The organism is Streptomyces sp. NPDC127068, from assembly GCF_042724695.1.
Lineage (GTDB): Bacteria > Actinomycetota > Actinomycetes > Streptomycetales > Streptomycetaceae > Streptomyces.
In genome coordinates, this window is the sequence record NZ_JBHXEN010000054.1 from 1 (window position 1) to 57,662 (window position 57,662).

At 72.5% G+C, this 57,662-nt stretch carries 45 protein-coding genes, 1 tRNA gene and 1 pseudogene; 37 read left to right on the top strand and 10 right to left on the bottom strand.

The features are described from left to right. The 6 genes from ACFWIA_RS28065 to ACFWIA_RS28090 form a co-directional block, all read left to right on the top strand. Window positions 1–1,106 (top strand): FecCD family ABC transporter permease (locus tag ACFWIA_RS28065; RefSeq protein ID WP_387009809.1); only part of this gene is annotated, 1,106 nt, incomplete at its 5' end. Between the two features lie 50 nt (window positions 1,107–1,156). Then, window positions 1,157–2,227, top strand: a complete 1,071-nt coding sequence (locus ACFWIA_RS28070) for a FecCD family ABC transporter permease (protein WP_387009883.1) — start codon at window positions 1,157–1,159, stop codon at window positions 2,225–2,227. Between the two features lie 45 nt (window positions 2,228–2,272). Further along, window positions 2,273–3,127: an ABC transporter ATP-binding protein gene (locus ACFWIA_RS28075; protein WP_387009811.1), complete on the top strand. Its 855-nt coding sequence runs from the start codon at window positions 2,273–2,275 to the stop codon at window positions 3,125–3,127. Further along, a complete protein-coding gene (locus ACFWIA_RS28080; protein WP_387009813.1) occupies window positions 3,124–4,788 on the top strand; it encodes an ABC transporter transmembrane domain-containing protein in 1,665 nt (554 codons plus the stop codon). Before ACFWIA_RS28075 ends, ACFWIA_RS28080 begins: the two co-directional genes overlap by 4 nt. Further along, on the top strand, window positions 4,785–6,611 hold the full coding sequence (locus ACFWIA_RS28085) for an ABC transporter ATP-binding protein (RefSeq protein ID WP_387009815.1): 1,827 nt from the start codon (window positions 4,785–4,787) through the stop codon (window positions 6,609–6,611). The genes ACFWIA_RS28080 and ACFWIA_RS28085 overlap by 4 nt, the downstream gene beginning before the upstream one ends. Before the next feature lie 3 nt (window positions 6,612–6,614). Beyond that, window positions 6,615–7,505 carry a siderophore-interacting protein gene (locus tag ACFWIA_RS28090; RefSeq protein WP_387009817.1) on the top strand — a complete coding sequence of 297 codons (891 nt, stop codon included), beginning with the start codon at window positions 6,615–6,617 and terminating at the stop codon, window positions 7,503–7,505. Between the two features lie 111 nt (window positions 7,506–7,616). On the opposite strand, the gene ACFWIA_RS28095 is transcribed toward ACFWIA_RS28090, so the two are convergent. After that, on the bottom strand, window positions 7,617–8,099 hold the full coding sequence (locus ACFWIA_RS28095) for a hypothetical protein (protein WP_387009819.1): 483 nt from the start codon (window positions 8,097–8,099) through the stop codon (window positions 7,617–7,619). 94 nt (window positions 8,100–8,193) lie between these two features. Then, window positions 8,194–8,811 carry a GNAT family N-acetyltransferase gene (locus ACFWIA_RS28100; RefSeq protein ID WP_387009821.1) on the bottom strand — a complete coding sequence of 206 codons (618 nt, stop codon included), beginning with the start codon at window positions 8,809–8,811 and terminating at the stop codon, window positions 8,194–8,196. Window positions 8,812–8,932: 121 nt separating this feature from the next. Here ACFWIA_RS28100 and ACFWIA_RS28105 point away from each other — a divergent pair, with 121 nt between their 5' ends. Then, on the top strand, window positions 8,933–10,399 hold the full coding sequence (locus ACFWIA_RS28105; RefSeq protein ID WP_387009823.1) for an HNH endonuclease: 1,467 nt from the start codon (window positions 8,933–8,935) through the stop codon (window positions 10,397–10,399). Between the two features lie 185 nt (window positions 10,400–10,584). Then, a complete protein-coding gene (locus ACFWIA_RS28110; protein ID WP_387009825.1) occupies window positions 10,585–12,450 on the top strand; it encodes a DNA/RNA helicase domain-containing protein in 1,866 nt (621 codons plus the stop codon). Between the two features lie 354 nt (window positions 12,451–12,804). Here the strand turns inward: ACFWIA_RS28110 and ACFWIA_RS28115 are convergent, their stop codons facing one another. Then, complete coding sequence (locus ACFWIA_RS28115; protein ID WP_387009827.1) at window positions 12,805–13,125, bottom strand: hypothetical protein; 321 nt, start codon at window positions 13,123–13,125, stop codon at window positions 12,805–12,807. Between the two features lie 45 nt (window positions 13,126–13,170). Here ACFWIA_RS28115 and ACFWIA_RS28120 point away from each other — a divergent pair, with 45 nt between their 5' ends. The 4 genes from ACFWIA_RS28120 to ACFWIA_RS28135 all read left to right on the top strand — a co-directional run bounded on the left by ACFWIA_RS28120 (window position 13,171) and on the right by ACFWIA_RS28135 (window position 16,846). Continuing rightward, entirely contained in the window at window positions 13,171–13,563 is a 393-nt protein-coding gene (locus tag ACFWIA_RS28120) for a siderophore-interacting protein (RefSeq protein ID WP_387009829.1), read from the top strand. Then, complete coding sequence (locus tag ACFWIA_RS28125) at window positions 13,564–14,106, top strand: SIP domain-containing protein (RefSeq protein WP_387009831.1); 543 nt, start codon at window positions 13,564–13,566, stop codon at window positions 14,104–14,106. It abuts the gene before it with no gap. Between the two features lie 504 nt (window positions 14,107–14,610). After that, window positions 14,611–16,191: a DUF6406 domain-containing protein gene (locus ACFWIA_RS28130; protein ID WP_387009833.1), complete on the top strand. Its 1,581-nt coding sequence runs from the start codon at window positions 14,611–14,613 to the stop codon at window positions 16,189–16,191. A gap of 70 nt (window positions 16,192–16,261) precedes the next feature. Then, window positions 16,262–16,846, top strand: coding sequence for an exonuclease (locus ACFWIA_RS28135; protein WP_387009835.1), 585 nt, complete (start codon window positions 16,262–16,264; stop codon window positions 16,844–16,846). 63 nt (window positions 16,847–16,909) lie between these two features. Here the strand turns inward: ACFWIA_RS28135 and ACFWIA_RS28140 are convergent, their stop codons facing one another. From ACFWIA_RS28140 to ACFWIA_RS28170, 7 genes and pseudogenes are all read right to left on the bottom strand, one after another. Then, complete coding sequence (locus ACFWIA_RS28140) at window positions 16,910–18,880, bottom strand: hypothetical protein (protein ID WP_387009837.1); 1,971 nt, start codon at window positions 18,878–18,880, stop codon at window positions 16,910–16,912. Further along, complete coding sequence (locus tag ACFWIA_RS28145) at window positions 18,877–22,569, bottom strand: DUF5682 family protein (protein WP_387009839.1); 3,693 nt, start codon at window positions 22,567–22,569, stop codon at window positions 18,877–18,879. The genes ACFWIA_RS28140 and ACFWIA_RS28145 overlap by 4 nt, the downstream gene beginning before the upstream one ends. 68 nt (window positions 22,570–22,637) lie before the next feature. Continuing rightward, window positions 22,638–23,798, bottom strand: a complete 1,161-nt coding sequence (locus ACFWIA_RS28150) for an AAA family ATPase (protein ID WP_387009841.1) — start codon at window positions 23,796–23,798, stop codon at window positions 22,638–22,640. A 141-nt stretch (window positions 23,799–23,939) separates the two neighbouring features. Then, window positions 23,940–28,835: a DNA-binding protein gene (locus ACFWIA_RS28155; protein WP_387009843.1), complete on the bottom strand. Its 4,896-nt coding sequence runs from the start codon at window positions 28,833–28,835 to the stop codon at window positions 23,940–23,942. Continuing rightward, window positions 28,832–29,698 (bottom strand): DUF4132 domain-containing protein, encoded by an 867-nt coding sequence (locus ACFWIA_RS28160; protein WP_387009885.1) that lies wholly within the window; start codon window positions 29,696–29,698, stop codon window positions 28,832–28,834. The genes ACFWIA_RS28155 and ACFWIA_RS28160 overlap by 4 nt, the downstream gene beginning before the upstream one ends. A gap of 279 nt (window positions 29,699–29,977) precedes the next feature. Further along, window positions 29,978–30,156, bottom strand: a pseudogene (locus ACFWIA_RS28165) (DNA-binding protein); the annotation flags it as partial. 144 nt (window positions 30,157–30,300) lie between these two features. Beyond that, a tRNA-Arg gene (locus tag ACFWIA_RS28170) sits at window positions 30,301–30,372 on the bottom strand. A 183-nt stretch (window positions 30,373–30,555) separates the two neighbouring features. On the opposite strand from ACFWIA_RS28170, the gene ACFWIA_RS28175 reads away from it, so the two are divergent. The 25 genes from ACFWIA_RS28175 (at window position 30,556) to ACFWIA_RS28295 (ending at window position 57,605) form a co-directional block, all read left to right on the top strand. Continuing rightward, entirely contained in the window at window positions 30,556–31,005 is a 450-nt protein-coding gene (locus tag ACFWIA_RS28175; RefSeq protein WP_387009845.1) for a response regulator, read from the top strand. Window positions 31,006–31,160: 155 nt separating this feature from the next. Continuing rightward, the gene (gene nrtL / locus ACFWIA_RS28180; protein ID WP_387009847.1) at window positions 31,161–32,216 is read left to right on the top strand and encodes an ArgS-related anticodon-binding protein NrtL; all 1,056 of its coding nucleotides are present in this window, start codon (window positions 31,161–31,163) and stop codon (window positions 32,214–32,216) included. Window positions 32,217–32,239: 23 nt separating this feature from the next. Beyond that, entirely contained in the window at window positions 32,240–33,631 is a 1,392-nt protein-coding gene (lysA, locus tag ACFWIA_RS28185; RefSeq protein ID WP_387009849.1) for a diaminopimelate decarboxylase, read from the top strand. A gap of 195 nt (window positions 33,632–33,826) precedes the next feature. Further along, window positions 33,827–35,128, top strand: coding sequence for a homoserine dehydrogenase (locus ACFWIA_RS28190; protein ID WP_387009887.1), 1,302 nt, complete (start codon window positions 33,827–33,829; stop codon window positions 35,126–35,128). 6 nt (window positions 35,129–35,134) lie between these two features. Then, window positions 35,135–36,193, top strand: a complete 1,059-nt coding sequence (gene thrC / locus ACFWIA_RS28195) for a threonine synthase (protein WP_387009851.1) — start codon at window positions 35,135–35,137, stop codon at window positions 36,191–36,193. A gap of 444 nt (window positions 36,194–36,637) precedes the next feature. Then, window positions 36,638–37,555, top strand: coding sequence for a homoserine kinase (thrB, locus tag ACFWIA_RS28200; protein ID WP_387009853.1), 918 nt, complete (start codon window positions 36,638–36,640; stop codon window positions 37,553–37,555). Window positions 37,556–37,932: 377 nt separating this feature from the next. Further along, on the top strand, window positions 37,933–39,993 hold the full coding sequence (gene rho / locus ACFWIA_RS28205) for a transcription termination factor Rho (RefSeq protein WP_387009855.1): 2,061 nt from the start codon (window positions 37,933–37,935) through the stop codon (window positions 39,991–39,993). Window positions 39,994–40,353: 360 nt separating this feature from the next. Then, complete coding sequence (locus ACFWIA_RS28210; protein WP_387009857.1) at window positions 40,354–42,045, top strand: trypsin-like serine protease; 1,692 nt, start codon at window positions 40,354–40,356, stop codon at window positions 42,043–42,045. Window positions 42,046–42,174: 129 nt separating this feature from the next. After that, window positions 42,175–43,281, top strand: a complete 1,107-nt coding sequence (locus tag ACFWIA_RS28215; RefSeq protein WP_387009859.1) for an LCP family protein — start codon at window positions 42,175–42,177, stop codon at window positions 43,279–43,281. A gap of 247 nt (window positions 43,282–43,528) precedes the next feature. Then, window positions 43,529–43,747 (top strand): 50S ribosomal protein L31, encoded by a 219-nt coding sequence (gene rpmE, locus ACFWIA_RS28220; protein WP_385492129.1) that lies wholly within the window; start codon window positions 43,529–43,531, stop codon window positions 43,745–43,747. A gap of 207 nt (window positions 43,748–43,954) precedes the next feature. Next, window positions 43,955–45,031 (top strand): peptide chain release factor 1, encoded by a 1,077-nt coding sequence (gene prfA / locus ACFWIA_RS28225; protein WP_387009861.1) that lies wholly within the window; start codon window positions 43,955–43,957, stop codon window positions 45,029–45,031. Between the two features lie 59 nt (window positions 45,032–45,090). After that, window positions 45,091–45,972: a peptide chain release factor N(5)-glutamine methyltransferase gene (gene prmC / locus ACFWIA_RS28230; RefSeq protein ID WP_385492133.1), complete on the top strand. Its 882-nt coding sequence runs from the start codon at window positions 45,091–45,093 to the stop codon at window positions 45,970–45,972. Between the two features lie 50 nt (window positions 45,973–46,022). Then, a complete protein-coding gene (locus ACFWIA_RS28235) occupies window positions 46,023–46,670 on the top strand; it encodes an L-threonylcarbamoyladenylate synthase (RefSeq protein WP_385492136.1) in 648 nt (215 codons plus the stop codon). Continuing rightward, on the top strand, window positions 46,667–47,320 hold the full coding sequence (locus ACFWIA_RS28240; protein ID WP_387009864.1) for a protein-tyrosine-phosphatase: 654 nt from the start codon (window positions 46,667–46,669) through the stop codon (window positions 47,318–47,320). The genes ACFWIA_RS28235 and ACFWIA_RS28240 overlap by 4 nt, the downstream gene beginning before the upstream one ends. 105 nt (window positions 47,321–47,425) lie before the next feature. After that, window positions 47,426–47,725, top strand: a complete 300-nt coding sequence (locus ACFWIA_RS28245) for a hypothetical protein (RefSeq protein WP_387009865.1) — start codon at window positions 47,426–47,428, stop codon at window positions 47,723–47,725. A 167-nt stretch (window positions 47,726–47,892) separates the two neighbouring features. Beyond that, a complete protein-coding gene (locus ACFWIA_RS28250) occupies window positions 47,893–49,446 on the top strand; it encodes an MraY family glycosyltransferase (protein ID WP_387009867.1) in 1,554 nt (517 codons plus the stop codon). 394 nt (window positions 49,447–49,840) lie between these two features. Further along, window positions 49,841–50,278 (top strand): hypothetical protein, encoded by a 438-nt coding sequence (locus ACFWIA_RS28255; RefSeq protein WP_387009869.1) that lies wholly within the window; start codon window positions 49,841–49,843, stop codon window positions 50,276–50,278. Between the two features lie 222 nt (window positions 50,279–50,500). Then, a complete protein-coding gene (gene atpB / locus ACFWIA_RS28260; RefSeq protein ID WP_387009871.1) occupies window positions 50,501–51,322 on the top strand; it encodes a F0F1 ATP synthase subunit A in 822 nt (273 codons plus the stop codon). A gap of 71 nt (window positions 51,323–51,393) precedes the next feature. Beyond that, a complete protein-coding gene (atpE, locus tag ACFWIA_RS28265; RefSeq protein WP_205069235.1) occupies window positions 51,394–51,624 on the top strand; it encodes an ATP synthase F0 subunit C in 231 nt (76 codons plus the stop codon). 40 nt (window positions 51,625–51,664) lie between these two features. Further along, a complete protein-coding gene (locus tag ACFWIA_RS28270; protein ID WP_387009873.1) occupies window positions 51,665–52,210 on the top strand; it encodes a F0F1 ATP synthase subunit B in 546 nt (181 codons plus the stop codon). Between the two features lie 5 nt (window positions 52,211–52,215). Further along, complete coding sequence (locus tag ACFWIA_RS28275; RefSeq protein WP_387009889.1) at window positions 52,216–53,031, top strand: F0F1 ATP synthase subunit delta; 816 nt, start codon at window positions 52,216–52,218, stop codon at window positions 53,029–53,031. Between the two features lie 115 nt (window positions 53,032–53,146). Beyond that, a complete protein-coding gene (gene atpA, locus ACFWIA_RS28280; protein WP_387009875.1) occupies window positions 53,147–54,742 on the top strand; it encodes a F0F1 ATP synthase subunit alpha in 1,596 nt (531 codons plus the stop codon). 20 nt (window positions 54,743–54,762) lie between these two features. Further along, window positions 54,763–55,680, top strand: coding sequence for a F0F1 ATP synthase subunit gamma (locus ACFWIA_RS28285; RefSeq protein ID WP_387009877.1), 918 nt, complete (start codon window positions 54,763–54,765; stop codon window positions 55,678–55,680). Beyond that, complete coding sequence (gene atpD / locus ACFWIA_RS28290) at window positions 55,680–57,122, top strand: F0F1 ATP synthase subunit beta (protein WP_387009879.1); 1,443 nt, start codon at window positions 55,680–55,682, stop codon at window positions 57,120–57,122. The genes ACFWIA_RS28285 and atpD overlap by 1 nt, the downstream gene beginning before the upstream one ends. 108 nt (window positions 57,123–57,230) lie before the next feature. Further along, window positions 57,231–57,605: a F0F1 ATP synthase subunit epsilon gene (locus ACFWIA_RS28295; protein WP_387009881.1), complete on the top strand. Its 375-nt coding sequence runs from the start codon at window positions 57,231–57,233 to the stop codon at window positions 57,603–57,605. Window positions 57,606–57,662 lie beyond the last annotated feature (57 nt).

Consider the following 57,662-nt stretch of genomic DNA (forward strand, 5'->3'; position numbering starts at 1 on the left):
CCTCCCCCACCCCCCCCCCCCCGGGGCCCCCCCCCCCCCCCGGGGGGGGGGGGGCGGGGCCCCCCCCCGCGGGGGCGCCCCCGACGGCACGCCACCGCCGTCGTCTGCCGGTCCTGCTGGCCGTCGTCGTCCTGCTGCTCGCGACGACCCTGCTCAGCCTCATGGTCGGCGCCCGCGCGATCGACCCCGCGACCGTCTGGGACGCCCTGCTCGGCGTGGCCCGGGGCGTCGACCCGGCGACGCTGTCCGACGAACACGTCATGGTCCGCGAGGGGCGGCTGCCCCGCACGGTGATCGGACTGGTCGTCGGCGCCGCCCTCGGACTGTGCGGTGCGCTCATCCAGGCGTTCACCCGCAACCCGCTGGCCGACCCCGGCATCCTCGGCGTCAACGCGGGTGCCGGCTTCGCCGTGACCTTCGCCGTCGGCGTGCTCGGCTTCACCGACCCCGCCGTCTTCGTGTGGTTCGCGCTCGCCGGGGCGTTCGCCCTCACCGTGCTCGTCTACGTCCTCGGCTCGCTCGGCCTGCACGGGGCCACCCCCGTCAAGCTCACCCTCGCCGGAGTCGCCCTCACCGCGGTCTTCGGCGGATTCACCTCCGCGCTGACCCTCAAGGACACCACCACCTTCGACGCCGTGCGCTTCTGGGACGTCGGCGCCCTCGGCGGACGGTCCCTCGACATCTTCTCCGTCGCCGGACCCCTGCTGGCGGCCGGCGCGGTCCTCGGACTGATGTGCGCCCGGCCGCTCAACGCCCTCGCCCTCGGCGACGACGCCGCCAAGTCCCTGGGCGCCCGGATCGGTCTGACCCGGGTGGGCGTCGTCCTCGCGGTGACCCTGCTCGCCGGGACCGCCGTCGCCGTCGCCGGACCCATCTCGTTCGTCGGACTGATGGTGCCGCACGTCGTGCGCTGGGTCACCGGCCCCGACCAGCGTTGGATCCTGCCGCTCACCGTGCTCGTCGCACCCTCCTTCCTGCTCGCCGCGGACGTCGTGGCGCGGGTGGTGCTGCCGTCCGGGGAACTGCGGGTCGGCCTCGTCACCGCCCTGGTCGGCGCGCCCGTCCTCGTCGTCCTCGTCCGGCGCCGGAGGGCGAGCGGCCTGTGACCACCGAACCCGTCCGGCCGCCCGCCGCCGCCCAGGAACCCGAACCCGCCATGACCCGCACCCGCACCGCGCCCCCCACCACCGTGGACCTCGGCCGCGCCAGTTGGACCTGGCGCCGGCTGGGCCTCGCGTACCTCATCGACCGGCGCACCGTGCTGGTCTGCTGCGCGCTGCTCGCCGCCGTGCTCGCCCTCGGCGTCCTGACCCTGGGCACCGGCTCCCGCTCGCTGACCGCGGGGCAGGTGCTGACCGCGCTGTTCGACCCGGACTCCGACCCCCGCAACCGACTCGTCGTCGTCACCTGGCGACTGCCCCGACTGCTGCTCGCCCTGCTGTGCGGGGCCGCCCTCGCGATCAGCGGCGCGATCTTCCAGTCCCTCACCAAGAACCCGCTCGGCTCCCCGGACGTGATCGGCTTCTCCGCCGGCTCCTACGCGGGCGCCACGGTCGTCCTGGTGCTGATCGGCGCCACCGACTACCTGACCGTGGCGGCCGGTTCGCTGATCGGCGGAGCGCTCACCGCGTTCGTCGTGTACGTGCTCGCCTACCGCGACGGGCTGCAACCGTTCCGGCTCATCATCGTCGGCATCGCCGTGGGCGCCGGGCTCGGCTCCCTCACCTCCATGCTGCTGCTGTCCGTCAACGCCAAGCAGGCCATGCTCGCCGCGAGTTGGGCCGCCGGCTCGCTCAGCGGACTGGGCTTCGAACAGTTCCAGCCGGCCGCCGTGGTGTTCGCCCTGCTGCTGGTGTGCGCCGTCTTCGTGGTGCGGCCCCTGACCCATCTGGAGATGGGCGACGACACCGCCCTCGCCCTCGGCGTACGGGGCGGACGCACCCGGCTCGCCGCGACCGTCGTCGGCGTCGCGCTCACCGCCCTGGTGACCGCCGCCGTCGGCCCCATCGCCTTCGTCGCCCTCGCCGCCCCGCAGATCGCCCAGCGACTGACCCGCAGCGCCACCACGCTGCGCCTCGCGCCGGTCGCGCTCACCGGGGCGCTGGTGCTGGTCGCCGCCGACTACGTGGCCCAACGCATCGACCTGCCCGTCGGCGTGGTCACCGTCTCCGTCGGCGGGCTCTACCTCGCCTGGCTCCTCGCCGGCCAGTACGCCCGCCGCCGCTGACCGCACCCCGACGCCCCCGTCCCGCCCCCGCTCCGAGGAAGCCGCATGCCCCCGACGACCGACCGCACACCCACCGCCGAGCCGGCGGCCCCCGCCCCCGAGGCACCCGCGGCCCGCCTGGAAGTACGGGACGTGACCCTCGGCTACGCCCGCCACCCGGTCGCCGAACACCTCGACCTGACCATCCCGGACGGCTCCTTCACCGTCATCATCGGCCCCAACGCCTGCGGCAAGTCCACCCTGCTGCGAGCGCTGTCCCGACTCCTCGCCCCCGCAGCCGGGCAGGTCGTCCTCGACGGCCGCCCGATCGCCGCCTACCGGGCCAAGGAGGTCGCCCGCCGCCTCGGACTGCTCCCGCAGACCTCCCTCGCCCCGGACGGCATCACCGTCGCCGAACTCGTCGCCCGCGGGCGCTACCCGCACCAGAAGCTGACCCGCCAGTGGACCGCCGACGACGAGCGGGCCGTCGCCGAGGCGATGGACGCCACCGCCGTCACCGACCTGTCCGGCCGGCTCGTCGACGAACTCTCCGGCGGCCAGCGCCAGCGCGTGTGGGTGGCCATGGTGCTCGCCCAACAGACCCCGATCCTGCTGCTCGACGAACCGACGACGTTCCTCGACATCGCCCACCAGATCGACCTGCTGGAACTCTTCACCGACCTGCACCGCGCCGGCCGGACCCTCGTCGCGGTCCTCCACGACCTCAACCACGCCGCCCGCTACGCCACCCACCTGATCGCCCTGCGCGACGGCCGGGTGGTCGCCGAAGGGCCGCCCGCGGACGTGATGACCGCGGAACTGGTGCGGGAGGTGTTCGACCTGCCGTGCCGGGTGGTGCCCGACCCGGAGACCGGCACCCCGCTGGTCGTGCCGCTGGCCCGCCGCCGGGACCCCGCGTGAACCACCCGCCCCACGACGCCCCGGCCCCGGACACCGCAGCCGCCACCCCCGGCGGGCTCTTCCGGCTCGTCCTGCTGCACGGCGGGCGCGGCGTCCGGCTCGCCCTCACCACCCTCGGCTTCATGGCGCACCAACTGTGCGAGGCGCTCGTCCCCATCGTCGTCGGCCTGGTCATCGACCGGGCGATCGCCCCCGGCGACCCGTCCGCACTGCTGCGCTGGTTGACCGTGCTCGCCGGCGTGTTCGTCGTCCTGTCGCTGTCGTACCAGCGTGCCGCGGCCTCCATGGTCACCGTCTACGGGTACGCCGAACACGAACTGCGGCAGGCCACCGTGACCCGGCTCCTCGACCCGCGCGGGCTGCGCCGCCGCCCGGGCCCCGGCGAGGCGCTGGCCCACGTCACCTCCGACACCTACCGGGTCGCCGGCGTGTCCTGGAGCGTCGTCGAACAGGCGGCCACGCTCACCGCGATCCTCACCGCGTCCGTCGCGCTGCTGCTGATCTCCGTGCCGCTGGGCATCGGCGTGATCGTCAGCACCGTCCTCGTCCTCGTCCTGATGCGTCGGCTGTCGATGCCGCTCGAAGCGCGCGGACACGCCGAACAGGGCTCCGCGGCCCGGGCCGGCGAGGTCGCCACCGACATGATCACCGGGCTGCGGGTGCTCGTCGGCATGAACGCCCGCGCCGAGGCCGCCGCCCGCTACCGCACCGCCAGCGACTCCTCACGCCGGGGCGCGGTCGCCGCCGCCCGGGCCGTCCTCGCGTACACCGGGCTGAGCGTGGCGCTGTCCGGGGTGTTCCTCGCCGCGCTGGCCACCGCCGCCGGACTGCTCGCCCTCGACGGACGGTTGACGGTGGGTCAGCTCGTCACCGTGCTCGGGCTCGCCCAGTTCCTCCAGGGCTCCCTGGCCCATGTGGGGACGTTCGCCGCGAACTGGTCCCACAAGCGCGCCTCCGCCCGCCGCCTCGCCGACCTCCTCAACGAACCGCCCGCCGCCCCCGGCCCGGACACCCCCGTCCCCGGCCCGGACGTCACCGCCGACCTGGTCTGGCACCCGCCCGGCCACGGCACCCCGGTGAAGATACCGACGGGCACCCTGGTCGGCGTCGTCCCCCGGCACCCCGCCCACGCCCGCGACCTCAGCGACCGCCTCGGTCACCGCGTGCCACCACCCCGCGGCGAACTCCTCATCGGGGGACGGGACGCCGCCGACCTCGGCCCCGACGGCGTCCGCGCCCACATCACCGCACCCCCGCACCACGGCAGCCTCTTCAGCGGCACCCTGCGCGCCAACCTCACCCCGCCCGGCGGCACCCCCGACCCGGTACTGCTGCGCGCCGCCGCCCTGGACGACGTGCTCGAACACCTCGGCGGACCCGACGCCGAGGTCGGCGAACAGGGCCGGCGCCTCTCCGGCGGACAGCGTCAACGGCTGCTGCTCGCCCGGGCCCTGCACGCCGACACCCCCGTCCGCGTCCTCGACGAACCCGCCACCGCCGTGGATCCGGTGACCGAACGCCGCATCGCCGAAGGACTGCGCGCACTGACCGGCACCACCGTGCTCATCACCACCAGCCGCATCCTGCTCTCCACCTGCGACCAGGTGATCGACCTCAGCGCCACGCCCGGCGACCCCGAGCCGAACGGAACACCCCGGTGACGCCCACCCCCCGCACCCCCGCCGGGCCGCTGCCCACCGCCACCCCGCGCCGGGCCCGCCGCGAGACCGCCCGGCGCCTCGCCCGGCACCGGGGGCGCCTGGCGACCACCGCGCTCGTCCTGCTCGCCGGCACGGCCGTCACCCTCACCGCCCCGCCCCTGCTCGGCCGGCTGGTCGACACGGTCGCCGGAGCGGACGCGGCCGGCACCGACCGCGCCCACGTCCTGACCCTGGGCGCACTGCTGGTCCTGGTCTCCCTGGTGGGCGCCGCCCTCACCTTCCTCGGCGGCCGGATGCTCGTCGGCCTGGTCCAGGACACCCTGGCCGCCCTGCGCGAGGACGTGTTCGAGGCGGCGGTGCACCTGCCCGCCGAAACCCTCGAAGCCACCGGCAGCTCCGACGTGGTCTCCCGGGTCACCGGCGACGTGGAAGCCATCTCCGAAGCCGCCTCCGACGTGCTGCCCACCCTCACCGGCGCGGCCCTCACCATCGGGCTGACCCTCGCCGGGCTGGCCGTCCTCGATCCGCGCCTCGCCCTCGCCGGCCTGGTGTGCGTACCGGTCCAGTGGTACGCGACCCGCCGCTTCCTCGCCCGCTCCCACCTCGTCTACGGGGACGTGCGCCGGCTGGAGGCCGACCGCGGACAGACCGTCATCGAGGCGGTGCGGGGCGCCGAGACGATCCGCGCCTACCGGTCCCAGGAGCACCACCTCACGGAACTCGCGACCCGCAGCACCCGGGCCGTCGTCCGCCAACGGGACGGCGTCGGCCTCGCCAACCGCTTCTACGGCGGCCTGCACGTCGCCGAGTTCCTCGGTCTGTCGACCATCCTGGCCACCGGCTACCTGCTACTCGACGCGGGGGCCGTCACCCTCGGCACCGCCACCGCCGCCGCCCTCTACTTCCACCGGCTGTTCGGCCCGATCGGGTCACTGCTCACCAGCCTCGACGACATCCAACGGGCGACGGTCGGCCTCGCCCGACTGATCGGCGTCACCGACCTCGCCCCCGCGCCCCCGCACCCCGAGCCGACACCCCCCACACCCCCGACGACCGGCGCCGCCCCGCCGCCGGTCTCCGTGTCCGGCGTCTCGTTCACCTACGCGGGCGCGAGCCGCCCGGCCCTGGACGACGTCACCCTGCACGTCCCCGGCGGCGCCACCGTCGCCCTGGTCGGCGCGAGCGGCTCCGGCAAGAGCACCCTGGCCCGGCTGATCGCCGGCACCGGCCGCCCCGACCGGGGACGCGTCACCGTCGGGGCGGACGACGCGCACCGCGCCCGCCGCACCTACCTGGTGACCCAGGAGGTCCACCTCTTCGGCGGCACCCTCGCCGACAACCTCACCCTGGCCGCCCCGACCGCCACCCCCGACGAACTCGCCCGCGCCCTCGCCGAGTCGGGGGCCGCGCGGGCCCTGCCCGAGGGCACCACCCCGGACACCGTCCTCGGCGGCCCGGACGGCACCCCCCTGGACGACGGCACCGTGCAGCACCTCGCCCTGGCCCGGGTGCTGCTCGCCGACCCGCCGCTGGTCGTCCTGGACGAGCCCACCGCCGAGTCGGGCCCCGCCACCCGCGCCCTGCTCACGGACGGACTGCGTCGCGTCACCCGGGGCCGCACCAGCGTGATCGTCGCCCACCGCCTCGAACAGGCCCGGGACGCCGACCACATCGTCCTCCTCAACTCCGGACGGGTCGCCGAGGAGGGCACCCACGCGCACCTGTTGTCCCTGGCGGGGGAGTACGCGGCCCTGTGGCAGGCGTACACGCAGGGCCAGCCCACCGCCGACACCCCGTCCCCCGAACCCTCCAAGGAGCACTGAACCATGACGATCCACCGCGCCACCGTGTCCCGCGTCCAGCGCCTCTCCGACAGCATGGTCCGCATCACGCTGACCGGCGGGGACGTGCCGGACTTCGTCTCGACGGGCGTGGGCGACGAGTACGTGCGCCTGTTCTTCCCGCACGGCCCCGACCGCCAGGACCTCTCCCTGCCCGTCACCACCGACACCGGCTGGGAGACCCCCGAGGGCCGCCCCACCGCCCCCATGCGCACCTACACCATCCGCGCGGTGCGCCCCGAGGACGCCGAGATCGACATCGACTTCGTCATCCACGACCACGGCGTCGCGGCCACCTGGGCGGCGGCGGCCCGGCCCGGCGACCCGCTCGGCCTGAACGCCCCCACCGGCCTCTACGACCCGCCCGCCGACCTCGCCCGCCAGGTGCTCGTCTGCGACCTGACCGGCCTGCCCGCACTGGCCCGCATCCTGGAGGACACCCCGGAGTCGGTCGTCACCCGGGCGGTCGTCGAGATCCCCGACGACGGCGCCCGGCAGCCGCTGCCCGAGCACCCGCGGGCCAAGGTCACCTGGACCCACGGCGGCAACGGCCACGGCCCGAGCCGCCTCGCGGACCTCGTCACCACGGCGCTCCCCGAGCACAGCGACCTCACGGGCACGTACATCTGGGTGGCCGGCGAGACCACCGCCCTGCGCAGCGTCCGCAAACACCTGCGCAAGACCCTGGCCCTGCCCACGGACCGCTTCAAGGTCGTCGGCTACTGGGCCCCGGGCGCCGACAGTTGGACCGAGCGGTACGAGGCCCTGCCCGAGGACGTCAAGGCGGAGCTGACGGCGCTGTGGGACGACCCGAAGGGCGATCTGGAGGACGTGACCATCGCCTACGAGGACCGGCTCACCGGCCTCGGCCTCTGACCGGCCCGGCCCCGCCCGAGGACCGTCCGACCGCCTTCGACGTGCGGTCGGGCGGCGGCCCGGACGGCGGGTCCGCGCGGCGAGCCCGTGCAACGAGCCCGTGCGGCGGGACTAGTTCACCCCTCCGAGCACGGCCCGCCCCGTCGCGCCGGCCGCGGCGAAGAACGGGACGAGGTCGTCGAGATCGCGTTCCTCCCGCCCCTCGTCCCAGTCGGACGCCCGCACGGTACGCGACCACCTCTCGGCCGCCAGGCCCTCCGCGACCTGCCGGACCTCGTCCGGGGGGAGCACGAACGCCGGTCCGTGGCGGAACCCGTACCCCTCGACGACCGCGCACCCCCGTCCGGTGGCCCGCGCCAGCCAGGGGAAGGCGGTCGGCCAGTAGCCCGCCCCGTGTTCGACCCGTGCGCGGTCCTCGGCGAGTTCGCGCAGGGTGCGCTGGTCGTGCCCGAACGAGTCGGCGACCGGCCGGAAACCGGGCAGGGCGTCCCCCTCGAAGAACAGCGCGTCGAGCACCGAGGGGCGGGTCCGCACCTCCTCCAGCAGCGACGGCGGGACCTTCACCAGGTGCAGCCACATCGACACGGGCGTCACGCTCCTCACCGTGGCCGCGGGGCGAGGGGGTTTCCCCGCCCCGCGGTCGTCACCGAAGTGACGGAACGAGAACGTACGGGTCACCGCACGCGCCTCAGGCACCGGCCGCCGGACGGGGCGCGCGCCGCATCGGCCACAGCTTCGGCCCGCCCCCGGGCAGTTCCGCCTCCGCGAGCACGGTGAAGCCGAAGTGCTCGTAGACGGGGATGTTGGACTCCTTGGAGGACTCCAGGTACACGGGCAGGCCCGCCGCATCGGCCCGGGCCAGCCCCGAGCGCAGCAACGCGGACCCGTGCCCCTGCCCCCGGGCGACCGGATCGGCGCCCACCACGGCCAGGTACCAGTGCGGTTCCGTCGGGGCGTGTTCGGCCGCCCCCTGGAGGGCCTCGCGGAACAGCGGCCCCCGCTCGCCGAGGACGTCCACCAGCTCCTGGAGGGTCTCCGCGTCGGGGAGCGCGTTCGCCTGCGCCTCGGGCGCCACCCAGCACGCGGCCGCCGCATCGGTGCGCTCGCACACGCCGTGGCGGGCGTAGTGCCGGGTGAAGATCGTGGTGAAGTAGCGGCCCAACCCGACCTCGCGGGTGGTCTCGTCGGGGAGGAACCAGCGCATCATCGGGTCGTCGGCGAAGGCGCCGGCCAGGGTGCGGCTGACCGTCCGGGCGTCGTCGAGCGTGGCCCTCTTGGGGGTGTTCGATATCGGCATACGGCCCATTCTGCACCTGTGATGATCTTCGTCGGCGGCGGGGCCGGACGCGTGCGCCGGGGCTACGGGGACGACCCTCAACCTAATTGTCAGACGGTATGACTAGTCTGTTCGACGTGGGAGGGGACGCATGACACAGGCGACGAACACCGCCACGCAAGGCGGGGACTCCGGTGGTCAATGGCTGCTTCAGCCAATCGGGGGGCAGGCCCTTCGAGGGCCGGCAAACTACGCCCACTCGGTCGAGGAGGGCATCGACCTCACCGATCCCCAGTACGCCGAGTTGCTGGGAGAGGAGGCGGATGCACTGGGGGAACTGTTCCGTGGGCGCCCGGCCCGGTTCTGGGGGTCGACGCGTGCTGCGTCGGAGGGGCATCCCAAGAACAGGGCGATCGACGGCACTCGACCCGGTGACGAGGTGCTGTTCCTCTCGGAAGGCTCCGCCATCGCCCGGGCCACAGTCGTCCTGAAGTTCCGGAACCGAGCCCTGGCGGAGAAGATCTGGGGGCTGGACGGACAAGGCAGGCCGTGGGAGTACATGGTCGCGGTTGACGACGTCGTGCGGCTCGCCCTTCCGATCCGGAACATCACGGAGGCGCTCGGCTGGCGGAAGACCTACGTCCAGTCCCTCACCCGGCAGGTGGATGACCAAGCGCTGCGCATCCACGAACTCCTTGCTCGACGCACGCCCGTCGTTCCGTCTTCAGGCCGCGGCGCATCCGGTCTCACCCGTGATGACTTGGTCCAGGCCATCAAGGGGCTCAGGGGTAGCACCGGATCGAAGAGCCCTGCACGTCATGAACCGCTTGCCCTGCTCTGGGCTGTCGGGCGACTGGTCGCAGGGCAGGATCGCCTCGCTTCCTGGGCCGAGTTCCAGGAGGGGCTCGGGCCGTTGCTTGAGGAATTCGTCGGCGACGACCTGCGCAGAACGCCCGTGCATCCTTTCTGGCACCTCCGAACCAGTGGGCTGTGGGAAGTGCACGGTGTGTCCGAAGACGGGTTCAGGCCCTCGGGCGAGGCACTGGGCGAAGCTCAGGCGGGCTTCAGCGCGGATGCAGCCAGACTCCTGAAGAAGGCCGGAACCCGTGCCCGGGCGGTCGCTCTTCTGTGCTCCACCTACTTCGATGGCAACGATTTGAACAGGGCCGCGCTGCTGGAGCGGACCGGACTCGGCGGCTACGCCAGTGCCAGTGGTGACGCTCCATCCGGAAGCACCTCCGGCGGCCGTGGTTCCCGCACCGTCTCGAGCCCCGACCGCGACCGGGACAAGGCGGATTTGGTAAAGATCATTTACCAGCACGAGTGCCAGGTGTGCCAGGAGGCGCTGGAAACTCGGGACGGTTCCTACAGCGAGGCCGCTCACATCCAGGGCCTGGGCAGCCCACACTTCGGTGTCGACCGCTTGGAGAACCTGCTCTGCCTCTGCCCCAACCACCACAAGCAGTTCGACAGGTTCGGCATCTACATCGACGAGGACTGGTCGGTACGGATGACGACGACCCGCGAAGCGAAGTGGCAGCTCAGGATCCTTCCCGAGCACCAGATCAACTCGGAGTACGTCGCCTACCACCGAGACCTGTGTCTCGCGAGCTGGTAGACGACTCGCACGTGTGAGTCGCCGGCGGACAGCGAATCAGAACGGAACGGAATCGCAGGTAACCGCCGATGCGTTCGGCCGGCGGGTTTCGTTCGAGCCGGCCTCACACGACCACTCCCTCACGTGGCTTCTACCCGGTGTGCCCTCGTTCTGGCGCGGGCGACAACCGTACATGGAGATCTTCTGTGGCCTTCTTGCGTATGTCCGCCCGCGATCTCAGGATCACTGATCCCGAGTTGCTGGCCGAACGGTTGGCGGAGCGATCCCGTTCCGTGCTCTTCCGTGAACCACCGGGGGGCGAGCGACGAGCATGGCGCAACAGCCTTCCCGTACTTGCGCAAGCGCTGTGCGACGCAGGGCTGCAGGAAGTGGAGGTCCTACTCGAGTACCAGATGCCGTTGAGCAGCCTGCGTGCGGATGCCGTGTTGGCCGGCACGCATCCGGACACGGGTAAACCCTCATACGTGGTAATCGAGCTGAAGCAATGGGAGGAGGCACGGCTGGTACCCGGCACGGAGGACCTCTGCCTGCTTCCCTCGGATCGCCACCAAGCCCGTCTCCACCCGGTCGCACAGGTGCGCCAGTACTGCGACTACCTGCGCGACTTCACTGCCGTGCTGGACGACGCGAACAGTCATGTCACCGGCGTCGCCTACCTCCACAACGCCCAAGACCGGAACGTCATCGAACTGCTGGGAATGGGCGATGAACGAGCGAGCCTCTTCACCGGTAGCTCCCGCGGTGAACTCATTCGGCATCTGCAGAACCAGATCTCTCCGCTCGACGGGGCTCTCGAGGCCGACGCTCTCTTGGACAGCCCCGCCATTCCCGGTCAGCAGCTCATGCGGGTGGCTGCCGGCGAGATCCTCGGCGGCGGCAATTTCCGGCTCATGGACGAGCAGCAGGTCGCGGTTTCCCTGGTGAAGCGCGCCATCGGCATCTCGCGACAGTCGGATCGCAAGGAGGTCATCGTCGTCTCCGGGGGCCCCGGATCGGGAAAGAGCCTGATCGCCCTGCACTTGATGGGGTATCTCGGCAGGAACGGACGCAGCGTCGTCCACGCAACGGGTTCCAAGTCCTTCACCACCACCCTGCGCCACGTCGTCGGGCAGAAGAACAACGGAGTGGCGAAACTCTTCCGCTACTTTCTCGACTTCCGCAGCGCGGAGAAGAACGCGCTCGACGTCATCATCTGTGACGAGGCGCACCGGATCCGTCACCAAGCGGGCAAATCCAACTCCCCCCACGTCCACAGGAACATGCGAAGTCAGGTCGCGGAACTCATCGATGCTGCCATGGTTCCGGTCTTCCTCCTCGATGAGCACCAGGTCGTTCGGCCCGGCGAAATGGGCAGTGTCAGAGAAATCAGTGAGGCTGCCGCGATACGGGGATGCACCGTGCGCCGGGTCAACCTCAACGAGCAGTTCCGCAGTGGCGGCAGCCGTGCCTATGAAGAATGGGTCCTGCGCCTGCTGGGACTGGAACTCGGTGGGCCGGTGTGCTGGAAGCCCGAGCCCAACTTCGAGTTGCTGCTCGCTGACAGCCCCCAGCAGCTGGAGACCCACCTCCGCCGGTGGCAGGACGCGGGATCCACCGCCCGCATGACCGCAGGTTTCTGCTGGCCGTGGAGCGACCCGCTTCGGGACGGCACCCTTGTCGACGACATCGTCATAGGCGACTGGCGTCGGCCGTGGAACGTCAGGGGCGAGCGTGAGGTGTCCGGCGGACCGCCTTCCTCGCTGTGGGCCACGGAGCAGGGCGGTATCGGCCAGGTCGGCTGCATCTACACGGCGCAGGGATTCGAGTACGCCTGGAACGGAACCATCTTCGGGCCCGACCTGGTGTGGCGTGACAACGGATGGCAGGCCGTGAAGGAGAAGTGCGAGGACAGCAGCCTGGAACGAACGACCCCTCAAGAGTTCTCACGCCTCATACGCAACCGGTACAAGGTGCTCTTGACGCGTGGACTGGCCGGAACCGTCCTGTACTCCACCGATCCCGAAACGCAGGCCAAGTTCCGCACGCTCATCCCGGGGGTCATGGCTCCGTAGCAACCCGAGCCGGGCAGGCGGTGTCCACGCTCACCGGCGCGGACGCAACGCACCCCGACAATCGCGGGGATTGTGTAGGTGAGGCCACCTTTGGCACGGGAATGCGCCACAGCCCCTGAGTAGCCCCCCGTGGTCCACCGAGTGGGCGGACCGGACAAGGCGTCCCCTCGACCCGATTCCGGACCGTCACTCCTCACCGCGTACGTCCGCGACCAGCCGACGAGCGCCCGCTGGCTGCCGCACGCCCACGAGGTCACGGGGGCTGATCTGGGTGCTCTCAGCGCGAGGTGCACGACTCGCACGTGATGCGCTCGACCCGGGTCGGGATGACGTACCTGCGGACGGTGTCCCGGCTCATCCGTCCGCCGTGCGGATGAGCCGCGCGCTGATCGAGATGCTGCTCCACCTGAACGACACCCCGATGCGCGAGGAGGAACGGCTGCGCGTCCAGTAGGTGTGCATCGACACGGTGCGCAGCTCGCACCTCCACAACCCCGGGCTGCCGGTGCCCGACGATCCGCGTATCCGGACCGTCACCCGCGCGATCCTCGCCGATCCGGCGGGCGACCGGTCGCTCGGGCAGCGGTCGGTGTGCACGGGGTCGAGCGCGAGCACCATCACGCGCGCCTTCGCCGAGTCGACCGGGATGAGCTTTGGGCCGACCGAAGCGGGCACGGCGACTCGTGGACGACACCGATGCCGTGCTGGAGAAGTGACGACGTGCCCGGCACCCCCGCCCGCATCCACCGGGCGCTGGTCACCCGCGTCGAAGCGCTCGGCCCCGGCCTGATCCGGGTCACGCTCGGCGGCGGCGACCTGACCGACTACCCGACCACGGGTTCCCCCGACGCGTACGTCCGACTGTTCCTCCCGGACGCCCCGGACGGGGAACCGTGGCGGCCCCGGGTCCACGGGCGGGGGCTGGGAGTACGACGACGGCGTCGTACCGTCCCCGACGCGCACCCACGCCATCCGCGCGCACCGGCCGGCGAGGTGGACATCGACTTCGTGCGCCACGACGACGGACTCGCCGCCGAGTGGGCCGGGGCGGTGCTCCCCGGCGGGGCCGTCGGGATCAGCCGCCCCTTCGCCCAGTTCACCGTGGACCCGTAGATGCGCCGCCTCACCCTGGTGGCCGACGCCACCGCACTGCCCGCGGTCCAGCGGATCGCGACCCAGGTGCCGTCCGACGTCGAGGTGCGGCTGTTCTGCGAGGTCGTGCACGAGGACGACGCGCATCTGCCGGACGGCGACCGGGTCCGCGCGGTCTGGCTTCCGCGCAGCGGCAACGGCCTCTTCCCGAGCCGGGTCGCGGAGGCGTGCACCGAGGTCGAGGTCGCCTTGGACGGTTCCGAGACCGTCTGGGTCGCCGGGGAGGCCGCGATGACCCGGGCGGGTCCGCGCACTCCTGCGGCGCACCCGTGGCCTCCCCGCCGCGAACCACCACGTCGTCGGCTACTGGAGCGAAGGCGAACAGGGCCGGCGGGAACAACGGTTCGACGCGCCACCTCGCGTCCGGCGCACCGCGCTGATGGGGCAGGGGCACAGCGATCCCGGGCCGCGCAGACCGCCAGGCCCCGGCCCCACCGGACGTCGACCTCGCTGATGCCGGCCCCCGAAGCAACCGCGGACGGCCACCCCGCCCGCGGACGCTAGGGCCTCGCGACACACGTCGACGCGGCTCGCCCGTCGCTCGCTCTCGTTCGCCAGGCGCGGCGCGCACTCCACGGCGTACCTGTCGTGAGGGCCGTCATCGACGTCGTACGGCAAGAGCAGCAACAGCGCGCCCCACAGCCACAGGAGCCCCGCCACCAGCAGGCAGATTCCCCGCCCCCGCATCCGCTGTGCCTTGGAACGGAAGTCGAAGTCGTACCGCGCCGGCCGCATGACGAAGGAAGCCAGCAGCGGGTGTTCCCGCGTGGCTACTGCCGGATCGCCGCCCGGATGCGCCGAGCCGGACCACCGGGCACGTCCTGCGGGGGCGCCCGATCTCCCGAACCACGCCGGAGTCCGGACACCTGGTGGACGGGTGCACCAGAATCACCGTGGGGCCGATCAACCGGTGGCCGTCAGGGGGAGGGCCGCGACGCGGGCCCGAGTGGGAGGGACCGAGGCTCCGTGGCGCCCCGGTCCCGGCCGCGATCTGAGCGAGGAGTGACCATGGACGACGAGATACAGCTGATCAGCGACGGCGACGGCCTGACGCTCCTCGGGAACGAGGCGACGATCGACCGCTTCCTCATCTCCGAGGGACTGCGACCGCAGGACCTCGGACGACGACGGTTCGGACCCGCCCTCGGCAGCGCGGCCGGCGCCGCGCAGACGGGTTCCGACCTGGCGGCCCACTCGGGCCGCTGGGTGAAGCTGACCAAGGAGTCCGCGCGGCTCGTCGACAAGCACGGGCTGAGGGAGAGCGCCACCACGGGCCTCAAGACAGGTGTGCTGAAGGGCGACAAGGGGCAGATCAAGGGGTTCGTCCAGTTCGCCAGGAGCGGGGGGCCGCTGCGGACCAACCCGGCGGTGCTGGCCAACGCGGCGGCGGTCATGACGCAGCTCGCGATGCAGCAGACGATGGACGAGATCACCGACTACCTCGCCGCGATCGACGAGAAGGTCGACGACCTGCTCCGGGCCCAGAAGGACGCGGAGTTGGCGAAGGTGATCGGGGCGCAGCTCCTCATCGAGGAGGCTCTGACCATCAGGGAACAGGTGGGCCGGGTCTCCGAGGTCACGTGGTCGAAGGTGCAGAGCGCCCCGGAGACGATCGCGGCGGCCCAGGTGTACGCACTGCGTCGACTCGACGCCCTCGCGGAGAAGCTGGAGCGCAAGGCGAAGATCGGTGAGCTTGCGGTGGCGGCCAAGGAGGTCGAGTCCAAGGCCCCGGAGTGGCTCGCCGTGCTGGCCCGTTGTTTCCAACTCCAGGACGCGGTCGCCGTGCTCGAACTCGACCGGGTACGGGACACGGCGCCGGAGGAACTGGACCGGCACCGCCAAGGGGTGCGGATCGCCCGGCGCAACCGGCTGGACCTCATCTCCCGCAGCACCGAACGTCTGGTGGCCCGGATGAACGCGGCTGCCGACGAGGCCAACGCGAAGGTGCTGCTGCACCCGGGCAAGTCGCCGGCCGTGGTCCAGTCGACCCAACAGGTCGTGACCCGGGTCGCCGGCTTCTACGAGCCGCTCGGGATCGAGTCCGGTCGCCCGCCATCGGAGACACGACGGTGGGCGACCGCGGCGGCGGAGGCGCGGGACAAGGCCCTGGAGTCGGGAGCGAAGGGGGTCGGCGCCGCACGGAGCCTCGGCAACGAGACCCTCGACCGCGCCGGTTCGGTGAAGGACAAGCTCTCCAGCTCGCTCGCGGAACGAGCCCGTCGCCGACGCGAGGCGGGGAACGGGCACGAGGAGTCGGGCGCCGCGGACGCTGATCGCGCGCCGCGGCCCGGAAACCCCGCCGACGGCACGTGCGCCGAACCACGACGGGATGAAGGAACGATCGACGAAGTCAGGCTGAGGCCCGGCAGGACCGGAGGGTCTTTGACCGTTCGGTTCGCTGTGATCCACCTCTACGCTCCGCCGGGCCAACCGCTCACCGTCCGACTCGCGGTGAAGGCGGACGGGGAGCAGAAGCACACACTGGCCGTGGGGGACTCCTTCCTCGTGGGTGCGGAGACGTGGAAACTCGACCGGGTGGAGGGTCTGGAGAGCAAGGAATGGGTCGTGATCCTGCGGAAGGTCGGATGAGAGAGCAGGGTTGCCCTCGCCGCGACGGCACGGCGTTTCCTTCAGCACGGTCCCGGAGTGGAGAGAGCCCATGGCGAAGTCCGAGTTCTACGTGTCCGCCGATGTGGAGGCCGACGGCCCGATTCCCGGTCCGTTCTCGATGTCGAGCTTCGGTCTGGCGGTCGCGGGGGTCCACGACGGGGCCGGGTTCCGGGCTCTGGACCCCGCCGAGCGGACCTTCTACGCCGAACTGAAGCCGATCAGCGACGCCTACGACCCGGAAGCCCTGGCGGTCGGCGGGTTGGACCGCGGTCGGCTGACGCGGGAAGGTCAGGACCCCGCCCGGGCCATGAACGCCGCGGCGGCCTGGCTGGCAGCCGCGGCCGACGAGTTGGCCGCGACGCCGGTGTTCGTCGCGTACCCGCTGGGCTACGACTGGATGTGGCTGTACTGGTACTTCATGCGGTTCGCCGACGGCGGTTCGCCGTTCGGGCACTCCCGCTGCCTGGACCTCAAGACGCTGTACGCCGCCAAGGCCGAAGTGGCGATCAGCGGGGCGACGAAGCGGTCGATGCCGAGCCACCTGCTGTCGTCCCGCCCGCACACGCACCACGCCCTCGACGACGCGATCGAGCAGGGCGAACTGTTCCAGAACCTGATGCGCTGGCAGGCGTAACCCCGACCGCCCCCGGGCCGCCCCCTTCAGCTCGCCGCCCCGGGGCCTGGGTCCGTCGGCGCGTCAGCCGCGGTCCGCCGGCTGCCAAGTCGCCCGGACCAGGGCCCGTTCGGTGCCGGCGAGGTAGACGGCCGCGGCGAGCCAGGCGCGGGCGTACGCGTCGGGGTCGGCCTCCTCGGTGCGACCGAAGACGTCACGGCCGCGCCGGTCCGCCTCCGCGGCCAACTCCGTCAACAGGTCGGCTGCCGCGCGGAATCCGACCCGTCGCAGGGCCGCGGCGGCTCCGGCACGGTCGCCGTCGCGCGCGGGTTGGGCGACGGCTCGACGGCCGCCCGACACGGCGACCTCGACCAGCCGCCGCAACCGCCACAACGGTGCCTCCGCCACCGCGTCCGGCGGGACGCCGGGGAGCCCGGCCGTCTCCGGCAGCGCGTCACCGGGCGGCAGATGGGCGCCTTCGAGACGGTCGTAGCCCAGGTCGGCATGGCCCGACCACTCCTCCGGCAGCCGCAGGGTCGTCGGGCCGCCGTCCGGCAGCGGCCCGACGGCCAGGGGTCTGAGCGTGGCGGCGCGGTCGGGGTCCGGACGGCCGACGACGCGCAGCCGCAGCCCGGGACGGGACGCCAGCCGACGCAGGTTCGCGGTGTGCGCCAGCTCGGGATGGCCGTGGGCCGGCAGCAACCGGATCAGCAGGCCGTCCCGGTCCGCCCCGCCGGGCAGCAGCTCCCGTGCGAGGACGTGGTCGTGGGACGCTCCGACGATGACCAGATCGCAGCCGATCAGTTCACCGGCCGGTTGCCGCGCCTGCTCGGGGTCGCTCACCGGTGCGTTCCCGAGCCCGTCGCCCACGGCCTCGGAGAGGGGCCGCGCGAACAGGGCGGCCAAGGGCCCCGAGGTCCAGGACCGGCCCGGGACCGGCGTCGCCCGGACTCCCTTGCCCGCTCCGAGACGGCCGTCCGACGACAGGGTCGCCCCCGAGACCAGCAGCCCACCGCGCGAGAGCCGGGCGTGATCGAGACTGCCCGAGCCCAGTGCGACCGTGGCCGTCGCGGCACCGCGGGCCCGGGCGGAACCACCCGGTTTGACGTCCGCGACGCTGAACCAGCGTCCGTCGTCGGCGATGACGTGCGTGACCACCCCGCCGAACCCGGTGGCCGAGACCACCGGCTCCCGGCACACTCCGTGGACGCGCAGCGCGCCTTCCGGGCGGTAGGCGCGGCGGGCGGACCCGATCCATGCCGGGTCCGGCTCGGGACCGGTCAACAGGGCAGTGGTCAGGAGGAGTTCACGCAGGTTGTCGACCAGGTCGGCCAACCGGTGGCCGTCCTGGCGGGAGCGGACGCCCCGCAGTCCGCGCACCACCCGCAGCGCCGCGCCCTCCGCGCGGTACAGCCCGGCGAGTCGCGCCGAGTGCGAGGCCCGCAGCAACTCCGCCTGCGCGACCGCACCCGCCGCGGGCACCCCGGCTGCCAGCACCGCCACCGCGGCGGCCCACAGGGCGCGGGCGGCGGCCAGTTGCGTGGTCGAGAGGTCCGTCTGCGCGGAGGCCCCCGGGGGCTGCGCGGCTGACGCGGCGCCCGGTTCCGCCCCGGCGCCCCCGCCGGTCGCCGCAACCCCGCCGGTCGCCGCAACCCCGCCGGTCGCCGCAACCCCGCCGGTCGCCGTAGCGGGGTCGGCCGTCGTGCCGGAGCCCGTCGTCGTGCCGGGATCGGCCACCGGGTCGGCGGGGGGCACCTGGTCCGCCTCGGCCACCGGGCAGGCGCTCAGCACGGCGGCACGGTGCAGGCACCTCGGCGCCAGCAGACAACTGCACACCGCCTGCTCGGCTTCGGTGACCGCTCCGGAAGGACCGGGAGTGAGGACGACCTCCGCGTCCGCACCGCACCGCACCCGCCGCTCGGCGCCCGCCACGACGACGGGAACGGCCGCACAGGTCTCCACGGCGGCGTCCAGCTTCTTGCGCAGCCGGGAGGTCAGAGCCGCCACGGCGGCAGCGGTCACCTCGGGTGCGGCCGGGGGAAGTTCGGGGCTCATCGGGACTCTCCGCGGAGGCGATCGCCCACCCAGCGGGCGAGGGCGAGGGGACTGAGGGCGGCAACGGGCATGCCGGCGGCGACCAACTGTTGGGCGATGGGCACGGAGTAGCGCGGGCTGCCGGTGTCGTCCAGCGCGGCGCAGCCCAACAGGTGCACCCCGGAAGCCGCGAGGGCCCGTACCTCGCCGAGCAGCCCGCCGAGCGGGTAGCCCTCCTCGAAGTCGCTCACCACCACCACGAGGGTCCGGCTCGGCACCGTCACCAGGGAGCGGGCGTGGGCCAGGCCGGCCGCGATGTGGGTGCCGCCGCCCACGCGCACCTCCAGCAGCAGGGACAACGGGTCGTCGACCCGGTCCGTCAGATCGATCACGTCCGTCGAGAACGCCAGGAAGTGCGTGCTGAGCGTGGGCACGCCGCCGAGCACGGCCGCGGTCAGCGCCGACCAGATCACGGAAGCCTCCATGGACCCGGACACGTCGACCACCAGGATCAGCCGCCAGTCCGCCTCCGTGCGCGAACGGGTGCTGAACACCGGCCGTTCCGGAACCACCAGGGTGCTGCCGTCGGCTCTCCTACGGGCGTGGACGAGGTTGGCCCGCAGGGTGCGCGGCAGGTCGATCCGGCCTCCCGGACGGCGGGTCGGGCGAGGAGTGGCGAGCCCGGTCAGCGCCGGACGCATCCGGGTGGCCAGCTCCTTGGCGAGTTCGTCGACCAGCCGGCGTACCAGCGGGCGCAGCCGGGCGAGTTGCTGCTCCGGCAGTCCGCCCGCCAGCGACAGCACGGACGTCAGCAGATCGACGGACGGACGCACCGCCCCGGGGTCGAGTTCGGTCAGCACGTCGCTGCGCCCTTGGTCGGCGGCGCGCGCCAGGACCTCCTCGCGCACTTCCGCGCCGAACAGCGCCTGGAGTTCCTCGGCCCACTCGCGCGCGGTAGGGAAGGAGGTGTCCTGTCCGCCGCCGCGACCGCCTTCCCGGCCCAGGTCCGCGGAGCCTTCGCCGCGGCCCGTGCCGTACAGCTCGTCGAGCGCGTGCGCGTATCGACGGGCGTCCGTCGGGAGCCGGTCGTGTTCCCTGCCGAGCAGCAGACGCCACCGGTCCGTCGCCGACAGACGCGGTACGCCGTCGCGCGGCTCGTCCGTGCCGGACCCGCGCGGTATCGCCGCGTGCGTGGCGTCCGCGGCCCCGGCGGCCGGTGCCTCAGCAGCCCGTGCCTCAGTAGCCCGTGCCTCGGTGGCGAGCGCCCCGCTTGCCAGCGCCTCAGCGGCCGGCGTTTCGGCGGGCCGGTGCGGCGGGGGCGTCGGCCGCAGGGAGGCCGCCGCCGAACGGCCGACCTCATCCGCCGCCGTCCACAGGGCCAGGAGCTGCGGGGAGGCGCCCAGCGCGAGGTCGAGACGGTCGCCCAGCCGTTCCGTCACGGTGTGCAGCAGCCGGTCGCGGCCTGCCGGGGTGAGCGTGTCGAAACCACCGCGCAGCGCCGGCAGCCGGTCCAGGAAACCCCGGTCGTCGAGCGAGTCGATCCGGTCGAGCAGCGGGTCGAGGGCGGTCGGCGCCGACTGGAGCAGCGGCGCGGCCCCGGTCAGCAGTCCGACGAGCCGGCGGGCCAGCGCGCGCCGTGCGTCGGGACCGGTGGCCGTGTCGATCCAACCGGCGGCCCGGGCGCCGAGCGTCTCGGCGTCCTCCAGGTCGAACAGGACCCGGCAGGCCAGAGCGGCGCCCTGGACGAGGGGGGAGGCATCGTCCGCGAGGCGGGCCAGGGCCTCGTCCATCCGCAGCCCCAGGCGGAGTTCACCGGCCCGCGCGGCCAGGGCGACCAGCGCGGCGGCCTCCTGCGGGTCGTCGCTGCCCGCCAGCCCCGGCAGGGACCGTACCGCCGACTCCAGGAGGTCGGCGGCGAGCGAACCCGCCGTCCGCCTGCCCGCGGGCGTCGTGCCGGGCAGATGCCCCCGGCGCAGCGCCTCCAACAGGTCCAGTCCGGTGAGGATCTCGGGGATCGTCGCGGACGCGGGCAGCACCTCGGCGGCCTCGGCCAGCCGCTGGGCGACCAGCGCGGGCAGATCGCAGCGCGCGGCGTCCCGAAGCCCCGTCAGGACGAGGGCGCAGGTGGGGCCGCCGTCGGCCGACTCCCTGCGGAAGGTCTCCCGCAGGGTGCCCTCAGCCGCCAGCGCGGCGGTCACGCCGCGCACCCCGGCCAGGTCCAGCCGGACCGGCACGGCGGGGACCCACGACAGCCGCCACCGTGAGGAGAGCGCGGCGGCGTCGCCCGTACCGGCCACCGCCACCGGCTCGCCGTATCCCACCCCGCACACCTCCAACCGGCGCAGGAGGATCTCGCGGCGGTGGTCGAGGGCCGAACGCAGCGGGTCGAGTCGTTGTTCGCGCGGCGCGGGGTCGTCCGGTCCCGGCAGCCGCAGGGCGGCGAGTTCGGCCTCGACGGACGGCCCGAGCCCGGAGCGCGGTGTGCCCGGCGCGACCCGGCCGCGCTCGGTGCCGACCAGGACCACTTCCAGGGCCCGCGCCAGAGCCCGGCCCCGGCCGAGCGGTTCGCCCTGACCCAGGACCACCGTGAGGGCTTCGAGGAGTTCGCTGCGGCCCGGGGCCGGCAGTCCGCGCAGCCGGGCCAGGTCACCGGCCACGCGCAGCGTCTCACGGGCCTCGCCCGTCCCTGCCGTGTGCCCGGCCGCCCGCAGCTCCCGGCACACCCGGGTGATCGCCCCGGCCGCGGCGTCGTGCAGCAGCTCGGGATCGCCCCCGGCGCCGAACACCGCCTGCTGCCACTGCGGATCGCGGATGCCTGCGGGATAGCCGGACCGGGAGTCCAGCAGGTCGAACGCGTACGGCACCAGGGAGGTGACGACGGCGGACGGGTCCCCCGGCCGCACCGTTCCCGGCGCTGCGGCACCGCGCGTCGCCGCCCCCTCCACGGTCGCCGCCCCTTGCGCGGTCGGCGCCCCCGGCACGCTCGTGCCGTCGGCCAGCGCCGGGGCGTGGAAGGTGCCGATCACCGCGGCGACCCGCCGTCCACCCGCCGCCGCGAGGGCGATCGTTTCCCGCATGTGCGCCTCGCGTGCCAGGTCCACGGCGGACACCCCGCCGGACGACGCGGCGTCCTGGCGCAGCGCCCAGCCGACGCCCAGCGCGGCCCGGCGCAGCACCTCGGGAGCACAGCCCGGGGCGCGCACCTCCACGCTGCGGTCCCACAGGTCGTCCCCGGCACGGCCGGTCCCGGCGGCGGTGAGCGCCTGTGCGAAGGACGTGGGCGCGGGCCGGCCGGCGGGTTCGGCGACCGCCTCGCGAGGGTCCCCGCCCGCATCCGGGTCCGCGCCGCCCCAGCGTGCGTCGGCCATCGGTAGATCGCAGCAGACGACCTCCACGCCCCGCTCCCGCGCCCAGCGGACCGCGGCGAGTTCGGGGGAGAAGTCGGCGAACGGGTAGAAGCCGAGCCGCCCGCCCTGCGCGGCGCCCGCGAGCGCGACCGGCGCGACGGTGCCGGGCGCCCCGAGGTGAGCGAGCCACGGCTGGAAGTCGGCCGGCAGTTCCACGCACACCACGTCGGCGCCGGCCGCGTCCAGCAGCGCCGGCACGGCCGCGGCGAGCGCCGGGCTGTGGTGCCGTACGCCCAGCAGGTACGGCACCGCGGAGCCGGCGAGCGCGTCGAGCGCCACCCGCGGATCCGCTACGGGAGCCACCCGCGGATCCGCCACGGGAGTCGCCCGCGAGTCCTGGACGGGTGCGGCCTCCGGTTCCTGAGCGCGTGTCACCGGAGGTTCTCCCGCAGGTCCCACAGGCGGCGCCAGGTCGGCGAACCGTCCTCGGCGCGGCGGCGCACGGGGCCGTCCCAGTACCCCAACAGGCGCGCGTGGTCACCGGGATCGTCCTTGCGGACCACGCCCAGCAGATGACCGGGGACCAGGTCCAGACAGTCCCCGGCGGGCAGATAGGCGGCGGACACCCCGAGGGAGACGGCGACCTGCACCGCCTCCGCGGTGGACATCACCGTGCCGGGCCGCTCCACGTCCCAGCCCTCGGCCGAGCGCCCGGCCCGCAGGTCCCGGAAGACGGTCACCAGGACGTCGAGCACCGCGTCGTCGACGGCGAAGGCCGCGCCCGCCCGTTCGACGGCCGCGACGGCCTGCCGCTTGACGAGCGCGGTCTCGGCCTCGACGTCCGGGATCGGGAGCACCGTCTCGAAGTTGAAGCGGCGCTTGAGCGCGGCGGACATCTCCGACACGCCGCGGTCGCGCAGGTTGGCGGTGGCGATGACGGTGAACCCGGCAGCGGCGGCCACCTGGGCCTCGGCGGTGCCGGACAGCTCGGGCACGCTCATCCTGCGGTCGGAGAGGATCGAGACGAGCGCGTCCTGCACCTCGGGCAGGCAGCGGGTGATCTCCTCGACGCGCGCCACCCGCCCCGAGCGCATCGCGCTGAGGACCGGCGAGTCCACCAGGGCTTGGGCAGTGGGTCCTTGGGCCAGGAGGAGGGCGTAGTTCCAGCCGTAGCGCAGGGCGTCCTCGGTGGTGCCCGCGGTGCCCTGCACGGTCAGTGCGCTGGTGCCGCAGACGGCCGCCGACAGCAGCTCCGAGAGCAGCGACTTGGCCGTGCCCGGCTCGCCCACCAGCAGCAGACCGCGTTCGCCGGCGAGCGTGACCACGCACCGTTCCACCAGGGCGCGTTCGCCGACGAACTTCGGGGCGATGACGAGCTGGCGGGGCAGCGTCCCGTGGGGCTCGGGCAGGCGGAGGGGATCGCCGGCGCTGCCGCAGACGAAGGTGATGACGGAGCGGGGCGTCAGCAGCCAGCCGGGCGGACGCGGGCCTTCGTCATGGGCGGCGAGGAAGGCGAGTTCCGTGGCGTGACGCTCTTCGGCGGGCAGCGTCTGCCGGGGCGGAAGTGCCGTCGCCGTCTGGGTGAGGGGCATGGATGTCCTTGCTGGGTAGGTCGGGTCGGCGTCGAAGATCCGGTGATCGTCGACGGGCGGGGGAGTCGGGCGGGGCCGGGGGCACCGGTGGTGTCCGGTGCCCCCGGCACGACGTCCGCCGATGGCGGCGCCTCGTGTCGGTCAGCGGCGGCGGCCCCGCCGCACCTTCAGCTCCTCGAACCGGGGCGCGTCGCCGTCGAGGACCCGCTGCCAGGCCCTGCGGTACAGGTCGGCGACCGGTTCCGTCGGCACGATCACACCGAACGAGACGTGTTCGCCGTGGACCACGTCGAACAGCGGCAGCTTCCAGCGCTCCAGCGGGACCCGGGGCGCCGGCTGCTCGGCCCAGCCGCCGGGCAGGAAGAGGGAGCGGCCGGCCCTGGTCCGGGTGGCCTGGACCACGAGGTCGGTGGCGGCCAGTTCGGCACGGGCCGCCTTGAGCCGGGCCGGCTTCCAGCCCGTCCACCGGGCGGTGGTCCGGTCGGTCGGGTCGGGCATGGCGAGCAGCATCAGGTACAGCGTGGCCGCGTCCTCGCCGAGCCCGTGCTCCTTGGCTGCCTCGGTGACCAGGTCGGGCACGGAGCGGCCCGGGTCCTGCGGCCACCAGGTGCCGGCCTGGTCGCCCTCGCCCCCGACCGGGTCTCCGGGGTCGGCGAGGAGGGCCGCGAAACGCGGGTCGGACAGCAGCCGCAGGGCGACCTCGGCCGGGTACGGGTGGCCGTCGACGCGCGTGGCGGGCAGATGGGGGTCTTGGCCGGCCTCGTCGAGGAGGTCGACGCGGATGCCCGGGGCGGGCTGGTCGTCGTGGGTGGCGAGGACGACGGCACCGTAGCGCTCGAACCCCGGGCCGGTCTCGGTGGGCGCACCCGCGGCCTTCCGGAACTCGGGGAGGTTGATGTAGCGGCCGAGGTCGAGCAGGAGGCCGGGGGCCGCCAGCCGTGCCCGCACGGCGGTGAACGCGGCCGGCAGCGCGGCGCGGACCGGGTCGCCCGCGGGCAGCCGGTGGGCGAGCCAGGCCGTGAGGGCCACCGTGCTGACCAGGGTCGACACGGTGAACCCGGCTTCGTCGCCGACGGGCCGCACCCGGTCGCCGTTGACCTCCCAGCGCAGATCCCGGGCGAGCTGCGGGGCCGCTGCCGGGTCCAACAGTGCGGGCAGGGCTTCCCGTACGGGCCACACCGAGTGCTTGAGGGCGCGGGAGGCGTCGCCGAGGAGTTCCTCGGGCACGGCGGGACGTCTGCCGATCCGGGCGTTCCAGACGGCGGCACCCGCGGCCACGTCCGGGCCCTCGGTCCACAGCCGGGCCGGGTCGGTGGGCAGCAGCGCCGCCACGACCGCGGCGCGCACGGCGCTGTCGACGGTGCCCAGTTCGTCCTTGGCGACCGCCGCGGGAGCGGCCTTCACCCCGATGGTGTTGCGGGCCTCGGTGGTGAGGAAGGTCCGCGCGTAGGCGTCGACCCGCGGCAGTCCGGCAACGACGAGCCGGGCCATCGTCTCGGTGGTGCCGGTCAGCCGGGCGAACTCCTCGGCAGCCGCGGGGAACCACGGCGCGGGACCGCGCGCGGCGAGCTCGGCCAGGAACTCCCCGAGCCGGACCCGGTGTTCGCCCCGGCCGATCGGATCGCAGGACAGCACCTGGTAGGGCTCCGGCGCGGCGAACCGGCCCGCGGGGTCGTGGAAGAAGCCGGTGAAGTCGCAGCCGTCGTCGCCGAGGGACCCGTGTGCGGTCATCGCGACGAAGGCGCCGTCCGTCAGCGGCAGCAGGCCGTTCCAGGAGCCCTCCCGCCCGCCGCCCGAGGCACTGCGCAGCAGCTGCGCGTCCAGGCGCAGGGTCACCGCCCGCCAGCGGTCGGACTCTTCGGGCCCGCCCATCCCCAAGCGGTCGAACGCGGTGAGGAGGTGCCGCAGCGCCTCGCGGTGCTCGTCGGTGGTGGTGCCGGCGGCGGCCCGGTAGGCGACAGCCGACATCCGGGCGATCAGGGTGGACAACTCCGGCCTGCCGAGGGGCAGTTCCGGTCCGTCGAGATGCAGCCGGCCGTCGGCCCGACCCGGCCCCGTGTCGGTGGCCTCGGCGGCGCGGGTCAGTGTGCGCAGGGTGCGGAAGACGGTGTCGGCCCGCTCGTCGCGGTTCCACCAGTAGCCGCTCGACGCACCGAAACCGCTCGTCGCGTCGCGCAGCAGCAGGTCCGCAGGACCGGCCGGGCCCTCGTCCACCGGGCCGTCCTCCAGGGCCCGGGTCAGCCGGGTGGCCGCCGCGTCCAGGACGTCCTGCTGGGCCGCCGCGTAGCGCACGACCGAGGCGATGCCCTTCAGCAGGGCGGGGTGGGTGATGGACAGCAGGGCGCGGATCGCGCCGGGCAGCGCCTCGGTGTTCTTGTCGGTGGCGGCCGTCAACAGGGCGGCGGCGGTGTCGCGGTCGATGCGCCGCAGCCCCGCCGAGCCTTCCGGGTCGCGTGGGGTCAGGAACTCCCAGTACTGCACCGGCGGCAGGAGGAGGGTGCCCTCGCCGAAGGGGCCCGCCGTGCGGTCGGTCTTCGCCCAGGCGGTGACGACGCCCTCCGCGTCCACGAGGTCGAGCTGCCAACCGTTGCGCACGACCGCGGTGGGCCGCTCGGCGCCGGGGAACAGCACCAGCGTGTGCGGCAGACCGGCCGCGGCCGGGAGCGTGAGGGTGTGCCCGGCGAGGTCCTCGACCCGCGTGGAACCGTCCGGGAGCGTCAGCCTGCGCAGGCCGACGAGTCCGTCCACGGGCGCGCAGGCGGGGCCGGCGCCGGCCGTGGGGGAGGGGCGCAGCCGGCCGCCCGCGAGGCTGCTGCCCTCGGGGGCGTCCCGCAGCGCGTCGGCGAAGAAGGCGGGCCGGCTCATCCGGCCGCGGTCGCCGGTGACCGGGTCGTACTCGTACCAGCCGTGCGCCGCGCGGTCCTCGGCGTCCGCGTGCCACACCCAGTAGGAGGAGCCGTCGAAGAGCAGCGGGCTCTCCTCGGGCACGGTGGTGTCGCCCGCGTGCACGACACCCCGGCCGGTGGTCCGGCCGCCGCCGGGCAGCGGCAGGGTGATCGGGAAGTTGCTCCTGTACCAGTCCATTTCGGTGCCGCGGGTGGAGCGCGGGCCCTCCAGGGCCTCGATACGGTCGGCCCGGCCGTGCCAGTAACCGCGCAGGCCGCTGCTGCTGTTCCAGTAGACGAGGAGTTCGCCGTCGACGTGGTGGAAGCCCGGGTCGCCGTGGCGCCCGCCCGCGGGGATGCGCAGGTCGTGGGCGAGCAGGGTGCCCTCGGCGCCGATCACCCGGGCCTGGGTCGTGCCGGCGACCACGAGGTGGGGCCAGGCGTCGGCCACGATCAGGTCCTCCACCTGGGACTTCGGTACGAGGTCGGCCACCGCCTCCTCCCAGGCGGGCCAGCCGAGTTCGTCGAAGATTCCGGCCCGCAGGGTGCGTATCAGTACGGGGGCGAGATCGGTGGCGACGGCCTCGCGCACCTGGTCCTCGGCGAGCGCCAGCGCCTCGGAGGGCAGCCACTTCAGCCGGTCCAGCGCGCCGGGCAACTGGGGCAGACCGGCCACGGTGAAGCGTTCGACGGCCGCCGCGACCCATCGGGCCAGCAGCGGGCGACCGCCGGGGGACGCGGCCAGCAGCCGGATGGCCCGCAGCGGGCCCTCGTGGTTGCCGAACTGGTCGGCGCCCTTCAGGAAGGCGTCGTGGAACCGGGCGTCGGCGCCCAGGAACAGCAGCTCCCGATGTCCCTCCCCCTGCGCCCAGGGGGTCAGCGGCAGGGCGTCGTTCGGCCCCGGCGCGGCCACCGGCACGTCCAGGGACAGCAGCAGGTCGATCAGGTCGATGTCGTGCGTGACCCGCAACGCGCCGCCGGACGTGCGGAGCTCGGCCCGCAGGCGGTCCACGATCCGCTCCACCAGCCGGTACAGCTCGGGCATCCGGGTCGAGCCACGCCAGGAGCGCGCCCGCTCACGGAAGATCAGGAAACGTCCCAGCCAGCCCGCCGTGCCGTCCTGCGGTCGCTCCTCCTCGGGCAGCGAGGCGTCCCACAGGCCCGCAAGGGCGCCGGAGTCCTCCAGCACCTTGAGCCACAGCGCGGGCAGCTCGTCGTCGTGGCCCGCCGGGACCATGTCCAGCAAGGTGCCGCGTACCCGCCGGTCCCGGGAGGCCAGCGCCACCAGCGCGGTCCGGTGGCCCTTCCACCAGCCGGCCGCGGCCCGCACGGTGGCCGGCAGGTCGAGGAGTTCGGCGAGGTACTCCTGCTCGGCGAGGTCGGCGTCCCGGCCGGCGGCGCGGGCCAGCTTGCGCAGGTCGCCCGCCATTTGCGCGGACGGCGGGAGGCCGCCCGCCGTGCGGCGCAGACACAGCCGGGTGAAGCGCCGCAGCGCCTCCTCGGCCGGCACCCGGGCGGCCAGCTCCCTGCCGTAGGCGGACAGCACCTTCACCGGCAGCGCGCCCGCCAGGGCGAATTCGAGGAACACCGCGTCCAGGCGGTCCTCCTCGATGACCAGCCCGTGCTCCGCCTCGGCCTTGCGGGCCCGGGTGAACAACTGGGCCGCGTAGGTGGTGCTCTCCTCGGCGAGGAAGACCCGGGCCGCCTGCTCGTAGAACGTCGGCAGGAAGTGCGGGACGGAGGCCGCCAGCTGCGCGCCGAGTTCCGCGTAGGCGTCCATGGCGGCCTTGGGCCGGGACTTCGCCTGCCGGGCCGCCCGCTCCAGGTCCGGTACGACGCCGAGCGCGTGGTGCCCGTCCGCGGGGTGGTGCACCAGCACCCACTCCGGGAAGCCCAGCGACTGGCGCAGCCCCAGACCCACGACGGCCGGTTCCCCGTCCTGCTCCAGGCCGAGGAAACCGGCGGCGAGGTCCTCCGCCGCGCCCAGCTCACCGGCCACCAGCCGCACCACCACCCGGTCGTCGAGCCCCGGGTGGCGGTAGCTGCGCGCCGTCAGCGCAACGGCCCGCTCGCCCGCGTCCCGCGTGTCCGGCGGCAGCACCGCGCCCGCCGCGAGCATGTCCTCGTACGACACCTGCGTCCCCCCGCTCATGCGTCCTTGCCCTTCTCGACGTTCCGCCCGGCGTACAGGGCCGCGGCCATCCGCATCCCCTCCGACCAGGCCACCGGGCCCACCTCGTGCAGCGGCACAGCACGGCCGTCCGGGCCGTTCCAGGTGAGGCCACCGGTCTCCACCGAGTCCTCCCAGTACGGCTCCCCGATCCACACGGAGGCCTCGACGGTGCGTCCGCCGTCCCGCACCCGGGCCGTGGCGTAGCCGCCCGAGACGCGGTAGCCCAGGGACGTCGCCCGCGCGGCGAGGGCGAAGCGGGAGCGGAAGGAGCCGCCGGCGAACTCGCGTATCTCCGTGGCCTTGGGGTCGAGGTCGCCGGGCCGCTGCCAGGTCGCCCGGTGGATCTGCTCGACGCGCTGGACGACGCCCAGCTCCGCGGCGAACTCCCGGATGTCGTCGAGGTCGGGCAGCAGGACCGGGTGCGGCAGGGTCACCGTGCGCGGGGAGAGGCGGACGGTCTCGCCGTCGAGGTTCACCAACCGCAGTTCACCGTCCTCGGTGGTGCCCCGCAGGAGGCCGACCTCGTCGGGGTCGTCGCCGACCACGGCCAGGTCGCGCAGGGCCGACTGCCAGGCCTCGTCCGGCCACACCCGGGCCAGCAGGCCGGTGGGCACGGGCAGCGACGACACCATCCAGGAGTCCACCTGCGCGACACATCCCGCAGCATGCCGATCCAGCCACTCCGCGAACCGCCGCAGCCGGTCCACCTCGGGGTGGTCCTTGAGGGCGCGCGGCAGGGACTTCAGCTGCCGTCCCGCCGCCCGACCCGAAGTGGCACGTGCTGCCACTCGTCCTTCCACCAGGGCGACTTCGTACCCGTCACCCGCCGACAGCCAACCCACGATCCCCGCCTCACGCGTCAAGACAGCAAGAAGAATGCACAGTTCAGCCGGGAGTTGCCGGCATCACTGCGACGACAAGCGGAACGTTAGCGGCGATCACTGACAATCGACCCGGGTCGCTGTGGGCGGACTACGGGAAGCGGCTGGCGAGCACGGTGCCGGGAGCACTCCGGCCCGCGCATCACCGCTGGCCGCCGGGGCCGGCGGGCCTTGCACCGGGGTACGGTTCCGGCCACTGGCCCCGTACGCGGTCCCGTGGGCGGAGGGACGGGGCCAGTGGGCGAGGGGCTCGGTGAGCGGTTCGATGACCAGGCGGGCGAGCGTCCACTGGAGAGCCGGGTGATTGATACGGGGACGGACCACTTCGACGAGGGTGGCCCCGGAGGTGATCACGCGCCAGTCGTCTGCGCGGGCCAGGCGAGCCAGCCGGTGACCGTGCGGTCGCGCAGGGACCGGATCTCTCACCGCCCCTACGGCCGCGGGACTCGGCCCCGTCACCCCATGGGCAACACACAGGGGCCGTAGTCCCTTCGGCATGAAACAAGAAAGCCCCCGATGTGCATTTCTGCATATCAGGGGCTTCTTTGGCACTTCTCGCGAAGTGCCCCCGGCAGGATTCGAACCTGCGCACACGGCTCCGGAGGCCGTTGCTCTATCCCCTGAGCTACGGGGGCGGTGTCGCTCGCCGTAGTGGCGGCGACGGGTAGAACCCTACCAGCTCAGGCCGGGTGGTCCTGAACGGGTTTCGGTGCCCCGACGGGGGTCGCGGAGGGCCCGTGGACGGGATCGTGTACCCCGGTGGGGTGGAAGTGGGGAAAAGCCGGACGCGACCGTCGTCGCCGACCTACTCTCGACATGTGCCAGGCGCCTCGGGCCGGGTGCTTGTTGTGGACGACAACAAGGTCATCCGGCAGCTGATCAGGGTCAATCTCGAACTGGAGGGGTTCGAGGTCGTGACCGCGGCTGATGGTGCCGAATGCCTGGACATCGTGCACGAGGTGCGCCCCGACGTGATCACCCTGGACGTGGTGATGCCCCGTCTCGACGGCTTGCGGACCGCGGCCAGGTTGCGGGCGGACCCCCGTACCGCCCAGCTCCCGCTCATGATCGTCAGCGCCTGCACCCCGCACGAGGTGGAGAGCGGCCTCGACGCGGGGGTCGACGCCTTCCTCTCCAAACCGTTCGAGCCCGGCGAACTCGTCGGCATCGTCCGGAGCCTGCTCGGCCGGAACCACGGAACCGGGCCGGAGCGGGACGCCGAACCCGAGGAGCCCGAACCCGCCCCCGTCGGCGGAGAGCACGAGTAACGACCCGGCGCGGGCACGCCACGGCGGGCCACCTGCACCCCACAGCGGGTGACCCGCACCCCACGACCGCCCTGCGCCACGCACCCCACGACCGTGCCGTCCCACACCCCGAAACCCCTGAGCGTGCGTGCGCCCCCCTCCCCTACTCTGGTCGCGTGACCCCCGCCGAGCTGTCCCGAACCGTGCTGCACGCCGTGCGGTGCGCCGTGGACGCCGGGGAACTGACCGTCGACGGGGAGGCACTGCCCGGGCGGGTCGTGGTCGAACCGTCCCGGCCCGGCGGCAGCGGCGACTACGCCACGAACGTCGCCCTCCAACTCGCCCGGCCGGCCGGCCGCCCCGCGCCCCAGGTCGCCGAGGTCATCCGCCGACGCCTGCTGGACGAACAGGGCGTCGCCCGGGTCGAGATCACCGGGCCGGGGTTCCTGAACCTCACCCTCGACCGCACCGCGCACGGCGACCGCGACCTCGTCGCCCGCGTCCTGGCCGAGGGCAAGTGCTACGGACACCTCGGGCCGCGGAGCGCCGCCCCCGCCACACCCCGTACCCCCGCCGGGCCGGCCGTCGCGCTCGCCGTCCCGGACGAGCTCCGGGCCCGCATCGTCGCCGAGACGGTGGAACGGCTCCTCGCCAGCCAAGGCCTCCGAACGGTCCGCGCGACCACGGGTACCGTGCTGCGCCCCGTGCCCGCCCGCGGGGTCCGGGAGCCCGCGGCCGGGGACCTGCCCGCCGTCGCCGCCCTGCGGTGGGCGTTGCTGCACCCCGCCCCGCACGACGCGCCCAAGGACCCCGCCGACCACCTGTCGCGCCGCGAGGGCAACCCGCTGTTCCGGGTCCAGTACGCCCACGCCCGTACGCACGCCCTGCGCCGCAACGCCCGTGACCTGGGGTTCTCCGCGGAACCGGGGGAGTGGACCGGCGCGGGCGGCGTGGATGCCCCTGCCGCGCGGGCGCTGAGCGACGCGCTGGCCGCGTACCCCCGCGTCCTCACCGTCGCCGCCGGACACCGCGCACCCGACCGCCTCGCGCGGTACCTCGTGGACCTCGCCGACGGCTTCCTGCGGTTCCAGGCCGAGTGCCCGGTGCTGCCCGTCGGGGACGAGAAACCCTCGGCCGCCCACCGCGCCCGGCTCGCGCTCGCCGAAGCCGCCGGGACGGTGCTCGCCGGTGGCCTCACCCTGCTCGGCATCGACGCACCCGAACACCTCTGAGATCTGAGAGAAGCCACGCAGACATGAGCCGTTCCGCCCACCCCGCCGGGCCCCGTCACGCCGATGTCCTCCCCGAGGGCCACTACGCCGCCCCGCCCACCGACCTGAACGCCGTCGACGGCAAGGTGTGGGCCCGTACCATCGAGCGGGACGCGGACGGGGTGCTGACCGTCGGCGGGCTCCCGGTCACCCGGCTGGCCGAGGAGTTCGGGACCCCCGCCTACGTGCTGGACGAGAGTGACTTCCGGGCCCGCGCACGGGCCTGGCGGGACGCCTTCGGCACCGACGCCGACGTGTTCTACGCGGGCAAGGCGTTCCTGTCCCGGGCCGTCGTGCGCTGGCTCCACGAGGAGGGCCTGAACCTCGACGTGTGTTCGGGCGGCGAGCTCGCCACCGCCCTGTCCGCGGGGATGCCCGCCGAGCGCATCGCCTTCCACGGCAACAACAAGTCGACCGAGGAGATCGAGCGGGCGATCACCGCCGGGGTGGGCCGGATCGTCCTCGACTCCTTCGCGGAGATCGTGCGGGTCGCGCACGCCGCCGACCGGCTCGGGGTGCGCCAGCGGGTGCAGATCCGCGTCACCGTCGGGGTCGAGGCCCACACCCACGAGTTCATCGCCACCGCCCACGAGGACCAGAAGTTCGGCATCGCGCTGGCCGGCGGCCAGGCCGCCGAGGCCGTGCGGCGGGTGCTGAAGCTCGACGGGCTCGAACTCGTCGGCATCCACTCGCACATCGGATCGCAGATCTTCGACATGGCCGGCTTCGAGGTGGCGGCCCGCCGGGTGGTCCAGCTGCTCGCCGCGGTGCGCGACGAGCACGGCGTCGAACTGCCCGAGATCGACCTCGGCGGCGGGCTCGGCATCGCGTACACCTCCGCCGACGACCCCCGCGAGCCGCACGAGATCGCCGGGGCGCTGCGCGAGATCGTCGGCCGCGAGTGCGAGGCCGCCGCGCTGCGCACGCCCCGGATCTCCGTCGAGCCGGGCCGTGCGATCGCCGGCCCCACGACGTTCACGCTGTACGAGGTCGGCACGGTCAAGCCGCTCGACGGGCTGCGCACCTACGTCTCCGTGGACGGCGGCATGTCGGACAACATCCGCACGGCGCTGTACGACGCCGAGTACAGCGTGTCGCTGGTGTCCCGGACGTCCGACGCCGAACCGATGCTGTCGCGGGTCGTCGGCAAGCATTGCGAGAGCGGCGACATCGTCGTGCGGGACGCGTTCCTGCCCGCCGACCTCGCGCCCGGCGACCTCATCGCCGTGCCGGCCACCGGCGCCTACTGCCGGTCCATGGCCAGCAACTACAACCACGTGCTCCGCCCGCCGGTCGTCGCCGTCGCGGACGGTGCGGCGCGGGTGATCGTCCGCCGGGAGACGGAGGAGGACCTGCTGCGGCTCGACGTCGGCTGACGGGCCGCGCCCGGAGTCCGGTGGTGCGTGACGTCGGTCACCACCGGTGGGGTGCGGCACCCCGGACGCCGAAAGATCTGCGTCCGGGGTGCCGCGTCCCGTGAAATTGATGTCTCATGATGCGGACAACGGGCAGAAACTCCCGTCCGGTGAGTGAGACTGGACCAACCGTAGATGTACGAGAAGCGAGGTCGGATGATGCGTACGCGTCCGCTGAAGGTGGCGCTGCTGGGCTGTGGGGTAGTCGGCTCAGAGGTGGCGCGCATCATGACGACGCACGCCGACGACCTCGCGGCCCGGATCGGCGCTCCCGTGGAGCTCGCCGGGGTCGCCGTCCGTCGGCCCTCCAAGGTCCGTGCCGGGATCGATCCCGCGCTGGTCACCACCGATGCCACCGCTCTCGTCAAACGCGGTGACATCGACGTCGCCATCGAGGTCATCGGCGGCATCGAGCCCGCCCGCGCGCTGATCCTGACCGCCTTCGAGCACGGTGCGTCCGTGGTCTCCGCGAACAAGGCGCTGCTCGCCCAGGACGGCGCCGCCCTGCACGCCGCCGCCGAGCGGCACGGCCGCGACCTCTACTACGAGGCCGCCGTCGCCGGGGCGATCCCGCTGATCCGGCCGCTGCGCGAGTCGCTCGCCGGCGACAAGGTCAACCGGGTGCTCGGCATCGTCAACGGCACCACCAACTTCATCCTCGACAAGATGGACTCCACCGGCGCCGGCTACCAGGAGGCCCTCGACGAGGCCACCGCGCTCGGTTACGCGGAGGCCGACCCGACCGCCGACGTCGAGGGCTTCGACGCCGCCGCCAAGGCCGCCATCCTCGCCGGGATCGCCTTCCACACCCGGGTCCGCCTCGACGACGTGTACCGCGAGGGCATGACCGAGGTGACCGCCGCCGACTTCGCGTCCGCCACCCAGATGGGCTGCACCATCAAGCTGCTCGCCATCTGCGAGCGCGCCGCCGACGGGGGTTCCGTCACCGCACGGGTGCACCCCGCGATGATCCCGCTCAGCCATCCGCTGGCCTCCGTGCGCGGTGCGTACAACGCGGTCTTCGTGGAGTCCGAAGCCGCCGGTCAGCTGATGTTCTACGGCCCCGGTGCGGGCGGCGCGCCCACCGCGTCGGCCGTGCTCGGCGACCTGGTCGCCGTCTGCCGCAACAAGCTCGGCGAGGCCACCGGCCCCGGCGAGTCCTCGTACACGCGCCTTCCCGTCAGCCCGATGGGAGACGTCGTCACGCGGTACCACATCAGCCTCGACGTGGCCGACAAGCCGGGCGTCCTCGCCCAGGTCGCGACGGTCTTCGCCGAGCACGGCGTGTCCATCGACACCGTCCGTCAGCACGGACGGCCGGACGGGGACGGGGACGCCTCCCTCGTCGTCGTCACCCATCGCGCGCCCGACGCCGCCCTCAGCGGCACCGTCGAGGTGCTGCGTCGACTCGACACCGTGCGGGGTGTCGCCAGCATCATGCGGGTTGAAGGAGAGTAAGCAGCAATGACCCACCAGTGGCGCGGAATCATCGAGGAGTACCGGGACCGGCTGCCGGTCACGGAGAGCACGCAGGTGGTGTCGCTCCGCGAGGGCGGCACGCCGCTCGTCCCGGCGCAGCTGCTCTCCGAGCGCACGGGCTGTTCGGTGCACCTCAAGGTCGAGGGCGCCAACCCGACCGGGTCCTTCAAGGACCGCGGCATGACCATGGCGATCACCCGGGCCAAGGAGGAGGGTGCGCAGGCCGTCATCTGCGCCTCCACCGGCAACACCTCCGCCTCCGCGGCGGCCTACGCCGTGCGCGCCGGCATGGTCAGTGCGGTGCTCGTGCCGCGCGGCAAGATCGCCCTCGGCAAGATGGGGCAGGCCCTGGTGCACGGGGCGAAGATCCTCCAGGTCGACGGGAACTTCGACGACTGCCTCGCGCTGGCGCGGGCGCTGTCCGACAACTACCCGGTGGCCCTGGTCAATTCGGTCAACCCGGTACGCATCGAGGGCCAGAAGACCGCGGCCTTCGAGATCGTCGACGCCCTCGGTGACGCCCCCGACATCCATGTGCTGCCGGTCGGCAACGCGGGGAACATCACCGCGTACTGGAAGGGGTACGGGGAGTACGCCGCCGACGGTCCGTCGACCCGGACGCCCCGCATGTGGGGGTTCCAGGCGTCCGGCTCCGCACCCATCGTGCGCGGCGAGATCGTCAAGGACCCCTCGACCATCGCCACCGCCATCCGGATCGGGAACCCGGCCTCCTGGCAGCTCGCGCTCGCCGCGCAGCGGGAGTCCGGCGGGTTCATCGACGAGGTGACGGACCGTGAGATCCTGCGCGCCTACAAGCTGTTGGCCTCGCGCGAGGGCGTGTTCGTGGAGCCCGCCTCCGCCGCTTCGGTCGCCGGTCTGCTGAAGGCCGCCGAGCAGGGCAAGGTCGACCCGGGGCAGACCATCGTCTGCACGGTGACCGGGAACGGCCTCAAGGACCCGGACTGGGCCGTCGCCGGGGCCCCGCAGCCGGTGACCGTTCCCGTCGACGCGGAAATCGCAGCCCAGCGCCTCGGCCTGGTCTGAGCGAGCCCCGACGCCACGGCCGCAGTCCCGCAGCCACGGCTACGGCGGTGGGCGCCCCGACCCGTACAGGGGGGCGCTCGCCGGTGCGGCCGTGGCGGCGGGCCCGTCGAACGGTCGTGACATCGGTCCGGACGGCGGTGCGCGGCGGGTTCCCGCCGGTTTTCGGCGCCCCCGCGGCACCCGGGTGCACCCGCCGCGTCCCCGTGCCCCGGCCGGGGGAGAGCACGAAGTGCACCGACCGTCGGGTTACACCGGTTCGGGGATGCATGGGGGGCTTGCGACACGCATCGTGCGCCTCCCGTGCGCCCTATGTCGCGACGGAACCTTCCTTCGATAGGCTGTACCGAACCCGTCCGCCGCATATGCCGCGGCGCCGCCCCACGCGGCCAGAGGGTGTTCCTGCACGTTGTGAGAATCCAGCAGTTCAAGGAGAGTCGTCGAGCGATGGCCGGTCCCGCCTTCCGCGCCGCCGCCGTCCGGGTGCGCGTCCCCGCCACCAGCGCCAATCTCGGTCCGGGCTTCGACGCCCTGGGCCTCTCGCTGGGGCTCTATGACGACGTCGTCGTCCGGGTGGCCGATTCCGGGCTGCACGTGGACATCGCCGGCGAGGGCGGCGAGACCCTCCCCCGCGACGAGAGCCATCTGCTCGTGCGCGCGATGCGCACCGCGTTCGACCTGCTCGGAGGGCAGCCGCGCGGCCTGGAAGTCGTCTGCGCCAACCGCATTCCGCACGGTCGGGGCCTCGGTTCCTCGTCCGCCGCGATCTGCGCCGGGATCGTCGCCGCCCGGGCCGTGACCATAGGCGGCGACAGCAAGCTCGACGACGACGCCCTACTGGAACTCGCCACCGAGATCGAGGGCCACCCCGACAACGTCGCCGCCTGCCTGCTCGGCGGTTTCACGCTGTCCTGGATGGACGGCGGCGCGGCCCGCGCGATCAGGATGGACGCGGCCGATTCCATCGTTCCGGTGGTTTTCGTCCCCGGGAAGCCCGTCCTCACCGAAACCGCCCGCGGACTGCTGCCGCGCACCGTCCCGCACGTGGACGCCGCCGCCAACGCGGGCCGGGCCGCACTCCTCGTCGAGGCCCTGACCAGGCGCCCCGAGCTGCTGCTGCCCGCCACCGAGGACCGTCTGCACCAGGAGTACCGCGCCCCGGCGATGCCGGAGAGCGCCGCCCTGGTCGAGCGGCTGCGCGCGGACGGCATCCCCGCGGTGATCTCCGGCGCCGGCCCCACGGTCCTGGCGCTGGCCGACGGCGAGGTCGCCGACAAGGTCGCCCGACTGGCCGGCGAGGGGTGGGCCGCGAACCGACTCGCGCTGGACCAAGCGGGAGCGAGCGTGCTGCCGCTTGCGCACTGACACCGGCTTGCCGGATGTGGAGAGGGGGAATGTTTGTTGGGTCCGGTAGTGTTAATCTCAAGTCTGCACCCGACCCCACCATGACGAGGTGCTTCGTGTCCCCGTCCGGGACAACCATTCTTCCGGGAGCCCCCCAAGCCGTTACGTGCACTGCACGCAACGGTCTGCGTTAAACGCTCCGGAACCGGCTCGACCCAGCCGCGCGGCACTGCAACTCCGTGGCACGGCTCAGGGGAGCGCCACTCATCAGCAACCTCCTCCGCCGCTTTGGGCGGACCACCGCCCCGGCGCGGTCCACACCACAAGGACCAACGCCGGACAGCACAACCGGTCGCCGAGCCAGACAGGCCGACGCCCGCTCCAGGGAAGGACCCTTCGTGAGCGACACCACCGATCTGATGGGCGTGAGCGCCGACAGCACGGTCGACACCGCTGCCGCGCCCGCCACGGACGCCTCCGCCGCGTCCGCAACCGGTGCTTCTGCGGGGCGGCGCCGTCGCGGCACCGGCCTTGAGGGCATGGTGCTGGCAGAACTCCAGCAGGTCGCCTCCGGCCTCGGCATCAGGGGCACCGCGCGGATGCGCAAGAGCCAGCTGATCGAGGTCATCAAGGAGGCCCAGGCCGGTGCCGGCGCGCCGGCGAAGGGCGCTGACGCCCCCGCCGAGACCAAGCCGAAGCGCCGCGCCACCTCCAAGGCCCGCACCGGTGAGGACACCGCCGCCGACGCCCGGGCCGACAAGTCCGAGGCGCAGCCCGACCGTACGGCCGCCGAGCCCGCCGCCGCGTCCGCGAAGACCACCGCCGAGGCGCCCGCCCGCAAGGCCGTTGCCCAGCAGCAGATCGAGATCCCCGGTCAGCCCGCCAGCGACGACACCCCCGTCGTCGAGCGCCGCCGGCGCCGCGCCACCGCCGAGGCGCAGAGCCCCGAGACCGTCACCGCCGAGGCTAAGGCCGAGCCGTCCGCCGACAAGGGCGGCGACAGCGGTGCGGACGGGGCCGAGGGCCGCGGGGGCCGCCGGGACCGCCGGGGCCGCGACCGCGACCGCGACCGCCGCGGCAAGGGCGACGACCAGGGCCAGCAGCAGAGCGGCAACCAGCAGCGTCAGCAGCAGGGCGGCCGGCAGGAACGCCAGGACCGGCAGGAGCGCCAGGAGCGTCAGGACCGGGTCAACAGCGGTCCGCAGGACGACTTCGACGACGAGGCCGGTGGCCGCCGCGGCCGTCGGGGCCGCTACCGCGACCGTCGGGGACGTCGGGGCCGTGACGAGATCGGTGGCGTCGAGCCGCAGATCAACGAGGACGACGTCCTGATCCCCGTTGCGGGCATCCTGGACATCCTCGACAACTACGCCTTCATCCGGACCTCCGGGTACCTGCCCGGCCCCAACGACGTGTACGTGTCGCTGGCCCAGGTCCGCAAGAACGGCCTGCGCAAGGGCGACCACATCACCGGTGCGGTCCGTCAGCCGAAGGACGGCGAGCGCCGCGAGAAGTTCAACGCGCTGGTCCGACTGGACTCCGTCAACGGCATGGCGCCCGAACTCGGCCGTGGCCGGCCGGAGTTCAACAAGCTGACGCCGCTCTACCCGCAGGACCGGCTCCGTCTGGAGACCGACCCGGGCGTGCTGACCACGCGGATCATCGACCTCGTGTCGCCGATCGGCAAGGGCCAGCGCGGTCTGATCGTGGCCCCGCCGAAGACCGGCAAGACCATGATCATGCAGGCGGTCGCCAACGCGATCACGCACAACAACCCCGAGTGCCACCTGATGGTCGTCCTCGTCGACGAGCGTCCGGAGGAAGTCACCGACATGCAGCGGTCGGTGAAGGGCGAGGTCATCTCCTCGACCTTCGACCGTCCCGCGGAGGACCACACCACCGTCGCCGAACTCGCCATCGAGCGCGCCAAGCGCCTGGTCGAGCTGGGTCACGACGTGGTCGTGCTGCTCGACTCCATCACCCGCCTGGGCCGCGCCTACAACCTGGCGGCGCCGGCCTCCGGCCGCATCCTGTCCGGTGGTGTCGACTCGACCGCGCTCTACCCGCCGAAGCGGTTCTTCGGTGCGGCGCGCAACATCGAGGACGGCGGCTCGCTGACCATCCTGGCCACCGCGCTGGTCGACACCGGCTCGCGGATGGACGAGGTGATCTTCGAGGAGTTCAAGGGCACCGGCAACATGGAGCTCAAGCTCGACCGGAAGCTCGCCGACAAGCGGATCTTCCCCGCGGTGGACGTGGACGCGTCCGGCACCCGCAAGGAGGAGATCCTGCTCAGCGGTGAGGAGTTGGGGGTCGTCTGGAAGCTGCGGCGGGTGCTGCACGCGCTGGACCAGCAGCAGGCGATCGAGCTGCTCCTGGACAAGATGAAGCAGACGAAGTCCAACGCGGAGTTCCTGCTCCAGATCCAGAAGACCACGCCGTCTTCGGGCAACGACTGACCGTCGTGTGCGAAGGGCCCCGGCACCGCCCCGTGCGGTTCCGGGGCCCTTCGCGTTCCCGCGCGGTGCGCTGCGCTGTGGCGCCCTTCCGGTACGCCCCGGTGGACCTCCGCTGTCCAGCACAGGTGCGCTGCGCTGTTGCGCAGTTCCCCGCGCCCCTAACGGGGCACTCCTCCCCATCCCCGAGACGCGGCGCCCCATAGGGGCGCGGGGGACTGCGCAACACCACAGCGCACCCGCACGGGACAGCGCATAGGATCGGCGGGCTGTTGCTGTAGGGACCGACGAGCGGGAGCCAACGTGGGGACGGGACAGAGCGAGGACCGGCGCCGAAGCCGGGTGGGACGGCTACTACCAGCCGTGGCAACCACGCTCGCACTGCTGGGCTGCGGAGTCTTCGCGGTCACCTCCCACGCGGGCCCGCCCGAACCCCCGGAGTTGACCGGCGAGGTCGTGAAACCGCCGCCCGGCGCGGTCACCGCCACCCCCACACCCACGCCCCCGGCCCCCTCGCCGCAGGCGACCCCCTCACCGCGCGTCATCGGCAGCACCAACAGCACCGCCTCCTGGATGGTGCAACTGGTGTACGCGCCCCCGGGCCAGCGCAGCGCCAAACACTTCGTCTGCGGCGGCACCCTCGTCGCACCGAACAAGGTCCTCACCGCGGCGCACTGCCTGGACGACCCCCGCACCGGCGAACAACGAGACTGGGACCGCTTCGGCGAGGTCGCCGTCGGCACCCACCACAGCGTCACGGTCGCCAACGACGCCCGCCGGGTGGACGTGGTCCGCACCTGGACCCATCCGGAGTACGACCCGCGGGAGTTCGCGCACGACGTGGCGCTGCTGACCCTCGCCCGCCCGGTCGCCCAGACGACGCTGGAGCTGGCCGGACCCGACGACGCGGCCCTGTACGCGCCGGGGCGCAACGCCATCGCCTACGGCTGGGGCCTGACCACCTCGCACGAGGACACGGCCACGATCTCGCCGCTCCTCCAGAAGGTCACCCTGCCGCTCAACGCCGACCCGGTGTGCCGGGTCAACCTCGGCCCGGGGTACCGCACGGACGGCGGCGTACTCTGTGCGGGCCAGCTCGGCACGGGGGACGACGTCACCGGGCGGACCGGCTGCCCCGGCGACTCGGGCGGCCCCCTGGTCACCGGCAACAAGGTCGTCGGGGTGGTGTCCTGGGGCACGAGCCGCGGCAAGCAGGTGTGCAACCTCGCCGGCACCTACGAGGTGTTCAGCAAGGTCTCCGCGTACCAGCCGCTGATCCGGCCCCGCGTCGACGACACCGACCTCGACCGGGACGGGCGCGCCGACGTCTTCGTGCGGACGCGCGCCGGTGGCGCGGCACACGTCCTGCCGTCGAAGGGGCGCGGCTTCGCCGCCCGCACCGACCTGCCGGGGGAGTGGAGCGCGTACGACGTGGCGCTCCAGACGGACCTGAACCGCGACGGCCGGCAGGACTTCGTGCTGCGGCGGGCCGCGGACGGGGCCGTCCACTGGCGGTACCGGACGTCCGCGAACGGGCCCTGGCGGGACACCCCGATCGCCCGCGGCTGGGCGGACCGGAAGTTCCTCGTCGTCCCCGGTGACGTAACCGGCGACCGGCTGCCCGACCTGCTGTCCGTGACCGCGGACGGCACGCTGTACGTGCACCCGGGCAACGGCGACGGTTCGCTGGCGGGCCCGGTGCGCGCGGGCGACGGCTACCGGGGCTACAACTCGCTCCGCGGTCGCGGGGACTTCACCGGGGACGGCCGGACCGATCTGATCGCCCGCACCCGGGACGGCAAGCTGTACCTCCTCGCGGGCACCGGTCGGGTCGCCGAACCGTTCGCGGCGCGACGGCACGTCCGCGACTGGCACGGGTACAACGCCCTGGTGGCCCCCGGGGACGTGACGGGCGACGGCCGGCCGGACTTCCTGGCCCGCTCGCGCGCCGGGAACCTGTTCCTCTACCCGGGCACCGGCAAGACCTCGCGGGGCGTCTTCGCGACCCCGATCCGGATCGGCGGCGGCTTCCAGCGGTACGACCTCCTCAGCTGAGCCGCCGCACGGCACGGTCACCCTCCGTGCCCGGCGCGGCCGGGGCGCGGTGTTCGGCCGACTGGTGGACGCCCGGCGGCGGGCCGACCCTGGAGGTGAGGACCCCAGAGCCCGAGATCCGAGGTGCCGATGCCCCAGGAGCGCACGGACGACCAGGCCCCCGGGCCCGGCGGGAACAGCCCCCGGCGCCGCGGCGGGCGCCACCGTGCGCTGCGCGTCACCGCCTGGACGGCGGCTGGCCTGATCGTCCTCGGCGGCTCCGGCCTCGGATACCTGTACGTCAAGCTCAACGGCAACATCCGGGGCATCGACATCAACGCCGTGCTCGGGACCGACCGCCCCCGCGACCGCGACGACGGCTCCATGGACGTGCTGGTCCTCGGCTCCGACTCGCGCTCCGGCGCCAACGCCGCCTACGGCCGCGAGGACGGGGCCGCCCGCTCGGACACCGCGATGATCGTCCACGTGCACCGGGGGCACCGCTCGGCGAGCGTCGTCTCGATCCCCCGGGACACCCTCGTGGACCGTCCGGCCTGCGCCGACGGCCGGGGCGGCACCGTGCCCGCGGCCCGCTCGCAGATGTTCAACGCGGCCTACGAGGTCGGCGGCCCGTCCTGCACGGTCAAGACCGTCGAGGCGATGTCCGGCATCCGGATGGACCACTACGTGGAGGTGGACTTCACCGGCTTCAAGAAGCTGGTCGACACCCTCGGCGGGGTGCGGATCACCACCACCCGGGCGATAGACGACCCGAAGAGCCGACTGCGCCTGCCGGCCGGCACCCACACCCTCGACGGCGAGCAGGCCCTCGGCCTGGTCCGTACCCGGCACGGCGTGGGCGACGGCAGCGACCTGGGGCGCATCCAGCTCCAGCAGGCGTTCCTGCGGTCCCTGATCGCCCGGATCGACGGGATCGGACTCTTCTCGAACCCGACGAAGCTGTTCGACGTGGCCGACGCCGCCACCAGCGCCCTGACCACCGACTCCGAGCTCGACTCGGTCACCAAGCTCGCCGGGTTCGCGGGCGGACTGAAGGACATCGGCGCCGACGACGTCGACATGATCACCCTGCCGGTCGCCTACGACCCGGCCGACCCCAACCGGGTGCTGCCGCTGGCCCGCCAGGGCGCTCTGCTCTGGTCCGCCCTCAAGGCCGACCGGCCCGTGCCGGCCGCCGCGACGGTCGGTTCGGCCGCCGGACGGGGCGATGCCGGACGGGTGATCACCACCCCGTGAGTGAACGCGTACGGTCCCTCATCCGGTACGAACCGTCACCGGAGCGATCACACCATGACCCGTTCCGATCGCATGCCGTCACGATCGGGGGCCTTCGGAGGCGCGGGCGGTCCCGTCCGGAATATCAGGTCCACCGTCCCGGTTTTGGGGGATGCGGCCAGTGCTGGCAGACTGGTACGTCGGCCCCGGTTCACGCCCGCGCAGCAGGCGCAGGCGACCCGGCGCCCTCCCGATCCTAGGAGACACCGTGAAGCGCGACATCCACCCCGAGTACGTCGAGACGCAGGTCAGCTGCACCTGTGGCGCGTCGTTCACCACCCGCAGCACGATCCAGGCCGGTTCCATCCGCGCCGAGGTCTGCTCCGAGTGCCACCCGTTCTACACGGGCAAGCAGAAGATCCTCGACACCGGTGGCCGCGTGGCCCGCTTCGAGGCCCGCTTCGGCAAGGGCGCTGCCAAGAAGTAGCGAGCCCACTGCGCCGGTTCCCGGCCGCCCACGGGCGGGTCGGGACCGGCGTTTTTTCCTGGCACGGCCCGCCGCCCGGCCCGCCCGCCGCCCGCTCCGCCCCGCATCCGCCGCGGAGCACCCACCGGCCCCGCCGGGAAGCCCGCCCCCCCCGCCCGGCAGCCGACCCCGGCCGCACCCCGCATCACGCAGATCAGGAGCCCGGAGATGTTCGAGGCCGTCGCGGAACTCGTCGACGAGCACACCCACCTGGAGCATCAGCTCGCCGATCCCGGGGTGCACGCCAACCAGGCGAACGCGCGCAAGCTCAACAAGCGCTACGCCGAGCTCACACCGATCGTCACCGCGTACCGGTCCTTCACGCGCGTCGGCGAGGACATCGCCACCGCCCGCGAGCTGGCCGCCGACGACCCCGACTTCCTGGCCGAGGTCAAGGAGCTGGAGCGGGAGCGCGAGGGCCTGACCGAGAAGCTCCGGCTGCTGCTCGTCCCGCGCGACCCCAGCGACGACAAGGACGTCATCCTGGAGATCAAGGCCGGCGCCGGGGGCGACGAGTCGGCCCTGTTCGCCGGGGACCTGTTGCGCATGTACCTGCGCTACGCCGAGCGGGTCGGGTGGAAGACCGAGATCATCGACGCCACCGAGTCCGAACTCGGCGGTTACAAGGACGTCCAGGTCGCCGTCAAGACGAAGGGCGGCCAGGGGGCCACCCAGCCCGGCCAGGGCGTGTGGGCCCGCCTCAAGTACGAGGGCGGTGTGCACCGCGTGCAGCGGGTGCCCGCGACCGAGTCCCAGGGCCGCATCCACACCTCCGCCGCCGGCGTGCTCGTCACCCCGGAGGCCGAGGAGGTCGACGTCGAGATCAACCCCAACGACCTGCGGATCGACGTCTACCGCTCCTCGGGACCCGGCGGCCAGTCCGTCAACACCACCGACTCGGCCGTCCGCATCACCCACCTGCCGACCGGTGTCGTCGCCTCCTGCCAGAACGAGAAGAGCCAGCTCCAGAACAAGGAGCAGGCCCTGCGCATCCTGCGCTCCCGGCTGCTCGCCGCCGCCCAGGAGGAAGCCGAGCGGGAGGCCGCCGACGTCCGCCGCAGCCAGGTGCGCACCGTCGACCGCTCGGAGAAGATCCGCACCTACAACTTCCCCGAGAACCGCATTTCCGACCACCGTGTCGGTTTCAAGGCGTACAACTTGGACCAGGTGCTCGACGGGGAGCTCGACGCGGTCATCCAGGCGTGCGTCGACGCGGACTCCGCGGCCAAGCTCGCCGCCGCCTGACCCCCGGGCGCCGACCGAGCCCCCGGCGCCCACCGACAGCTCAGCTCCGGAGGACTAGCGTGCAGCCACCCATTGGGGGTCGACCCCCAGGCCCCCGCAGTCTGCTGCTCGCTGAAGTGGCCCAGGCCACCCAGCGCCTGGCGGACGCGGGCGTGCCCTCGCCGCGCAACGACGCCGAGGAACTGGCCGCCTTCGTGCACGGCGTCAAGCGGGGCGAGCTGCACACCGTCCCCGACTCCGACGTCGACGCCCGCTACTGGGAGGCCATCAACCGCCGGGTGGCCCGCGAGCCCCTCCAGCACATCACCGGACGCGCCTACTTCCGGTACCTGGAGCTCCAGGTCGGACCCGGGGTGTTCGTGCCCCGGCCGGAGACCGAATCGGTCGTCGGCTGGGCCATAGACGCCGTGCGCGCCATGGACGTCGTCGAACCCCTGATCGTCGACCTGTGCTCCGGCTCCGGGGCCATCGCCCTCGCCATGGCCCAGGAGGTGCCCCGCTCCCGGGTGCACGCCGTCGAGCTCTCCGAGGACGCCCTCGTCTACACCCTCAAGAACACCGAGGGCTCCCGCGTCAGCGTCCACCAGGGCGACGCCCTGGCCGCCCTGCCCGAGCTGAACGGCCAGGTCGACCTCGTCATCTCCAACCCCCCGTACATCCCCCTCACCGAGTGGGAGCACGTGGCGCTGGAGGCCCGCGAGTACGACCCGCAGATGGCGCTGTTCTCCGGCGACGACGGCCTCGACACCATCCGCGGCCTCGAACGCACCGCCCACCGACTGCTGCGCCCCGGAGGCATCGTCGTCGTGGAACACGCCGACACCCAGGGCGGGCAGGTGCCGTGGATCTTCAGCGAGGAAGCCGGCTGGGCCGACGCCGCCGACCACCCCGACCTCAACAACCGGCCCCGATTCGCGACCGCGCGCAAGGCACGCCCGTGACGTCCCGGCCCCCGAACCACACCCAGAACGCGCACGAGGAGGCCCGCTAGATGGCACGGCGATACGACACCAACGACGCGACCGACCGCATCACCGGTCTGCGTGAGGCCGGGTCCGCCGTCCGCCGGGGCGAGCTGGTCGTGCTGCCCACCGACACGGTCTACGGCATCGGCGCCGACGCCTTCAGCTCCGAGGCGGTCGCCGACCTGCTCGACGCCAAGGGCCGCGGGCGCAGCATGCCCACCCCCGTGCTCATCGGTTCCCCGAACACCCTGCACGGGCTCGTCACCAACTTCTCCGAGCTGGCCTGGGAACTCGTGGACGCGTTCTGGCCCGGAGCGCTCACCCTGGTCGCCCGGCACCAGCCGTCGCTCCAGTGGGACCTCGGTGACACCCGGGGCACCGTCGCCGTCCGGATGCCGCTGCACCCGGTCGCCATCGAACTGCTCACCGAGGTCGGCCCGATGGCCGTGTCCTCCGCGAACCTCACCGGGCACCCCGCCCCCGAGAACTGCGACGCCGCCCAGCAGATGCTCGGCGACGCCGTCTCGGTCTACCTCGACGGCGGCCCGACGCCCGGCATCGTGCCCTCGTCCATCGTGGACGTCACCGGCGAGGTGCCCGTCCTGCTCCGCGCCGGCGCCCTCGACGCGGACGAGCTGCGCAAGGTGGTACCCGACCTTGAGGTGGCCAATTGACGGCCCCTGAGGGGCGTGGCATAGGCACGGGGGTCACCGGCACCGGGGACACGTTCCGCATCCTCCACGTCAGCACCGGCAACGTGTGCCGCTCGCCCATCACCGAGCGGCTGACCCGGCACGCCCTGGTGGGGCGGCTCGGCGACCCGCTCGGCGGCGGCGTCGTCGTGGAGAGCGCGGGCACCTGGGGCCACGAGGGCGCGCCCATGGAGACCAACGCCGAGACGGTCCTCGCCGACTTCGGCGCCGACCCCACCGGCTTCACCGGACGCGAACTCCTCGACGACCACGTCATCCGCGCGGACCTGGTGCTGACCGCCACCCGCGACCACCGGGCGCAGGTGATCTCCATGGGCCACTCCGCGGGGCTGCGCACCTTCACCCTGAAGGAGTTCACCCGGCTGGTGCGCGCCATCGACCCGGCGACCCTGCCCGACCCCCGCGACGAGGGGGTCGTCGAACGGGCCCGCGCCCTGGTGCGGGCCGCCGCCGCGCTGCGCGGCTGGCTGCTGGCGCCGTCCGTCGACGCCGACGAGGTGTTCGACCCGTACGGGGCGCCGCTGCCGTTCTTCCGTTCCATCGGCGACGAGATCCACGAGGCGCTGGACCCGGTGGTCACCGCGCTGACGGGCGTCACCGCGGGGCGCTGAACCGGCCGCCACCGGGCCCCGGACCCGGCGGCGGCATGCAGGGGGAGCCGGGCGTGCGGCCCACGCCCCTCCGAAGGCCGCCCCCACGGTCGTACGGGTCCCGCAGTGATCATCCCGGTCCGTCCGCTCGGCCGCGGCCCGAGGGCCGCACAGGGTCTGCTGGCGGCGGCGGGGATCATGGTGGAGGGGGCCCGTGCCCCCATCGGTAGGGAAGGCCGCGCACCGCGGCTGGAAACGGCCGCGACGACCGTCCGGGGGAGGGGCGAGCCGGAAGCGGCGCGGATCGCGGTACTGTTCGCGGCGCCGCTCCGTGGCAAGATCGTCGGAACGTCCGTCCGGGACGAGGTACGAACACTCGTCCGTGCACGGCCGGCCTTCCCGCAGTACCCCGACCAGCGGGGGTGACGCATTTCCGCCGGGGGCACATGCGCGCGGAGCGGTACGGCGGGCGACGATGACGGGGACCATAGGTTCTCCGTGCAACCATGCTCGCTACCCGGAAGTCCCCATACCCATGCACCCGAGGCTAGGCTGTGGGGCTGAGCTGGCCGAAGACACCTGTGGGGAAGCCTGTGCGTGAATACCTGCTGACGCTCTGTGTCACGGCTGCGGTGACCTATCTGCTCACGGGCCCGGTGCGGAAGTTCGCCATCGTGGCCGGGGCGATGCCGGAGATCCGCGCCCGTGACGTGCACCGGGAGCCCACGCCCCGGCTCGGCGGTATCGCGATGTTCTTCGGGCTCTGCGCGGGTCTCCTCGTCGCCAACCACCTCACCAATCTCAGTGAGGTCTTCGACGGCTCCAGCGAACCGCGCGCCCTGCTGTCCGGCGCCGCGCTGATCTGGCTGGTCGGGGTCCTGGACGACAAGTTCGAGCTCGACGCGCTGATCAAGCTGGGCGCCCAGATGATCGCCGCGGGCGTCATGGTCATGCAGGGTCTGGCGATCCTCTGGCTGCCGATCCCCGGTGTCGGCATGGTCGCGCTCACCCAGTGGCAGTCCACGCTGCTCACCGTGGCGCTGGTCGTCATCACGATCAACGCGGTCAACTTCGCCGACGGGCTGGACGGGCTCGCCGCGGGCATGGTGTGCATCGCCACCCTGGCCTTCTTCCTCTACGCGTACCGCCTCTGGTTCGGCTACGGCCTGGAGGCCGCGGCCCCGGCGACCCTGTTCGCGGCGCTGCTGCTCGGGATGTGCCTCGGCTTCCTGCCGCACAACATGCACCCCGCGCGGATCTTCATGGGCGACTCGGGCTCCATGCTGATCGGTCTGGTGCTCGCGGCGGGCGCCATCTCCATCACCGGTCAGGTCGACCCGGACAGCCTGTTCGGCCCCGGGCAGGCCGGCGGCCTGCGGGAGGCGGTGCACGCCACGGTGCCCGTCTACATCCCGCTCATCCTGCCGCTCACCATCATCGCGCTGCCCGCCGCCGACCTCGTCCTGGCGATCGTGCGGCGCACCTGGCGCGGCCAGTCGCCGTTCGCCGCCGACCGCGGACACCTGCACCACCGGCTCCTCGACAGCGGTCACTCGCACAGCCGCTCGGTGCTGATCATGTACTTCTGGGCCGCGCTGATCTCCTTCGGCACGCTGGCCTACTCGGTCAACGCCGCGTCCATGTGGATCGTCCTGGGCGTCGCCGTGCTCAGTGCGGTGGGCCTGGTGCTGCTCCTGCTGCCCCGCTTCACCCCGCGCGCGCCGCGCTGGGCGGAGGCGTTCGTACCGCCCCGCTACCGGCGCCGCAAGCTCCCCCTCGGCGCCGCCGAGCAACTCCCCGGCGCCGAGGGGGAGTCGGAGCCCGCCGCGGCGACGGTCTCCGGATACCCGGGCGCGAGCCGTACCGAAGTCCCCGTCGCGGCCGGTGTGGGTGCTGCCGCCGGGACGTCGCGCGGTGTGCGGGCGGCGGGGGATAACGGTTCCGGCACATTCGCGGGAACGGAGGGTGTCCCGGCGGTGAAGGACGGGGGCGCCGACCGCGCCGCGGGGGACACCGAAGGCGTCAACGGGGCCGCGGCGGCGGGGGGTTCGTCCACGCCCGTCCGGGCCGGGGGCGTCAACGGGGCGACGGCATCCGGCCTCCGGCACCGCTTCCGCGACCGCCGCCGGGCCGACACTTCGCGCTGAAACGGCGCCCGTCGCGGGGCCCACGGGCCGGCGGAGCGGTTCCTCCAGCGGTCACCGCAGTCCTCACCGGACCGCCGCGTGCGCGAAATGTGCTCGCTCGCTGACGCTTTGTGGCCAACTCTCCGTACCGTACCGGCCAGGCAAACACTCTCAATACCAGCCAAAGAGCCTTCTGTCATGCACATATGGGCTGGTTCACTCTCAAGCGTGACTGCTGGCACACTTCACAGGTAAAGACCTCATCAAATAGTTTGTGATACCGTTCACGAGAACCCGGGGTAGCGCCGGAGGACCGTAGTGCGACGGCCTTCTGGACCGACTTTCTGTCTCGATTTCCGGGTTTACGCTCGTCCATGACGACACCTGCCCCCATCCAGTAAGCGGAGTTGCCGCCATGCCGTCCCAAGACGCACGCACCGTCATCCATGCCGTCGTACCCACCGCAGCCGTGGGAGCCGTAGCCGCGGGCATCAGTGCCGCGGTCGCCGGCGGCAAGGGGGCACTCGGAGCGGCTGTGGCGACCGTCGTCGTGATCCTCTTCATGGGAATCGGACTCGTGGTGCTCCTGCGCATCGCGAGGTCGCTCCCGCAGCTGTTCCAGGGCATGGGTCTGATGCTCTACACGACCCAGATCCTGTTGCTCTTCGTCTTCCTTGCCACCTTCAAGGACACCGATCTCTTCCACCCGAAGACGTTCGCGATCACGCTCGTCGTGGCCACGCTCGCTTGGATCGGGGCTCAGGCCCGCGCCCACATGAAGGCCAAGATTCTCTACGTGGAACCCGAGGAATCGAAGGGTGAGAAGCCCGCGAAGACCGGTTCCTCGTCGTGAGGGGTAGGGCCGGTATAAGGGCGGGACGGACTTACTGCTATCGTCCGGTGCCAACTGCGGCATCGCGGGCGCGGGCATCCAAGCTGACGCCTGCTCTAGCGCGAGGCTTGATGCCCGACCGCCGCCCCCACACCCGTAACACCAGTCCAGTGCCGTATTGCGGCTGCGTGCCGCGCCGACACAACGAGGTTGCCGTACCTATGCGCCACGAAGGAGCCCGCGGTGAGTGCTGACCCGACGCAGGTGCTCGCCTTCGAGACCGATTGCCACATCTTCGACGGTTGTGGCTTCCCGGCTCCCGGCCTGCACTCGTTCCTGTTCAAGCCCATCTGGGGCGACGCGGACAGCAACCTGTACTTCAACAAGCCGATGCTGCTCGCGATCCTCGGGTCGATCATCATCATCGGTTTCTTCTGGGCCGCTTTCGCCAAGCCCAAGATCGTCCCCGGCAAGCTCCAGATGATCGCCGAAGCCGGCTACGACTTCGTGCGCCGGGGCATCGTCCACGAGACCATCGGAAAGCGCGAGGGCGAGAAGTACGTCCCGCTGATGGTCTCCCTGTTCTTCTTCGTCTGGATCATGAACCTCTGGGCGATCATCCCACTGGCCCAGTTCCCGGTGACGTCGGTCATCGCCTACCCGGTGGCGCTCGCAGGCATCGTCTACGTCGTCTGGGTGTCGCTCACGTTCAAGCGGCACGGTTTCGTCGGCGCTTTCAAGAACTTCACCGGATACGACAAGTCGCTCGGACCGGTGCTCCCGCTGGCCATGGCCATCGAGCTCTTCTCGAACCTGCTCGTCCGGCCCTTCACCCACGCCGTGCGACTGTTCGCGAACATGTTCGCGGGCCACACGCTGCTGGTGCTCTTCACCATCGCCGCCTGGTACCTGCTCAACGGCATCGGCATCGCCTACGCGGGTGTCTCGTTCATCATGGTCCTGGTCATGCTCGCCTTCGAGCTCTTCGTCCAGGCCCTCCAGGCGTACGTGTTCGTGCTCCTGGCGTGCAGCTTCATCCAGGGTGCGCTCGCCGAGCACCACTGAGCCTCCCCTCCGTTCCACATTCGTCCGGTGGCCAACCCCCACCGGTCCGGTAAAGAAAAGGAAGAACTGGCATGTCCCAGACCCTTGCCGCTGTCTCCGGCTCGCTCGGCTCCATCGGTTACGGCCTCGCCGCCATCGGCCCCGGCGTGGGCGTCGGCATCATCTTCGGTAACGGCACCCAGGCCCTCGCCCGCCAGCCCGAGGCCGCCGGTCTGATCCGCGCCAACCAGATCCTCGGCTTCGCCTTCTGTGAGGCGCTCGCCCTCATCGGTCTGGTCATGCCGTTCGTCTATGGCTACTAAACGTCTCGCCACGACCAGCCACTAGACGAAAGGCACTGATATGAGCCAGCTGCTCATTCTGGCGGCCACCGAGGAGCAGAACCCCCTCGTTCCGCCGATCCCTGAGCTCGTCATCGGCCTGATCGCCTTCGTCATCGTCTTCGGCGTCCTCGCCAAGAAGCTCCTCCCGAACATCAACAAGGTTCTGGAGGAGCGCCGCGAGGCCATCGAGGGCGGCATGGAGAAGGCCGACGCGGCCAAGACCGAAGCCCAGAGCGTGCTGGAGCAGTACAAGGCCCAGCTCGCCGAGGCCCGGCACGAGGCCGCGCGCCTGCGTCAGGACGCGCAGGAGCAGGGCGCCACGCTCATCGCCGAGATGCGCGCGGAAGGCCAGCGCCAGCGTGAGGAAATCATCGCCGCTGGTCACACGCAGATCGAGGCCGACCGCAAGGCCGCCGCTCAGGCGCTGCGCCGGGACGTCGGTCAGCTCGCCACCGAACTGGCCGGGAAGCTCGTCGGCGAGTCCCTTGAGGACCACGCCCGACAGAGCCGCACCATCGACCGGTTCCTCGACGAGCTCGACGTGAAGGCCGAGGCCGCCCGGTGAGTGCGCTGCACGGAGCCAGCCGTGAGGCCCTGGCCACGGCGCGTGAGCGGCTCGACGCACTGACGGACAGCACGTCCGTCGACGCGTCGCGGCTCGCTGACGACCTGGCCTCGGTCACCGCGCTGCTCGACCGCGAGGTGTCCCTGCGTCGGGTCATCACCGACCCGGCGCAGTCCGGGGACGCCAAGGCCGGCCTGGTCGGTCGCCTCCTGGACGGGCAGGTCTCCGGCGAGACGGTCGACCTGGTCTCCGGGTTGGTGCGTTCCCGCTGGTCGCGCTCCCGCGACCTGGTGGACGCGCTGGAGGAGCTGGCGGACGTCGCCGACCTCACGGCCGCCCAGCGTGCCGGCACGCTCGACGACGTGGAGGACGAGCTGTTCCGGTTCGGCCGGATCACTTCCTCGGACACCGGGCTGCGTGCCGCGCTCACCGACCGGACCGCGACGGCAGCCGCCAAGGAGCAGCTGTTGAGCACCCTGCTCAGCAGCCGCGCCCAGGCGCAGACCACCCGACTGGTCACGCGACTGGTCACCCGGCCCCGGGGACGTAGCCTGGAAGCGGGACTGGAGTCCCTGTCCAAGCTCGCCGCGGAGCGCCGTGACCGCATGGTCGCGATCGTCACCTCGGCCGTACCGCTGAGCGATCAGCAGAAGCAGCGCCTGGGTGCGTCCCTGGCGAAGCTGTACGGGCGGGCGATGCACCTGAACCTGGACGTGGACCCCGCGGTCCTCGGCGGAATCCGGGTGCAGGTCGGTGACGAGATCATCAACGGCGGCATCGCGGACCGCATCGACGAAGCCAGCCGCCGCATGGCCGGCTGAGCAACAGAACAACGTACGTCCGACGGCCCTGGTTGGGCCGTACAGAAGGATTCCTGGGGGTCGCCCCCAGACCCCCAAAGAACTTCGGGCCCAACAAGGAGAGCAGGGAACCCAGATGGCGGAGCTCACGATCCGGCCGGAGGAGATCCGGGACGCGCTGGAGAACTTTGTCCAGTCGTACCAGCCGGACGCGGCCTCGCGCGAGGAGGTCGGTACGGTCACCCTTGCCGGCGACGGCATCGCGAAGGTCGAGGGACTGCCCTCGGCCATGGCCAACGAACTGCTGAAGTTCGAGGACGGCACCCTGGGCCTCGCGCTCAACCTCGAAGAGCGCGAGATCGGTGCCATCGTCCTCGGCGAGTTCAGCGGCATCGAGGAGGGCCAGCCGGTGCAGCGCACCGGTGAGGTGCTCTCCGTCGCCGTGGGCGAGGGTTACCTCGGCCGCGTCGTCGACCCGCTCGGCAACCCGATCGACGGCCTCGGCGACATCGAGACCAGCGGTCGTCGTGCCCTTGAGCTGCAGGCCCCCACGGTCATGCAGCGCAAGTCCGTGCACGAGCCGATGGAGACGGGCTACAAGGCCGTCGACGCGATGACCCCGATCGGCCGCGGCCAGCGTCAGCTGATCATCGGTGACCGCCAGACCGGCAAGACCGCTCTGGCCGTCGACACCATCATCAACCAGCGCGACAACTGGCGCACCGGTGACGTGAACAAGCAGGTGCGCTGCATCTACGTCGCCATCGGCCAGAAGGGCTCCACCATCGCGTCCGTGCGACGCGCCCTGGACGAGGCCAACGCGCTGGAGTACACGACCATCGTCGCCGCCCCGGCGTCCGACCCGGCCGGCTTCAAGTACCTGGCGCCGTACACCGGTTCGGCCATCGGCCAGCAGTGGATGTACGAGGGCAAGCACGTCCTCATCATCTTCGACGACCTCTCGAAGCAGGCCGACGCCTACCGCGCCGTGTCCCTGCTGCTGCGTCGTCCGCCGGGCCGTGAGGCGTACCCCGGTGACGTCTTCTACCTGCACTCCCGTCTGCTGGAGCGCTGCGCCAAGCTCTCCGACGACATGGGCAAGGGCTCGATGACGGGCCTCCCGATCGTGGAGACCAAGGCCAACGACGTCTCGGCGTTCATCCCGACCAACGTCATCTCCATCACCGACGGCCAGTGCTTCCTGGAGTCCGACCTGTTCAACGCCGGCCAGCGTCCGGCCCTGAACGTCGGCATCTCGGTCTCCCGCGTCGGTGGCTCCGCCCAGCACAAGGCGATGCGCCAGGTCTCCGGCCGACTCCGCGTCGACCTCGCCCAGTTCCGTGAGCTGGAGGCGTTCGCCGCCTTCGGTTCCGACCTGGACGCCGCGTCGAAGGCGCAGCTGGAGCGCGGTCAGCGCATGGTCGAGCTGCTGAAGCAGCCGCAGTACCAGCCGATGGCCACCGAGGACCAGGTCGTTTCCGTGTGGGCCGGCACCACGGGCCGCATGGACGAGGTCCCCGTCGTCGACATCCGCCGCTTCGAGACGGAGCTCCTGGACTACCTGCACCGCGAGGAGCAGGGTCTGATGACCTCCATCAAGGAGGGCGCGAAGATGTCGGACGACACCATCACCGCCATCTCCGACGCGGTCGCGGCGTTCAAGAAGCAGTTCGAGACCTCGGACGGCAAGCTGCTCGGCGAGGACGCGCCTGCCGTCAACGTCTCCAAGTGACGTAGGAAGGGACCTGACTCATGGGAGCCCAGCTCCGGGTCTACAAGCGTCGCATCCGATCCGTCACCGCGACCAAGAAGATCACCAAGGCGATGGAGATGATCGCCGCCTCGCGTGTCGTCAAGGCGCAGCGCAAGGTGGTGGCCTCCGCGCCGTACGCGACCGAGCTGACACGCGCGGTCACGGCGGTGGGAACGGGTTCGAACACCAAGCACCCGCTGACCACGGAGGCGGAGACGGCTCGCCGCTCCGCGGTGCTGCTCCTCACGAGCGACCGCGGACTGGCCGGCGCCTTCAACTCCAACGCGATCAAGGCGGCGGAGCAGTTGACCGCCCGCCTCGAAGCGGAGGGCAAGGAGGTCGTCACGTACATCGTCGGCCGCCGCGGTGTCGCCCACTACAACTTCCGTGAGCGCGAGGTCGCGGAGCAGTGGACCGGCTTCACCGACGAGCCCACGTACGCGGACGCCAAGAAGGTCGCCGGACCGCTGATCAGCGCGATCGAGCAGGACACGGCCGATGGCGGGGTCGACGAGCTGCACGTCGTCTACACGGAGTTCGTGTCGATGATGACGCAGAACGCGGTCGGCAGCCGGCTGCTTCCGCTGAGCCTGGACGAGGTCGCCGACCAGGCGCCCACCAAGGGCGAGATCCTCCCGCTGTACGACTTCGAGCCGTCGGCGGAGGACGTCCTCGACGCCCTGCTGCCGCGGTACGTCGAGAGCCGGATCTACAACGCGATGCTCCAGTCGGCCGCTTCGAAGCACGCTGCCACGCGGCGTGCGATGAAGTCGGCCACCGACAACGCGGGTGAGCTGATCAACACGCTCTCCCGACTTGCCAACGCGGCCCGACAGGCCGAAATCACCCAGGAAATCAGCGAGATCGTCGGCGGCACCGCAGCCCTGGCCGACGCGAACGCGGGGAGTGACAGGTAATGACGACGACAGTTGAGACGGCCGTTGCCACGGGCCGCGTCGCCCGGGTCATCGGCCCGGTCGTCGACGTGGAATTCCCCGTCGACGCCATGCCCGAGATCTACAACGCCCTGCACGTCGAGGTCGCCGACCCGGCCAACGAGGGCGAGAAGAAGACGCTGACGCTTGAGGTCGCCCAGCACCTCGGCGACGGTGTCGTCCGTGCGATCTCCATGCAGCCCACCGACGGTCTGGTCCGCCAGGCCCCGGTGACGAACACCGGCAAGGGCATCACGGTGCCGGTCGGCGACTTCACCAAGGGCAAGGTGTTCAACACCCTCGGCGAGGTGCTGAACCACCCCGAGGAGAACGCCAACGTCGGTGAGCGCTGGCCGATCCACCGCACCGCCCCGGCCTTCGACCAGCTCGAGTCGAAGACCGAGATGTTCGAGACCGGTCTGAAGGTCGTCGACCTCCTCACCCCGTACGTCAAGGGTGGAAAGATCGGTCTGTTCGGTGGTGCCGGTGTCGGCAAGACCGTGCTGATCCAGGAAATGATCATGCGTGTCGCCAACCTCCACGAGGGCGTCTCCGTCTTCGCGGGCGTCGGTGAGCGCACCCGTGAGGGCAACGACCTCATCGACGAGATGGAGGAGTCCGGCGTCCTCGATAAGACGGCGCTGGTCTTCGGCCAGATGGACGAGCCCCCGGGCACCCGGCTGCGCGTGGCCCTCGCGGGTCTGACCATGGCGGAGTACTTCCGCGATGTGAAGAAGCAGGACGTGTTGTTCTTCATCGACAACATCTTCCGCTTCACCCAGGCCGGTTCCGAGGTGTCGACCCTGCTCGGCCGGATGCCCTCCGCGGTGGGTTACCAGCCGAACCTGGCCGACGAGATGGGTCTCCTCCAGGAGCGCATCACCTCGACCCGTGGTCACTCGATCACCTCGATGCAGGCGATCTACGTCCCCGCGGACGACCTGACCGACCCGGCCCCGGCCACCACCTTCGCCCACCTCGACGCGACGACGGTGCTCTCCCGTCCGATCTCGGAGAAGGGCATCTACCCGGCCGTGGACCCGCTGGACTCCACGTCCCGCATCCTGGACCCGCGGTACATCGCGAAGGAGCACTACGACGCGGCCATGCGCGTCAAGACGATCCTTCAGAAGTACAAGGACCTCCAGGACATCATCGCGATCCTCGGTATCGACGAGCTGGGCGAGGAGGACAAGCTCGTCGTCCACCGTGCCCGTCGCGTCGAGCGGTTCCTGTCCCAGAACACCCACGCCGCCAAGCAGTTCACCGGTGTGGACGGTTCGGACGTGCCGCTGGACGAGTCCATCACCGCGTTCAACGCGATCTGCGACGGGGACTACGACCACTTCCCGGAGCAGGCGTTCTTCATGTGCGGTGGTCTTGAGGACCTGCGCAAGAACGCCAAGGAGCTGGGCGTCTCCTGAGCCCCGAGCTCATGGGTGAGGGGGCCCTGCCCGGCCCCCTCGCCCTCGCCTCTACACTTTTGACCCAACACCCGGCACACCCGCCGGGTGGTGACCCGAGGAGCACCCTTGGCTGCTGAGCTGCACGTCGAGCTGGTCGCCGCGGACCGGAATGTCTGGTCCGGCGAGGCCACCCTGGTCGTCGCGCGCACCACCTCCGGCGACATCGGCGTCATGCCCGGTCACCAGCCGCTGCTCGGTGTGCTGGAGTCGGGCCCGGTGACGATCCGTACGAGTGACGGCGCGACCGTCATCGCCGCCGTCCACGGCGGGTTCGTTTCGTTCGCCGACAACAAGCTGTCGTTGCTGGCCGAGATCGTCGAGCTGTCGGACGAGATCGACGTCCAGCGCGCGGAGCGGGCGTTGGAGCGCGCGAAGAGCGAGGCGGACGCCGCCGCCGAGCGACGCGCCGATGTCCGCCTGCGTGCGGTGGCGGTGCGCTGACCTGGCGCACTGTGTGACATGACTCAGCCGCGGCCCGGTCCGGAGACTCTCCGGACC

Excerpts from the sequence above, each read along its gene's own strand:
- ACFWIA_RS28070 (WP_387009883.1), top strand. The coding sequence starts at position 1,157 with ATGACCCGCACCCGCACCGCGCCCCCCACCACCGTGGACCTCGGCCGC.
- ACFWIA_RS28075 (WP_387009811.1), top strand. The coding sequence starts at position 2,273 with ATGCCCCCGACGACCGACCGCACACCCACCGCCGAGCCGGCGGCCCCC.
- ACFWIA_RS28090 (WP_387009817.1), top strand. The coding sequence starts at position 6,615 with ATGACGATCCACCGCGCCACCGTGTCCCGCGTCCAGCGCCTCTCCGAC.
- ACFWIA_RS28100 (WP_387009821.1), bottom strand. The coding sequence starts at position 8,811 with ATGGGCCGTATGCCGATATCGAACACCCCCAAGAGGGCCACGCTCGAC.
- ACFWIA_RS28105 (WP_387009823.1), top strand. The coding sequence starts at position 8,933 with ATGACACAGGCGACGAACACCGCCACGCAAGGCGGGGACTCCGGTGGT.
- ACFWIA_RS28125 (WP_387009831.1), top strand. The coding sequence starts at position 13,564 with ATGCGCCGCCTCACCCTGGTGGCCGACGCCACCGCACTGCCCGCGGTC.
- ACFWIA_RS28130 (WP_387009833.1), top strand. The coding sequence starts at position 14,611 with ATGGACGACGAGATACAGCTGATCAGCGACGGCGACGGCCTGACGCTC.
- ACFWIA_RS28135 (WP_387009835.1), top strand. The coding sequence starts at position 16,262 with ATGGCGAAGTCCGAGTTCTACGTGTCCGCCGATGTGGAGGCCGACGGC.
- ACFWIA_RS28140 (WP_387009837.1), bottom strand. The coding sequence starts at position 18,880 with ATGAGCCCCGAACTTCCCCCGGCCGCACCCGAGGTGACCGCTGCCGCC.
- ACFWIA_RS28150 (WP_387009841.1), bottom strand. The coding sequence starts at position 23,798 with ATGCCCCTCACCCAGACGGCGACGGCACTTCCGCCCCGGCAGACGCTG.
- ACFWIA_RS28155 (WP_387009843.1), bottom strand. The coding sequence starts at position 28,835 with ATGAGCGGGGGGACGCAGGTGTCGTACGAGGACATGCTCGCGGCGGGC.
- lysA (WP_387009849.1), top strand. The coding sequence starts at position 32,240 with ATGAGCCGTTCCGCCCACCCCGCCGGGCCCCGTCACGCCGATGTCCTC.
- ACFWIA_RS28190 (WP_387009887.1), top strand. The coding sequence starts at position 33,827 with ATGATGCGTACGCGTCCGCTGAAGGTGGCGCTGCTGGGCTGTGGGGTA.
- thrC (WP_387009851.1), top strand. The coding sequence starts at position 35,135 with ATGACCCACCAGTGGCGCGGAATCATCGAGGAGTACCGGGACCGGCTG.
- thrB (WP_387009853.1), top strand. The coding sequence starts at position 36,638 with ATGGCCGGTCCCGCCTTCCGCGCCGCCGCCGTCCGGGTGCGCGTCCCC.
- ACFWIA_RS28215 (WP_387009859.1), top strand. The coding sequence starts at position 42,175 with ATGCCCCAGGAGCGCACGGACGACCAGGCCCCCGGGCCCGGCGGGAAC.
- prfA (WP_387009861.1), top strand. The coding sequence starts at position 43,955 with ATGTTCGAGGCCGTCGCGGAACTCGTCGACGAGCACACCCACCTGGAG.
- ACFWIA_RS28235 (WP_385492136.1), top strand. The coding sequence starts at position 46,023 with ATGGCACGGCGATACGACACCAACGACGCGACCGACCGCATCACCGGT.
- ACFWIA_RS28255 (WP_387009869.1), top strand. The coding sequence starts at position 49,841 with ATGCCGTCCCAAGACGCACGCACCGTCATCCATGCCGTCGTACCCACC.
- atpE (WP_205069235.1), top strand. The coding sequence starts at position 51,394 with ATGTCCCAGACCCTTGCCGCTGTCTCCGGCTCGCTCGGCTCCATCGGT.
- ACFWIA_RS28270 (WP_387009873.1), top strand. The coding sequence starts at position 51,665 with ATGAGCCAGCTGCTCATTCTGGCGGCCACCGAGGAGCAGAACCCCCTC.
- atpA (WP_387009875.1), top strand. The coding sequence starts at position 53,147 with ATGGCGGAGCTCACGATCCGGCCGGAGGAGATCCGGGACGCGCTGGAG.
- ACFWIA_RS28285 (WP_387009877.1), top strand. The coding sequence starts at position 54,763 with ATGGGAGCCCAGCTCCGGGTCTACAAGCGTCGCATCCGATCCGTCACC.
- atpD (WP_387009879.1), top strand. The coding sequence starts at position 55,680 with ATGACGACGACAGTTGAGACGGCCGTTGCCACGGGCCGCGTCGCCCGG.